Origin of the sequence: Actinomadura sp. K4S16 (assembly GCF_008327685.1) — a bacterium.
Classification (GTDB): Bacteria; Actinomycetota; Actinomycetes; order Streptosporangiales; family Streptosporangiaceae; genus Spirillospora.
This window is the reverse complement of sequence record NZ_BDDE01000030.1, coordinates 55682-109541: the sequence shown is the minus strand read 5'-3', so window position 1 is coordinate 109541 and position 53860 is coordinate 55682. Positions and strand designations below refer to the sequence as shown.

Annotated in this window: 61 protein-coding genes (2 of these 61 cut by a window edge); 27 read left to right on the top strand and 34 right to left on the bottom strand. The window is 73.5% G+C overall.

Annotated elements, in window-relative coordinates; all coding sequences use genetic code 11:
- The 3 genes in view from K4S16_RS41720 to dmpG are tightly spaced (at most 50 nt apart) and all read left to right on the top strand, a layout consistent with a single transcriptional unit that may run on beyond the window.
- Positions 1-48: the 3' portion of a 2-keto-4-pentenoate hydratase gene (locus tag K4S16_RS41720; protein ID WP_149264643.1), read on the top strand. The gene continues 750 nt to the left of window position 1, outside the view; only the last 48 of its 798 coding nucleotides appear in the window; its start codon lies off the left edge, out of view; it ends in the stop codon at positions 46-48.
- 50 nt (positions 49-98) lie between these two features.
- Positions 99-995, top strand: coding sequence for an acetaldehyde dehydrogenase (acetylating) (locus K4S16_RS41715; RefSeq protein WP_149264642.1), 897 nt, complete (start codon positions 99-101; stop codon positions 993-995).
- On the top strand, positions 992-2041 hold the full coding sequence (dmpG, locus tag K4S16_RS41710; RefSeq protein ID WP_149264641.1) for a 4-hydroxy-2-oxovalerate aldolase: 1050 nt from the start codon (positions 992-994) through the stop codon (positions 2039-2041). Before K4S16_RS41715 ends, dmpG begins: the two co-directional genes overlap by 4 nt.
- Positions 2042-2047: 6 nt before the next feature.
- Here the strand turns inward: dmpG and K4S16_RS41705 are convergent, their stop codons facing one another.
- On the bottom strand, positions 2048-2707 hold the full coding sequence (locus K4S16_RS41705) for an HAD family hydrolase (protein WP_149264640.1): 660 nt from the start codon (positions 2705-2707) through the stop codon (positions 2048-2050).
- Positions 2708-2800: 93 nt separating this feature from the next.
- On the opposite strand from K4S16_RS41705, the gene K4S16_RS46670 reads away from it, so the two are divergent.
- Complete coding sequence (locus K4S16_RS46670; RefSeq protein WP_200842427.1) at positions 2801-3391, top strand: TetR/AcrR family transcriptional regulator; 591 nt, start codon at positions 2801-2803, stop codon at positions 3389-3391.
- A gap of 7 nt (positions 3392-3398) precedes the next feature.
- Here K4S16_RS46670 and K4S16_RS41695 read toward each other — a convergent pair whose 3' ends face one another.
- Positions 3399-4250, bottom strand: a complete 852-nt coding sequence (locus tag K4S16_RS41695) for a universal stress protein (protein ID WP_149264639.1) — start codon at positions 4248-4250, stop codon at positions 3399-3401.
- A gap of 107 nt (positions 4251-4357) precedes the next feature.
- Between K4S16_RS41695 and K4S16_RS41690 the strand changes: the two genes are divergently transcribed.
- Both K4S16_RS41690 and K4S16_RS41685 read left to right on the top strand, forming a co-directional pair.
- Positions 4358-4912 carry a hypothetical protein gene (locus tag K4S16_RS41690; RefSeq protein WP_149264638.1) on the top strand — a complete coding sequence of 185 codons (555 nt, stop codon included), beginning with the start codon at positions 4358-4360 and terminating at the stop codon, positions 4910-4912.
- 111 nt (positions 4913-5023) lie between these two features.
- The gene (locus K4S16_RS41685; protein ID WP_149264637.1) at positions 5024-5764 is read left to right on the top strand and encodes an aquaporin; all 741 of its coding nucleotides are present in this window, start codon (positions 5024-5026) and stop codon (positions 5762-5764) included.
- Positions 5765-5804: 40 nt separating this feature from the next.
- Here the strand turns inward: K4S16_RS41685 and argG are convergent, their stop codons facing one another.
- Positions 5805-7253, bottom strand: a complete 1449-nt coding sequence (gene argG, locus K4S16_RS41680; RefSeq protein ID WP_149264636.1) for an argininosuccinate synthase — start codon at positions 7251-7253, stop codon at positions 5805-5807.
- 856 nt (positions 7254-8109) lie between these two features.
- Between argG and K4S16_RS41675 the strand changes: the two genes are divergently transcribed.
- Entirely contained in the window at positions 8110-8367 is a 258-nt protein-coding gene (locus tag K4S16_RS41675) for a hypothetical protein (RefSeq protein ID WP_149264635.1), read from the top strand.
- Entirely contained in the window at positions 8367-8930 is a 564-nt protein-coding gene (locus tag K4S16_RS41670) for a hypothetical protein (protein WP_149264634.1), read from the top strand. The genes K4S16_RS41675 and K4S16_RS41670 overlap by 1 nt, the downstream gene beginning before the upstream one ends.
- A gap of 45 nt (positions 8931-8975) precedes the next feature.
- On the opposite strand, the gene K4S16_RS41665 is transcribed toward K4S16_RS41670, so the two are convergent.
- From K4S16_RS41665 to K4S16_RS41655, 3 genes are all read right to left on the bottom strand, one after another.
- On the bottom strand, positions 8976-10502 hold the full coding sequence (locus tag K4S16_RS41665; protein WP_149264633.1) for a class I adenylate-forming enzyme family protein: 1527 nt from the start codon (positions 10500-10502) through the stop codon (positions 8976-8978).
- Positions 10503-10556: 54 nt separating this feature from the next.
- Positions 10557-11318, bottom strand: a complete 762-nt coding sequence (locus K4S16_RS41660) for an SAM-dependent methyltransferase (protein ID WP_268843308.1) — start codon at positions 11316-11318, stop codon at positions 10557-10559.
- Positions 11319-11521: 203 nt separating this feature from the next.
- Positions 11522-12028, bottom strand: coding sequence for a hypothetical protein (locus K4S16_RS41655; RefSeq protein WP_149264631.1), 507 nt, complete (start codon positions 12026-12028; stop codon positions 11522-11524).
- Between the two features lie 173 nt (positions 12029-12201).
- Between K4S16_RS41655 and K4S16_RS41650 the strand changes: the two genes are divergently transcribed.
- Positions 12202-12855 carry a LysR family transcriptional regulator gene (locus K4S16_RS41650; protein WP_200842426.1) on the top strand — a complete coding sequence of 218 codons (654 nt, stop codon included), beginning with the start codon at positions 12202-12204 and terminating at the stop codon, positions 12853-12855.
- A 102-nt stretch (positions 12856-12957) separates the two neighbouring features.
- On the top strand, positions 12958-13779 hold the full coding sequence (locus K4S16_RS41645) for an SAM-dependent methyltransferase (RefSeq protein ID WP_149264630.1): 822 nt from the start codon (positions 12958-12960) through the stop codon (positions 13777-13779).
- Positions 13780-13785: 6 nt separating this feature from the next.
- Here K4S16_RS41645 and K4S16_RS41640 read toward each other — a convergent pair whose 3' ends face one another.
- On the bottom strand, positions 13786-13971 hold the full coding sequence (locus K4S16_RS41640; RefSeq protein WP_149264629.1) for a hypothetical protein: 186 nt from the start codon (positions 13969-13971) through the stop codon (positions 13786-13788).
- A gap of 10 nt (positions 13972-13981) precedes the next feature.
- Between K4S16_RS41640 and K4S16_RS41635 the strand changes: the two genes are divergently transcribed.
- A complete protein-coding gene (locus tag K4S16_RS41635) occupies positions 13982-14491 on the top strand; it encodes an ROK family protein (RefSeq protein ID WP_149264628.1) in 510 nt (169 codons plus the stop codon).
- A 76-nt stretch (positions 14492-14567) separates the two neighbouring features.
- Here the strand turns inward: K4S16_RS41635 and K4S16_RS41630 are convergent, their stop codons facing one another.
- Both K4S16_RS41630 and K4S16_RS41625 read right to left on the bottom strand, forming a co-directional pair.
- Entirely contained in the window at positions 14568-15665 is a 1098-nt protein-coding gene (locus tag K4S16_RS41630) for an NBR1-Ig-like domain-containing protein (RefSeq protein ID WP_149264627.1), read from the bottom strand.
- Between the two features lie 228 nt (positions 15666-15893).
- Positions 15894-16232, bottom strand: a complete 339-nt coding sequence (locus K4S16_RS41625) for a VOC family protein (RefSeq protein WP_149264626.1) — start codon at positions 16230-16232, stop codon at positions 15894-15896.
- Between the two features lie 196 nt (positions 16233-16428).
- Here K4S16_RS41625 and K4S16_RS41620 point away from each other — a divergent pair, with 196 nt between their 5' ends.
- Complete coding sequence (locus K4S16_RS41620) at positions 16429-17661, top strand: acetyl-CoA hydrolase/transferase family protein (RefSeq protein WP_149264625.1); 1233 nt, start codon at positions 16429-16431, stop codon at positions 17659-17661.
- Positions 17662-17739: 78 nt separating this feature from the next.
- Here K4S16_RS41620 and K4S16_RS41615 read toward each other — a convergent pair whose 3' ends face one another.
- The gene (locus K4S16_RS41615) at positions 17740-18345 is read right to left on the bottom strand and encodes an MBL fold metallo-hydrolase (RefSeq protein ID WP_200842425.1); all 606 of its coding nucleotides are present in this window, start codon (positions 18343-18345) and stop codon (positions 17740-17742) included.
- A 199-nt stretch (positions 18346-18544) separates the two neighbouring features.
- On the opposite strand from K4S16_RS41615, the gene K4S16_RS41610 reads away from it, so the two are divergent.
- Both K4S16_RS41610 and K4S16_RS45355 read left to right on the top strand, forming a co-directional pair.
- Positions 18545-19786 (top strand): oxygenase MpaB family protein, encoded by a 1242-nt coding sequence (locus K4S16_RS41610; RefSeq protein WP_149264624.1) that lies wholly within the window; start codon positions 18545-18547, stop codon positions 19784-19786.
- Positions 19787-20122: 336 nt separating this feature from the next.
- Entirely contained in the window at positions 20123-20272 is a 150-nt protein-coding gene (locus K4S16_RS45355) for a hypothetical protein (protein ID WP_200842424.1), read from the top strand.
- 20 nt (positions 20273-20292) lie between these two features.
- Here K4S16_RS45355 and K4S16_RS41600 read toward each other — a convergent pair whose 3' ends face one another.
- The 3 genes from K4S16_RS41600 to K4S16_RS41590 all read right to left on the bottom strand — a co-directional run bounded on the left by K4S16_RS41600 (position 20293) and on the right by K4S16_RS41590 (position 26516).
- Positions 20293-22905 (bottom strand): DUF4132 domain-containing protein, encoded by a 2613-nt coding sequence (locus K4S16_RS41600; RefSeq protein WP_149264623.1) that lies wholly within the window; start codon positions 22903-22905, stop codon positions 20293-20295.
- Between the two features lie 73 nt (positions 22906-22978).
- Complete coding sequence (locus tag K4S16_RS41595; protein ID WP_235037410.1) at positions 22979-23917, bottom strand: DUF5996 family protein; 939 nt, start codon at positions 23915-23917, stop codon at positions 22979-22981.
- Positions 23918-24020: 103 nt separating this feature from the next.
- Complete coding sequence (locus K4S16_RS41590) at positions 24021-26516, bottom strand: tetratricopeptide repeat protein (RefSeq protein ID WP_149264622.1); 2496 nt, start codon at positions 26514-26516, stop codon at positions 24021-24023.
- Between the two features lie 177 nt (positions 26517-26693).
- Between K4S16_RS41590 and K4S16_RS41585 the strand changes: the two genes are divergently transcribed.
- Both K4S16_RS41585 and K4S16_RS41580 read left to right on the top strand, forming a co-directional pair.
- The gene (locus tag K4S16_RS41585) at positions 26694-27149 is read left to right on the top strand and encodes a carboxymuconolactone decarboxylase family protein (protein WP_149264621.1); all 456 of its coding nucleotides are present in this window, start codon (positions 26694-26696) and stop codon (positions 27147-27149) included.
- A 49-nt stretch (positions 27150-27198) separates the two neighbouring features.
- Positions 27199-27675 carry an iron chaperone gene (locus tag K4S16_RS41580; RefSeq protein WP_149264620.1) on the top strand — a complete coding sequence of 159 codons (477 nt, stop codon included), beginning with the start codon at positions 27199-27201 and terminating at the stop codon, positions 27673-27675.
- 81 nt (positions 27676-27756) lie between these two features.
- Here K4S16_RS41580 and K4S16_RS41575 read toward each other — a convergent pair whose 3' ends face one another.
- Complete coding sequence (locus K4S16_RS41575; protein WP_149264619.1) at positions 27757-28656, bottom strand: triacylglycerol lipase; 900 nt, start codon at positions 28654-28656, stop codon at positions 27757-27759.
- 325 nt (positions 28657-28981) lie between these two features.
- Here K4S16_RS41575 and K4S16_RS41570 point away from each other — a divergent pair, with 325 nt between their 5' ends.
- Together K4S16_RS41570 and K4S16_RS41565 are read left to right on the top strand one after the other, a co-directional pair.
- Entirely contained in the window at positions 28982-29704 is a 723-nt protein-coding gene (locus K4S16_RS41570; RefSeq protein WP_149264618.1) for an SDR family NAD(P)-dependent oxidoreductase, read from the top strand.
- Positions 29694-30245: a MarR family winged helix-turn-helix transcriptional regulator gene (locus tag K4S16_RS41565; protein WP_149264617.1), complete on the top strand. Its 552-nt coding sequence runs from the start codon at positions 29694-29696 to the stop codon at positions 30243-30245. Before K4S16_RS41570 ends, K4S16_RS41565 begins: the two co-directional genes overlap by 11 nt.
- Positions 30246-30260: 15 nt before the next feature.
- Here K4S16_RS41565 and helR read toward each other — a convergent pair whose 3' ends face one another.
- The 3 genes from helR to K4S16_RS41550 all read right to left on the bottom strand — a co-directional run bounded on the left by helR (position 30261) and on the right by K4S16_RS41550 (position 33877).
- Complete coding sequence (helR, locus tag K4S16_RS41560) at positions 30261-32414, bottom strand: RNA polymerase recycling motor ATPase HelR (protein ID WP_149264616.1); 2154 nt, start codon at positions 32412-32414, stop codon at positions 30261-30263.
- Between the two features lie 303 nt (positions 32415-32717).
- Entirely contained in the window at positions 32718-33209 is a 492-nt protein-coding gene (locus tag K4S16_RS41555; protein WP_149264615.1) for a cupin domain-containing protein, read from the bottom strand.
- Between the two features lie 122 nt (positions 33210-33331).
- Entirely contained in the window at positions 33332-33877 is a 546-nt protein-coding gene (locus K4S16_RS41550) for an AAA family ATPase (protein WP_200842423.1), read from the bottom strand.
- A gap of 197 nt (positions 33878-34074) precedes the next feature.
- Here K4S16_RS41550 and K4S16_RS41545 point away from each other — a divergent pair, with 197 nt between their 5' ends.
- On the top strand, positions 34075-34269 hold the full coding sequence (locus K4S16_RS41545; protein WP_149264613.1) for a hypothetical protein: 195 nt from the start codon (positions 34075-34077) through the stop codon (positions 34267-34269).
- Between the two features lie 257 nt (positions 34270-34526).
- The gene (locus K4S16_RS41540; RefSeq protein WP_149264612.1) at positions 34527-34925 is read left to right on the top strand and encodes an ester cyclase; all 399 of its coding nucleotides are present in this window, start codon (positions 34527-34529) and stop codon (positions 34923-34925) included.
- A gap of 31 nt (positions 34926-34956) precedes the next feature.
- On the opposite strand, the gene K4S16_RS41535 is transcribed toward K4S16_RS41540, so the two are convergent.
- Together K4S16_RS41535 and K4S16_RS41530 are read right to left on the bottom strand one after the other, a co-directional pair.
- On the bottom strand, positions 34957-35463 hold the full coding sequence (locus K4S16_RS41535; RefSeq protein ID WP_149264611.1) for a hypothetical protein: 507 nt from the start codon (positions 35461-35463) through the stop codon (positions 34957-34959).
- Between the two features lie 73 nt (positions 35464-35536).
- A complete protein-coding gene (locus K4S16_RS41530) occupies positions 35537-37672 on the bottom strand; it encodes an MMPL family transporter (RefSeq protein ID WP_149264610.1) in 2136 nt (711 codons plus the stop codon).
- Positions 37673-37769: 97 nt separating this feature from the next.
- On the opposite strand from K4S16_RS41530, the gene K4S16_RS41525 reads away from it, so the two are divergent.
- A complete protein-coding gene (locus K4S16_RS41525) occupies positions 37770-38276 on the top strand; it encodes a MarR family winged helix-turn-helix transcriptional regulator (RefSeq protein WP_149264609.1) in 507 nt (168 codons plus the stop codon).
- Positions 38277-38291: 15 nt separating this feature from the next.
- On the opposite strand, the gene K4S16_RS41520 is transcribed toward K4S16_RS41525, so the two are convergent.
- The gene (locus K4S16_RS41520) at positions 38292-38684 is read right to left on the bottom strand and encodes a VOC family protein (protein WP_149264608.1); all 393 of its coding nucleotides are present in this window, start codon (positions 38682-38684) and stop codon (positions 38292-38294) included.
- 78 nt (positions 38685-38762) lie between these two features.
- Here K4S16_RS41520 and K4S16_RS41515 point away from each other — a divergent pair, with 78 nt between their 5' ends.
- Together K4S16_RS41515 and K4S16_RS41510 are read left to right on the top strand one after the other, a co-directional pair.
- Positions 38763-39665, top strand: a complete 903-nt coding sequence (locus K4S16_RS41515) for a class I SAM-dependent methyltransferase (protein ID WP_149264607.1) — start codon at positions 38763-38765, stop codon at positions 39663-39665.
- Positions 39666-39867: 202 nt separating this feature from the next.
- The gene (locus K4S16_RS41510; RefSeq protein WP_160161223.1) at positions 39868-40200 is read left to right on the top strand and encodes a MerR family transcriptional regulator; all 333 of its coding nucleotides are present in this window, start codon (positions 39868-39870) and stop codon (positions 40198-40200) included.
- Positions 40201-40238: 38 nt separating this feature from the next.
- Here K4S16_RS41510 and K4S16_RS41505 read toward each other — a convergent pair whose 3' ends face one another.
- Complete coding sequence (locus K4S16_RS41505; protein ID WP_149264605.1) at positions 40239-40988, bottom strand: ZIP family metal transporter; 750 nt, start codon at positions 40986-40988, stop codon at positions 40239-40241.
- A gap of 231 nt (positions 40989-41219) precedes the next feature.
- On the opposite strand from K4S16_RS41505, the gene K4S16_RS41500 reads away from it, so the two are divergent.
- The gene (locus tag K4S16_RS41500) at positions 41220-41906 is read left to right on the top strand and encodes a pentapeptide repeat-containing protein (protein ID WP_149264604.1); all 687 of its coding nucleotides are present in this window, start codon (positions 41220-41222) and stop codon (positions 41904-41906) included.
- Between the two features lie 2 nt (positions 41907-41908).
- Here K4S16_RS41500 and K4S16_RS41495 read toward each other — a convergent pair whose 3' ends face one another.
- Together K4S16_RS41495 and K4S16_RS41490 are read right to left on the bottom strand one after the other, a co-directional pair.
- Positions 41909-42181: a metal-sensitive transcriptional regulator gene (locus K4S16_RS41495; RefSeq protein ID WP_149264603.1), complete on the bottom strand. Its 273-nt coding sequence runs from the start codon at positions 42179-42181 to the stop codon at positions 41909-41911.
- An 11-nt stretch (positions 42182-42192) separates the two neighbouring features.
- Positions 42193-42561, bottom strand: a complete 369-nt coding sequence (locus tag K4S16_RS41490; protein ID WP_149264602.1) for a co-chaperone YbbN — start codon at positions 42559-42561, stop codon at positions 42193-42195.
- Positions 42562-42709: 148 nt separating this feature from the next.
- On the opposite strand from K4S16_RS41490, the gene K4S16_RS41485 reads away from it, so the two are divergent.
- Positions 42710-43099, top strand: a complete 390-nt coding sequence (locus K4S16_RS41485) for a DUF302 domain-containing protein (RefSeq protein ID WP_149264601.1) — start codon at positions 42710-42712, stop codon at positions 43097-43099.
- A 50-nt stretch (positions 43100-43149) separates the two neighbouring features.
- Here K4S16_RS41485 and K4S16_RS41480 read toward each other — a convergent pair whose 3' ends face one another.
- From K4S16_RS41480 to K4S16_RS41470, 3 genes are all read right to left on the bottom strand, one after another.
- Entirely contained in the window at positions 43150-43875 is a 726-nt protein-coding gene (locus K4S16_RS41480; RefSeq protein WP_235037409.1) for a cupin domain-containing protein, read from the bottom strand.
- A gap of 21 nt (positions 43876-43896) precedes the next feature.
- Entirely contained in the window at positions 43897-44463 is a 567-nt protein-coding gene (locus K4S16_RS41475; protein WP_235037408.1) for a TetR/AcrR family transcriptional regulator, read from the bottom strand.
- A gap of 247 nt (positions 44464-44710) precedes the next feature.
- Positions 44711-45397, bottom strand: coding sequence for a metalloregulator ArsR/SmtB family transcription factor (locus tag K4S16_RS41470; RefSeq protein ID WP_149264598.1), 687 nt, complete (start codon positions 45395-45397; stop codon positions 44711-44713).
- 138 nt (positions 45398-45535) lie between these two features.
- Between K4S16_RS41470 and K4S16_RS41465 the strand changes: the two genes are divergently transcribed.
- Both K4S16_RS41465 and K4S16_RS41460 read left to right on the top strand, forming a co-directional pair.
- Positions 45536-46825 carry an MFS transporter gene (locus tag K4S16_RS41465; RefSeq protein ID WP_149264597.1) on the top strand — a complete coding sequence of 430 codons (1290 nt, stop codon included), beginning with the start codon at positions 45536-45538 and terminating at the stop codon, positions 46823-46825.
- 25 nt (positions 46826-46850) lie between these two features.
- On the top strand, positions 46851-47297 hold the full coding sequence (locus tag K4S16_RS41460; protein ID WP_149264596.1) for a hypothetical protein: 447 nt from the start codon (positions 46851-46853) through the stop codon (positions 47295-47297).
- 27 nt (positions 47298-47324) lie between these two features.
- Here the strand turns inward: K4S16_RS41460 and K4S16_RS41455 are convergent, their stop codons facing one another.
- The 8 genes from K4S16_RS41455 to K4S16_RS46665 all read right to left on the bottom strand — a co-directional run.
- Positions 47325-47951 (bottom strand): SPFH domain-containing protein, encoded by a 627-nt coding sequence (locus tag K4S16_RS41455; protein ID WP_149264595.1) that lies wholly within the window; start codon positions 47949-47951, stop codon positions 47325-47327.
- Between the two features lie 180 nt (positions 47952-48131).
- Entirely contained in the window at positions 48132-48737 is a 606-nt protein-coding gene (locus tag K4S16_RS41450; protein ID WP_160161222.1) for a V-type ATP synthase subunit D, read from the bottom strand.
- Positions 48734-50227, bottom strand: coding sequence for a V-type ATP synthase subunit B (locus K4S16_RS41445; protein WP_149264593.1), 1494 nt, complete (start codon positions 50225-50227; stop codon positions 48734-48736). Before K4S16_RS41445 ends, K4S16_RS41450 begins: the two co-directional genes overlap by 4 nt.
- Positions 50224-51732 carry a V-type ATP synthase subunit A gene (locus K4S16_RS41440; protein WP_200842422.1) on the bottom strand — a complete coding sequence of 503 codons (1509 nt, stop codon included), beginning with the start codon at positions 51730-51732 and terminating at the stop codon, positions 50224-50226. Before K4S16_RS41440 ends, K4S16_RS41445 begins: the two co-directional genes overlap by 4 nt.
- Positions 51717-52241: a hypothetical protein gene (locus tag K4S16_RS41435; RefSeq protein ID WP_149264592.1), complete on the bottom strand. Its 525-nt coding sequence runs from the start codon at positions 52239-52241 to the stop codon at positions 51717-51719. The genes K4S16_RS41440 and K4S16_RS41435 overlap by 16 nt, the downstream gene beginning before the upstream one ends.
- A complete protein-coding gene (locus K4S16_RS41430; protein ID WP_149264591.1) occupies positions 52238-52492 on the bottom strand; it encodes a hypothetical protein in 255 nt (84 codons plus the stop codon). The genes K4S16_RS41435 and K4S16_RS41430 overlap by 4 nt, the downstream gene beginning before the upstream one ends.
- Positions 52489-52740, bottom strand: coding sequence for an ATP synthase subunit C (locus K4S16_RS41425; protein ID WP_149264590.1), 252 nt, complete (start codon positions 52738-52740; stop codon positions 52489-52491). The genes K4S16_RS41430 and K4S16_RS41425 overlap by 4 nt, the downstream gene beginning before the upstream one ends.
- Positions 52725-53860, bottom strand: partial view of a V-type ATPase 116kDa subunit family protein gene (locus K4S16_RS46665; protein WP_149264589.1) — the 3' portion only. It continues 286 nt past the right edge of the window; 1136 of the gene's 1422 nt are visible here — the last part of the coding sequence; its start codon lies beyond the right edge, outside the window; the stop codon is at positions 52725-52727. Before K4S16_RS46665 ends, K4S16_RS41425 begins: the two co-directional genes overlap by 16 nt.

Genomic DNA, 53860 nt, shown 5'->3' with positions numbered 1-53860 from the left:
GGGATCGGTTCTGTGACCGCCCGGTTCGGAGAGGAGGGTCAGGCATGAGCGAAGCGACCCGGGGGGCGCGGGGGGTCGCCCCCTCGCAGGGAACAGGCATGAGCAGGTTGACGGCGGCGATCGTCGGGCCGGGGAACATCGGCACCGACCTGCTGGTCAAGCTCCAGCGCAGCGAACTGATCGACGTCCACTCGATGGTCGGGGTGGTGCCGGAGTCCGACGGCCTGGAGCGCGCCCGCAAGATGGGCGTCCCGGCGTCGGCGGAGGGCGTGGACTGGCTGCTGAAGCAGCCCACGCTGCCCGACATCGTGTTCGAGGCGACGTCGGCGAAGGCGCACCTGGCCAACGCGCCCCGCTACGAGGAGGCGGGGATCACGGCGATCGACCTCACGCCGGCCGCGACGGGCCCCCTCGTGTGCCCGCCGGTGAACCTGGACTCGCTCTCGGACGCCCCCAACCTCAACATGATCACCTGCGGCGGGCAGGCGACGATCCCGATCGTGCACGCGGTGTCGTCGGTGGTGCCGGTGCCGTACGCGGAGATCGTCGCCTCGATCGCGTCCCGGTCGGCCGGTCCCGGCACCCGCGCGAACATCGACGAGTTCACCGAGACCACGGCCCGCGCGATCGAGCAGGTCGGCGGCGCCGGGCGGGGCAAGGCGATCATCATCCTGAACCCGGTGGACCCACCGATGATCATGCGGGACACGGTGTTCTGCGCGATCCCGTCCGACGCCGACACCAAGGCGATCGCGGAGTCGGTCGAGAAGATGGTCGCGGAGGTCGCCGCCTACGTCCCCGGCTACACGCTGCGGGCCGAGCCGCAGTTCGACGAGCCCCGCGACATCTGGAACGGGATGGCCCGCGTCGCGGTGTTCCTTGAGGTCCGCGGCAACGGCGACTACCTGCCGCCGTGGGCCGGCAACCTCGACATCATGACCGCGGCCGCCGCCAGGGTCGGCGAGCAGCTCGCGCGCAGGAAGGCCTCCTCATGAGTGAAGCGAACCAGGTGAGCGACGTCAGCGAGAAGATCCGGATCACCGACTCGACGCTGCGGGACGGCAGCCACGCGATGGCGCACCGCTTCACCGAGGAGCAGGTCCGCGGCGTCGTGCACGCCCTGGACGCCGCGGGCGTCGAGGTCATCGAGGTCACCCACGGCGACGGCCTCGGCGGGTCGTCCTTCAACTACGGCTTCTCGCTGGAGGACGACGTCAAGCTCGTCGCCGCCGCCGTGGACGAAGCGACCCGGGCCAAGATCGCCGTCCTGCTGCTGCCGGGGCTCGGCACGGTCAACGACCTGAAGATGGCGCACGACGCGGGCGCGTCCGTCGCCCGGGTCGCCACCCACTGCACCGAGGCCGACGTGTCGCTGCAGCACTTCGCCGCCGCCCGCGACCTCGGCATGGAGACCGTCGGGTTCCTCATGCTGTCGCACCGGGTGGGGCCGCAGGAGCTGGCGCGGCAGGCCCGGATCATGGTGGACGGCGGCGCGCAGTGCGTCTACGTCGTCGACTCCGCGGGCGCCCTCGTCCTCGGCGAGGCGCAGGAGCGGATCAGCGCGCTGGTCAAGGAAATCGGGCACGAGGCGCAGGTCGGCTTCCACGGCCACCAGAACCTCTCGCTCGGCGTCGCCAACTCCGTCCTGGCGCAGCAGAACGGCGCGCGGCAGATCGACGGGGCGCTGTGCGCGCTCGGCGCGGGCGCGGGCAACTCCCCCACCGAGGTGCTGGTCGCGACGTTCGAGCGGCTCGGCGTCCCGACCGGCGTGGACGTGCAGGGCGCGATGGCGGCGGCGGACGACGTGGTGAAGCCGTTCCTGCACCGGCTGCCGTTCGCCGACCGGGGCGCGATCACGCAGGGGTACGCGGGCGTGTACTCCAGCTTCCTGCTGCACGCCGAGCGGGCCGCCGAGCGCTACGGCGTCCCGGCGCACGAGATCCTGCAGAAGGTCGGCGAGGCCGGCTACGTGGGCGGCCAGGAGGACATGATCATCGACGTGGCGCTCCAGCTCGCCGCCGAGCGGGACCGCAAGGCCTAGCGAGGGTCATACCGCGAGGGGGCTGCGGTCCAGGTCGTCCAGCAGGGCGCGGGGGTCGTCGTAGACGGCCGCCGCGCCCGCCTCCTCCAGCTCGGCGCGGCTCCAGCCGCCGGTGAGCACGCACACGCACGACATGCCCGCGCGCTGGGCCGCCTCGACGTCCCAGCGGGTGTCGCCGACGAACACGGCCTTCGCGGCGGGCACCCCGGCGCGCTCCAGGGCGAGCTGGACGAGGTCGGGTGCCGGCTTGGTCGCCTCCACCTCCGAGCCGGAGGTGGCCTCGTCGATCGCGTCGTCGGCGTCCAGCGCCGCCCGCAGCGCCTTCAGCTCGGGCGCGGCCGCGGAGCTGGCCAGCACGACGCGGCTCCCCCGCCCGGCGCAGGCCCGCAGCAGGTCGGCGGCGCCGTCGAACGCCCGCAGCCGCGACCAGTACTGCGCGTACAGGGCCGTGTGCGCGGTGCGGATGCCGTCGTCGGCGTCCGGGTCCCGGTCCTCCGGGAGCAGGTGGTCGAGCAGCTTGTCCGAGCCCATGCCGATCGCCCGGTGAACGTCCGCCATGGGGACGGTGTGCCCGTGCTGGAGGAACGCCTGCCACCAGGTGGCGGCGTGCAGGTAGTTGGTGTCGACCAGCGTGCCGTCGACGTCGAAGAGCACCGCATCGATCATGCAGCGGCCCCTACCCCCTGCGCCCCCGGGGAATCGGGGCCCGCGCCGATCTCGATCGGTTGCACGGTGCAAGCGTTGGGATAGCGTGGCGTGATGACCCACGAGGAGCCCCGCGCGTCCACACCCCGCGGCCTGGCACGCCGGGAGCAGCTCGTGGGGATCGGGCTCGACCTGCTCGCCGAGGGCGGCTGGGCCGCGCTGACCGCCCGGGCGGTCGCGGACCGGGCCCGGATCCGGCCGGGGCTGCTCCACCACTACTTCAACGGGCTGCCGGGCCTGCACGTCGCCGTCGCGCAGCGGGCCAGCGAGACGATCGTCGACCCGGTGGTGGACGCGCTGGTCGCCGCACCGGACGCGGCGGCCGCACTGCGGGTGCTGCGCGAGCGCGTCCTGGCCATGCTCGCCGGCGAGCGCAACCTCAGGCTCACCGCCGAACTGCTGGTCCGCGCGCTGCGCGACCCGCGGATGGGCGCCGAGCGGCGGGACTGGGCCCGGGACGTGCGGGCCCGCGTCGCCGCGCGGCTGGAGCATCTGCGCCCCGGCTGGCCCGCCGAGCGCCGCGAGGGCACCGCCATGCTCTTCACCGCCGTGCTGGACGGCCTGCTGCTCCAGCTGATCATCGATCCCGACCTGCCGGCCGACCCGGCCCTGCACGCGACCGAGGCCCTGGTCGCCGACCGCTGACCGCCGCTCAGTCGTGCCGCGCAGGGACGATCGCGACGGCCCTGCGGGCCTCTCGGAGGATCGCCGTGCTGGTCGTGCCGAGCGGGGCGATCCCGGCGCCCCGGTCGCCGAGCACCAGCAGGCCGGCGTCGTCCGCCGCGTCGAACAGCGCCTGCAGGGGGCGCTCCAGCAGCAGCGAGACCCGGATGTCGAGCTCCGGGTACCGCTCGCGCCACGGCGCGACGGCCGCCTCCAGCTCGGCGGCGCGCGTCTTCTCCAGCAGCTCCCGGTCGTGGAACAGCGCCAGCTCGGCCGCGTCGACGGCGGCGGGCTCCCAGCAGGCGTACAGCACGCGCAGCTCCCAGCGGCGCAGCGCCGCCTCCGCGGCGGCGAAGCCGAGTGCCGGGTCGCACCACGTCGACCCGTCGGCGCCCGCCACGACCCGCCGCGGGCCCGCGCCGTCCTTGACGACGACCAGCGGGCGGGACGCCCCCGCCGCGAGCTCCAGCGCCGCCGCGCCCTCCTCCAGCCGCTCGGGCGCCCCGACCACCATCAGCTCCGCATCGCGGGACTCGTGCAGCAGCGCCTCCCGGGCCGGGCCGCGGACGAGGCGGCCGCGCACCGTGCCGGTCGCCCCCAGCTCCCGGGCCCGGCGCCTGCCGCGCTCCAGGAGGTTCCGCCCCGCCCGCATCATGACCGCCTCGGCGCGCGGGTCCCGGTGCTCCTCCGGGTAGGGCCAGTGCCAGCAGTGGCACAGCACCAGGTCGACGCCGCGCAGCCGGGCCTCCTCGATCGCCCAGCGCAGCGCCGTGTCGTTCTCCGCCGTCCCGTCGTAACCGAACAGGACGTGCGCTCGCCCGTCCCTTTCCACGCCCTCCATGTGCCTGCCCTCCTCCTGCCAGTCTGCGCGCTCGCCGCGCGCACAAGAAGAGGCGCGTACCCGTCCGCTTTCGGAAGCGATTACTGTCACGGGCGAAGGAGGAGGCAATGACAAGGCTTGGACGGGTTCGTCGCCGTTTCGGGTTCGACCGCAACGATCTGCGACGCGGGGTCGACCGCCGCCAGCGGGCGGCCGGGGTCGCCGCCGTGCTGCTGTTCACGGTGCTCGCCCCGCCCGCGTCCGTGCTCCTGGCCGCCGACGCCTACCGCAGCGGCGTCCGGGCCGAGCACCGGAACGTCCACCGCATCACGGCACAGATCACCCACACGGAGTCCGAGGGCGGCGCCGGCGTGCGCCACACCTACGCCGAGCTGGCCTGGACGTCCGTCGACGGCCGGACGCGGACCACCGTCGTCCCGGCCGACAAGTCCGTCAGGCCGGGCATGGGGCAGCGGATCTGGGTGGACGCCGCGGGCAACCCGGTCCGGCACCCGCAGACCCGCGCCGCCACCGTCGCCACCACCGCCGTGGCCGCGGCCGCGGCGGCCGCCGCCACGGGGATCCCCCTGCTGGCCGGCTACTTCCTCGTCCGCCGCCGCTGCGACCGCCGCCGCGACGCCCTCTGGGACGAGAGCTGGACGAGCCTGGCCCAGCACGCCTGATCCGTTCCCCAAGCGGCCCCCATTTCCGGGTCACGGCGACCGCTCCGAGACGATCTTCACCGCTCCCGGGGGTAGGCCGAGGGCATCTGACCTCGGGGGAAAGGGGAGGCCGTGTTCAGGAGGATCGCGGCGGAGCTCGTGGGCACGCTGCTCCTGGTCTACTTCGCGGTGGGCGTCGCGACGCTGTCGTTCGGCTTCGGCGTCGCCGGCCGGAGCCTCGCGGCGGGCGTCGTCGCGACGGCGCTGGCCTTCGGCCTGGTGCTGCTGGTCCTGGTCTACGCGATCGGGCCGATCTCGGGGTGCCACATCAACCCGGCCGTCACTCTGGGCGTGCTGCTCGCCCGCCGGATCCCGCCGGTCGACGCCGTCGGCTACTGGATCGCCCAGTTCGTCGGCGGCATCCTGGGCGCGCTGCTCCTCTGGGCGACCTTCTCCGGCTCGCCGCTCTACGAGCGCTCCGTGACCGGCCTCGGCGCGGACGGGTGGGGCGCCGCCAGCCTCATCCGCATCGACATGGGCGGCGCGTTCCTCACGGAGGTCGTGCTGACCGCCCTGTTCGTGTTCATCGTGCTGTCCATGACGAGCACGGCGGCCATCCCGTCCGTCGCCGGGGTCGGCATCGGGCTCGCCCTCACGACCGTCCACCTCATCGGCATCCCGATCACGGGGACGTCGGTCAACCCGGCCCGCAGCCTCGGCCCCGCCGTCGTCCTGGGCGGGACGGCCCTGTCGCAGGTGTGGCTGTTCATCGTCGCGCCCCTGGTGGGGTCCGTGGTGGCCGCGGCGCTGCACAGCTTCGTCGGTCCGCCGGAGAAGGAGACCCCGCTCCCGCCCGTCGAGGAGACCCCCTAGCCCGGCGGCAGGCGGTTCAACAGGCAGAGCGGGGCGCGGCTCAGTCGGTGCCGGACTCCATGGCGGCGCGGTCCAGGACCTCGGCGTCCCCGGAGTCCTTGCCGCGGGAGGCGATCATCTCGGCGCCGCCCGCCGGCATCGCGCCGATCAGCCCGGTGGAGGCCGCCTGCGCCGCGCCGATCAGGCGCGGGTGCGAGCTGCCGACCATGCCGAGCCCGGCGTACTGCTCCAGCTTGGCGCGGGAGTCGGCGATGTCGAGGTTGCGCATGGTCAGCTGCCCGATCCGGTCCACGGGGCCGAAGGCGGAGTCCTCGGTGCGCTCCATGGACAGCTTGTCGGGGTGGTAGCTGAACGCCGGCCCGGACGTGTCGAGGATGGAGTAGTCCTCGCCGCGCCGCAGCCGCAGGGTGACCTCGCCGGTGACGGCCGTCCCGACCCAGCGCTGCAGGGACTCGCGCAGCATCAGGGCCTGGGGGTCGAGCCAGCGCCCCTCGTACATGAGCCGGCCGAGCCGCCGCCCCTCGCTGTGGTAGGTGGCGAGGGTGTCCTCGTTGTGGATCGCGTTGACGAGCCGCTCGTAGGCCGCGTGCAGCAGCGCCATGCCGGGCGCCTCGTAGATGCCGCGGCTCTTGGCCTCGATGACGCGGTTCTCGATCTGGTCGGACATGCCGAGGCCGTGCCGCCCGCCGATGGCGTTGGCCTCCAGCACCAGGTCGACGGCGGACCCGAACTCCTTGCCGTTGATCGTGACCGGGCGGCCCTGCTCGAAGCCGATCGTGACGTCCTCGGCGGGGATCTCCACCTGGGGGTCCCAGAACCGGACGCCCATGATCGGCTCGACGGTCTCGATGCCGGCGTCGAGGTGCTCCAGCGCCTTGGCCTCGTGGGTGGCGCCCCAGATGTTGGCGTCGGTGGAGTAGGCCTTCTCCGCGCTGTCCCGGTAGGGCAGGCCGCGCTCGAGCAGCCATTCCGACATCTCCGTGCGGCCGCCGAGCTCGCTGACGAAGTCGCCGTCCAGCCAGGGCTTGTAGACCAGCAGGGACGGGTTGGCCAGCAGCCCGTACCGGTAGAACCGCTCGATGTCGTTGCCCTTGAACGTCGAGCCGTCGCCCCAGATCTGGACGTCGTCCTCCAGCATCGCGCGGACCAGGAGGGTCCCCGTCACGGCCCGCCCGAGCGGCGTGGTGTTGAAGTAGCTGCGGCCGCCGGACCGGATGTGGAACGCGCCGCACGCCAGCGCGGCGAGCCCCTCCTCCACGAGGGCGGCCCGGCAGTCGACCAGGCGCGCGACCTCCGCCCCGTACTTGGCGGCGCGGCCGGGCACCGAGGCGATGTCGGGCTCGTCGTACTGCCCGATGTCGGCGGTGTAGGCGCACGGGACCGCGCCCTTGTCGCGCATCCACGCGACGGCCACCGAAGTGTCGAGGCCGCCGGAGAAGGCGATCCCGACGCGCTCACCGACGGGCAGGGAGGTCAGCACTTTGGACATGAGCACAAGTATGCACGCTCCTGCATGAACATGCAACGCCGCCGCGCTTCCACAGGTCCGGGACGGGGGAAGTCGTTCACCGCCCCGCACGGCCCGGTCGCATCGGCTGGGCCTCGAAGGCGCCGTGCGACCGCGCGCCGCAGGCGCCGCGCCCGGTCCCGGGCTCGAGGCATTCGGCGCCCAGGACTTCACGACCGCCCAGGAGGGCGGTCGGAATGCGGGACGCCGAGTAGTACCGAACCGCACCGCTTTGAACTTGAATGCACAATGCTCTATTCGTCACACATTCGCCCTTCCGAGATGCGGAGGCGACACGGCGGCTTGATTATCAGTGACCATGGCACCGGCAATTACCGCGCAAGTTGCACGACCCGGAATTGGAATGACCGTAATATGGCGATCCGCCATCGACGAATGGCCGCTTGTGGCCGATGATTTTCCATTCCGCGCGGCCTCGCGTTCCCTGGTTCATGGCGCTGACGACGACCGGCCGCACGAGCGGAGGACGCGTCCCGCCGCGGACCGTCCGAGTCCGGTCCCACTCGGCCGGCCCCCGGCCCGCCGAGCCCGAGCGAGAATTGTCCAGTTACTCCGGATTGCACGGAACGGAAGGAGACGAGATGCGGCCCGTCCGGCAACCAGGCGTTACCCGCCAAAGCAGTCGAGAGGCGGCGGAACCCCGGGATTGCGGGGCGGCGGGCACGGAGAACCCGGGCGGTCCGGAAGCGAAGTGTTTTCTAACGCTGCCGAGAGCTTTCCATCTGCCGGGCTCCCCGCTCTTCCAAAAGTCGACCCGGCCACGGGAAGATTAGGATCGGTAACGCAGAGCAACCACCAACGGAAGCCAAAACTGATCATGGACACGCCCGTCAACCCCGCTGACCAGGCGTTAGCCCGTCTCCGCGAGGACTTCCAGGGCCACCGGATCTGGCGCGCGACGCGCTACGACGGAAAGCTCGGCGACTGGGTCGCCACGCTGCACGACCCGAAGGCCGGCATTGACCCGACCGTTATATGCACCACCGCGGACGAACTCCGCAAGGTGCTCACCAACGAGCTCAGCCGCGCAGCCTGCCGGCCGACGCCCCTACGCGGCAGCCGGGGGCGCCGGTAATGGGATGGATCGAACCGAAGCATCTCCCTACCGGCGCCTCGGCGTCCTCCATCACGGACCATCTCGACCGGCTCGCACGGGAAGTGGTCCGGGAGGGCTGGGAGGCCGTGCCGCGCTACGAGGGGACGCGCCCGTTCCTGCGCGTCTTCGACCCGGCCGTCCCGGGGTTCGGCGAGAGCATCGCGCTCGTCCCCGGGGCGGCGCCGGACCTCTGGTGCTACCGGTCCAGCACCGGAGAGGAGCTGGGCCCGCACACGGACCCGGCCGGCGCGGCCGGGCAGGTCACCCGGATCCTCACGCCCTTCGTGACGGCCGCGCTCGCCCGCCGGGCGCGCCGCCCGGTGCGGAACGGCGTCGCGCTCCCGGCCCCGCCGCCCGACCCCGACCCGTCCCGCACGAGAACGATCGCCGACCTCCACGCGCGCTTCGGGGTCATCTGCTGGTGGGGCGCCCACACCAAGGAGTGGTGGGCCCTCATCCCCGGCGCCGCGCGGTGGAGGCTCGTCAACGCGCCCGCTTCGGAGGCCCTCGCCGAGACGATCGCCGCCCACGCGCTCCCGTAGCCCTCCGGGCGGCCGGGGAGGCCGTTCCCTCCCCGGCGCCCGGGCTCACTTCGGGGCGGGCTGGTCGCCGTCCTTGAGGAGGGCCTTATGGATCTTGCCTACGGGGGTCAGGGGGACGTCCCGGGTGATGACGAACTGGCGCGGGACCTTGTAGTCGGCCAGGCGGTCCCGGCAGTAGGCGGTCAGTTCCTCGGCGGTGGGCGGCTCGGCGTCCGGGCGTGGGACGACGTAGAAGCGCCCGACCTCGCCCAGGACCGCGTCGGGGACCCCGATGCCCGCGGCCATCGCGACCTTCGGGTGGGCGGTCAGGACGTTCTCGATCTCGACCGGGTAGACGTTGAAGCCGCCCTGGATGTACATCTCCTTCTTGCGCCCGCGCAGGACCAGGTGCCCGTCGGGCTCCATCTCGACCATGTCCCCGGTGGCGAGCCAGCCGTCCGGGAGGAAGACCTCCGCGGTCTCGTCCGGCATGTCCCAGTATCCGGCGGCGACGCAGGCGCCGCGGATCTGGAGCTCGCCGGTCTCGCCCGGCGGGAGGACGGTGCCGTCGGGCGCCGTCACGCGGGCCTCGAAGTCGCCGATGACCGCCCCGAGAGTCCGGGAGACCGTCTCGGGGTCGTCGTCCATCGGCGACAGCACGCAGGCGCCCGACGACTCCGACAGGCCGTACAGGCCGTAGAGCGGCGCGCCGGGGAAGCCGCGCCGGATCGCGTCGGCGAGCGCGGGCTCCACGTTGGAGCCGCCCGCCATGCACAGCCGCACGGACGAGACGTCGTGCTCGGCGAAGTCGGGGCGGCCGAGCATCAGCACGTACATCGTCGGGACGGCGCCGAGGAACGTCACCCGGTGCCGCTCGATCGCGCGCAGGGCGGCGTCCGGCGAGAACGCGGGCAGGAGCGCGACCGATCCCCCGCTGACCAGCGCCGCCATGATCGTGCAGGTGATGCCGCCGACGTGGTTGAACGGGAGGTGCCCGAGCAGGACGTCGTCGTCCGCCATTCCGAAGTGGTCGGCCTGGGCCGAGGCGGAGGCCAGGATGCTGCGGTGGGTGATGACCGCGCCCTTGGGGCGTCCCGTGGTCCCGGACGTGTAGAGGATCATCAGCGGGTCGTCCGGAGCCACCGCGGCGCGGGCCGCGGGGAGGGACTCGGGGGCCGGGGCGGAGGCCAGGGCGTCGAAGCCCGCACCGAAGTACACGGCGGGGATCCCGGACGACTCGAAGTAGGCGGCGAAGTCGAAGTCGGGCACGGCGTCGACGCTGATGACCAGCCGGGCGCCGCTCTGGCCGAGCATGTGGGACAGCTCCCGCTCCCGGTAGCGGACGTTGAGCGGGACGACGACGGCGCCGATCCGGGCCGCGCCGAAGAACGCCGCCAGCCACTGCGCGGTGTTGGGGCCGAGCAGGCCGACGCGGTCGCCCCGGCCGACGCCGCGGGCCAGCAGCCCGGCCGCGACCCGGTCGGTCAGCTCGTCGAACCCGGTGAACGTGATGGTGTGGTCGCCGTCGTGGAGGAACGCCTCGTCCCGCGTCGCCGCGGCCTCCAGCGCCCCTCCGACCGTCACTGCACGCATGTCGCCTTCCCTCGTCCCGGTGGCATCTCATCAGGGAGCGGTCGTGCACACACCTCAGAGCTTGCGGCCGACTCCGGCGTAGAACCAGATCGGCAGGGCCTCCTCGAGCGCGACCGGACGCTCGGGCCGCCACAGCGGCGCCCACACCAGGCCGGGGTCGACCAGGTCGAAGTCGCCGAACAGCCCCGTCACCTGCTCGCGGGTCCGCGGCGTGCCGGGCGCGTTCGTCCTCTTGTAGACCTCCACGACCTTCGCCACGATCTCGGGCACGCCGTCGGCGGAGGCGTGGGTGATCGCCATGTGGCTGCCGGGAGCGAGGGCGTCGCGCAGCTCGGCCATGATGCCGGGCGGGTCGTCCTCGTCCGGGATGAAGTGCAGGGTCGCGATCGTCAGCAGCGCGACCGGCTTCCGCAGGTCCAGCAGCCGGGTGATCTCGGGGTGCTCCAGGATCTCGCGGGGCCGGCGGATGTCGGCCTGGACCATCCGGGTTCCGGGCGAGTCGGCGAGGATGGCCCGGCCGTGCGCGACCACCTGGCCGTCGTAGTCGACGTAGGCGACGCGGGCGGCGGGGTTCACCGCCTGCGCGATCTGGTGGACGTTCTGCTGGGTGGGCAGCCCGGTGCCGATGTCGAGGAACTGGTCGATGCCCTGCTCGGCCATGTACCGGACGGCGCGGCCCATGAACGCCCGGTTCTCCTTGATCAGGGTGGTCAGGGTGGGGTCGGCGGCCTTGGCCTCCTCGGCGCGGAGGCGGTCGGCCTCGTAGTGGTCCTTGCCGCCGAGGTAGTAGTCGTACATGCGAGCGATGTTCGGCACGCTCGGGTCGAATCCGCCTGGCCCAAACCCCTCGCCTGCCACCGTGCCTCCCTCGCGGACAGCCCCATGCTGATCTTCACACGCCACTCTATGGTCTGCGATCGCTCCATCGGACCGGTCCACACGAACAACCGATCACGATTCGGTCGGACGGCGGGAGGCCCCGGCCCGGCGGTCCGGCCGCGGCCTCCCCTCGCCGGGGGTCAGAGCTTGGGGGTGCCCTGCAGACCCCAGGTCTGGTCCCCCTGGCCGTCGTCGTTGACGTTGGCGACGACGTGCCCGTCGGCGGTGTTCCCGCTGATGTTCAGGTAGGAGCCGGAACTCGGCAGCCGACAGGTGCGCGAGCCGGAGGAGCTGCCGTTGATCTCCGAGGTGAAGTCGCAGGTCCTGGTCTTGACGTCGGAGTCGTTCTGCTCGATCCGGACCTGGACGTCGAAGTTCTCGAACTTGCCCGCCCCCGAGTCGCCCCAGCTGACCTCGGCGGTCGCCCACTTGTAGCTGTCGCCGCCTCCCGAGCCGCCCCAGTTGCGGTAGATGCAGAGCTTCACCGTGACGTCGGCGTTGAAGCCGTTGGTCGGGTACTCCTTCGAACTCGTCGCGCACTGGGTGTCGGTCGCGTTCGCGGGTCCCGCCAGCGTCAGCGTGCCGAGACCGGCCAGCGACGTCGCCGCCAGCCCCGTGGCCAGCACCCGGCCCATCCGCTGCTTCACTTGCCCTCCTGTCCGGAGAAGCCGCGAGGCTCTCCTTGATCACGAACGACCTTACGGACGATCCGAAACCAAGATCAATCCTTTTGCGCAGCGCCGCCATGTCCAGCGACCACGGGATGACGGCGGAGAGCAGCGCGAGGCCGAGGCCCGCGACCAGCACCTCCGGTCGCCGCATGATCGACCATCGCCTGGAGACCCTGCGCGTGCTGCGGGAGCGGGGCACGGTCACCGCGACCGCCGACGCGCTGCACCTGACGCCCTCGACGGTGTCGCAGCAGCTCCGGCAGCTCGCCCGCGACCTCGGCGTCGACCTGCTGGAGGCGCAGGGGCGGCGGGTGCGGCTCACCGCCGCGGCGCACACGGTGCTGCGGCACGCCGACGTCCTGGCCGCGCAGTGGGAGCGTGCCCGCGCCGACCTCGCCGGCCACCGCGCCGGGACGGCCGGCAGGTGCGGTTCTGCGCCGTCTCCAGCGCCCTCGCCGCGCTCGTGGCGCCGGCCGCCGCGGCTCCGCGAGGAGCATCCGGCGCTCGCCGTGCACATGAGCGAGAAGGAGAGCGAGGACGCCGCCCACCTGCTCCTCGCCCGGCACTGCGACATCGCCGTGGTCGTCCCCAGCGAGCAGACCCCGGCCCCGGACGACGCGCGGTTCGCGCAGTGGCCGGTGCTCGACGAGCCGCAGGACCTGCTCGTCCCGGCCGGGCATCCGCTCGCCGCGGGCGGGGCGGCCCGGCTCGCCGACGCGGCGGCCGAGCCCTGGATCGGCTCACCGGACCGGTTCGACCAGCACCAGCTCATGCTCGCCGCCTGCGCCGCCGCGCGGCCCTGACGATCGACAACCGCGGCGAAGGCCCCTAACTTGAGTGCTTCGGTGGCGGTTACCTCCGGCGGCCGCGCGTCCTCCGCCGGATGTCAGCTGAATGGAGAAGTCATGCCCTTCCCCGCAGGGCACGAGCCTCAGGCGTTCGACCCGACCGCGCCCAACGAGAGCCGCATGCACGACTACTACCTCGGCGGCAAGGACAACTACGCCGCCGACCGGGAGGCGGCGCTCCAGGCGATCGAGCTGGCACCGGAGCTGCCCGTCCTGGCGCGGGAGGGCCGCAAGTTCCTGGACCGCGTCGTGCGGTTCCTCGCGGCCGCGGGAATCCGCCAGTTCCTGGACATCGGGACCGGTCTGCCCACGCAGGGAAGCGTCCACCAGATCGCCCAGGCGGTGGCGCCCGACTGCCGGGTCGTGTACGTGGACAACGACCCCGTGGTGCGCGTCCACGCCCAGGCCCTGCTGGGGAAGGACCCCCGCACCGCGGTCGTCGAGGCCGACATGCGCGATGCCGAAGGGATCGCGGGCGACCCGGCCCTGCGCCGCCTGATCGACCTCGACCAGCCGACGGCGCTGCTGTTCTTCCACGTCCTCTACACCATCCCCGACGACGAGGAGGTGGCGCGGAGCGTCGGGCGGCTGGGCGACCTGATGGCCCCGGGCAGCTACATGGCGATCTCGCATCCGGTCAGCGACCTGTGCCCGGAGGTCACCGCGCGGCTCGCCTTCCTCTACCAGCAGCAGACCCACGCGATCCGCGGCACGCCCCGGTCGAACATCCGCACCAGGGCCGAGGTGGAGCGGCTCTTCTCCGGCTGGGACCTGGTCGAGCCCGGTGTCGTCTACCTCCCCATGTGGCGTCCCGAGCACGAGACCATCGAGACGTCCAGGCCGATCTGGAGCGTCGGGGGCGTCGGGCACAAGCCCTGACGCCGGTCACGCGACCGGCGTGCCGTAGACGCTCACCTCGGTGAGGTGGAAGGTGAGGTTGGCGGTGTTGCCGGTCCCCACCACCCGGACGTAGCGGGCCCGGGCCTCGGTGGCCATGGTGTCGCCCGCGTCGGCGGCGGGGCGGGGCCCGTTGCGGCCGCCGATGCCGAACCAGTGGACGCCCGGCCTCACCTGTCCCACCGTGGGGCAGGCGGTGGACGACCTGGTCGAGGCGGGCTGGCTCCAGCAGCACGACCCGGCGGCCGCGTCCCGCACGGCGGCCGCCCCACCGTCCGGGTCTCCCTGCACGGCCGCGCCCGCGCCCGTGCTCGGGCTCGACGTCGGCCCGCACACGGTCAGCGCGGGGGTCGGCGACCTCGCCGCCCGGCGCCTGGCGGCCGTCCGACGCCCCGTCGGCCGGAGCGAGGCCGGGCTGAGCGAGGCCTGCCACCTCCTGCGCGCCGCCGACGAGGTGATCGGGCTCGCCCTCCAGGAGGCCGGTCTCGGCGCGGACGAGATCGCCGGGGTGGTGGCCGCCCCGCCGGGCATCGTCGACCCCGGCGCGAGCCGCGTCCTGCTGGCGCCGAGCGTGCCCGGCTGGACGTCGGTGGACCTCGCCGGCCACCTGCGCGTCCTCACCGGCGCCCTGCACCTGGCCGTCGACGAGGTCTGGCGCCGCATCCCGGCGGTGGATCCGCACGGCCGGGCATGACCCGGGCGCCGGAAAACGCCCGGACGCGGCCCGCGGCGGCTCCGGCGCCCGGGAAATGCGGAACTGCCGCCGGCGGCTATCCCACGATCAGCTGGAAGTTCACCGGCCGGTTGCCCGGGAATGCCACTTCGCCATTGCCGTCGAGCATTTTAAAGCGCACGAAACAGAAGGCCGGCCCGGGCGGGGCCGTCACCTGGGTCCGGATGTCGACGACCCCGCCGGGCGGTGTGTCCGGGACCGGGACGTCCACGATCGTCTGGCACTGGTCGCGGCGCTGCGGCAGGTCGATGCGGTGCAGGGAGTAGCCGCGCCAGGCGACGGCGCCGGTGTTCTTGAAGCGCCACACCTTCTCGGCCTTCGCGCCGCGGCGGACGCGGGTGCAGTCGGGCAGGGTGACGTCGGCGACGAACACGGCGCGGTCGCCCTCGTGCGCGGGCGCGCTCTGCGGCGGGTTCTGCTGCTTCACGGGGCAGTCGGAGGAGGTGATCACCGGGCCGGCGGAAGAGACCGGCCGGCGGGCGGCGGTGTTGCCGGTGGCGTCCGGCAGGAGGGAGTCCCCGATCACGGCGGCAGCGGCGATGGCCGCGGCCAGGGCCCCCAGCGCGACGTACCGGCGGCGCGACCGCGCGAACCTCTGAGCGGGCCCGTGCTCGACCACGTACGGGACCGCGGGGCCGGAGATGCGCACGATCTCGCCGCTCTGGCGCGGCCCGTCCCGGTCCTGCGCATGCGGATCCGGCGCTTCCTGGTCGTGCGTGCCCTGGTCGCCCGCACGTGGGTCGCCCGGGTCGAGGGCCGCCGCCACGCCGGTCGGCGCGGGCTCCTGACCGGCCGGGCCCGCCTCGCCCCGTTCGGCCGGTGCCGGGGCGGTGAGCGGCTGCTGCCCCGCGGCGCCCGCCGTGCGGACCAGCCGGTTCGCCGCCTCCCAGCGCTCGCGGTAGGCCTCCGGGTCGGCGCCGCAGGTCTTGACGAACTCGACCGTCGTCGCCCAGCTGGGAAGCCGGTTGCCCTGGGCCGCCTCATGCAGGGTGGTGTGGGAGATCGCCCGCGAGCGGCCCGCCATCTCGCGGAACGACGGCGTGCCCGCCGAGGCGCGCAGTGCCCGCAGTTCGGCGGCGAAGCCCTCGATGGCGCGGGCGCGGTCCTTTCGCGACTTCCCCGGTGCGCCCGACACGTCCAGCTCCCTCGTCTACCGCGCATCGGCGCAACGGCGCCGTCGCGTGGCCCGCAGATTACCGGGCTCCCGGGGTTCTGGGTAGCTTGCCGTTTCGAAGCGGCTGTGTTAGAAACGCCGACCGGGCTGATCACCCGGCGCCTTTTCCATGGCCTCCGGGTTAATGCCGAAGCAACGGCGATTATGGAATGGCGTCGAAGAGGCCGGGCGGCCCGGCGCGGGAGCGGGTCAGCCGGAGCCGCCGAAACTGATCTCGTTGCCCTCCGCGTCCCGGAAGACCACCTTGGTCACCCCGTTGCCGTACTCCTCGCGCCCCGCCGGGGTGATGCCCCGCTCGGCGAGCGCCGCCACCCGGTCGCCGAGATCGTCCACGAACGAGAACACCAGGGCGTTCCCCGCCCGCTCCGGGTCCTGGACGATGTAGACGTACCGGTGCTCGGCCACCTCCCACACGGCCTCGACGTCGTTGGGCAGGAAGGACGGCTCGCCGCCGAAGAAGCGCTCGTACCACGGCCGCGCCGCCGCGTAGTCGGTGACGGGGATGCCTGCGAACAGATCGAGTGACATGTCTTTCCTCGCGCGTCGTCGATGCGTCGTGGATACGACCACGGTGGCGCCGCGAACTCATCGCGCCGGCGGGCGGCCGGTCCGTCCGGCATGATCGGGCGGGCGGGTCGGTGCCATCCCGGACGGTCGGGCAGACTGGCCACGCGGCCTCCCTCGGCCCGGTCGCGAAGTGTCCGCCTCTCGGAAAGGGATCTCGATGCGCGTTGTCTCGGAGGAGCATCTGGCACGGGTGCTCGCAGGGCTGCCGGGACGGCCCCGGATCGTGGCCGGCGGCAACTTCGCCGCCCCGCGCCGGACACTCGGGATCGTGGACGCCGCGGTGGGCGAGTACCGGCTGTTCATGCTCAACGCCCAGGCGGGCCTTCCGGACCGCGAGGGCGTGGACCTGGAGACGCCCTTCGTCGGCGCCGGGATGCGCGGCCGCGCGAACCTGCGCTACTTCCCGTCGCGGCTGTCGCTGGTGCCGAACCTGCTGAAGGGCTCGCTGCCGCCGGACGTGGTGATCGTGCAGACCTCCCCGCCGGTCGGCGGGACCGTCTCGCTCGGGATCGAGGTGAACATCCTGCCCGCGGCCATCGAGGCCGTCCGGGCGCGGGGCGGCCTGGTCATCGCGCAGATCAACCCCGGCATGCCCTACACGTTCGGGGACGCCGTCCTGGCCACCGACGAGATCGACCTGGCGATCGAGGACGACGAGCCGCTCGCCACCCCGGTCCCCCGGCCGCCCGGGGAGGTCGCCCACGAGATCGGCCGGCGGGTCGCCCGGCTCGTCCCGGAGGACGCCACCCTCCAGCTCGGCATCGGCGCCATCCCGGACGCCGTGCTCTCCTCGCTCCTCGAGCGGCGGGGGCTCCGCGTCTGGTCGGAGATGTTCAGCGACGGCGTGCTGGCGCTGGAGAAGGCGGGGGCGCTCGACGCCGGCAGCCCGATCACCGCGTCGTTCGCGTTCGGCGGTCCGGAGCTCTACGCCTGGGCCGACCGCAACGAGCGGATCCGGATGCTGCGCACCGAGAAGACCAACGACCCGAGCCTCATCGCCCGGCAGCCCCGCATGGTCTCGGTGAACTCCGCGCTCCAGGTCGACCTGTTCGCCCAGGCCAACGCCAGCCGCGTCCGCGGGGCGATCTACTCCGGCTTCGGCGGGCAGACCGACTTCGTCATCGGCGCTCTGCACTCCCCCGGCGGGCACGCCGTCATCGCCCTGCCGTCCTGGCATCCGCGTGCGGACGTCTCGACCGTCATCCCGCGCGTCACCGGCCCGGTCACCTCGTTCCAGCACAGCTACATCGTCAGCGAGCAGGGCACCGCCACCGTCTGGGGCAAGGACGCCGCCTCCCAGGCGCAGCAGATCATCGACAACGTCGCCCACCCCTCCGCCCGCGACGAGCTGCGCGAGCAGGGCCGGGAGCTCGGCTTCCCGCTGCGCTGACCCTCACCCCGGCGCGGCGGCCCGCGCTCGCACGCCCTCCTTCCCTGCGAGACGGCGGTGTCTTCCCGGTCCGATTCGTCAGGGACGGTAGGTGCGGCCTTCGACGCCCCACTCCCCGTAGGGCGGGACCGCGCCGCCGTCGATGGCGCGGATGCTGGGACGTCCGATATGGGCGAACACCAGGCGGCGCACCCGGCGGCGGCGGGCCTGCTCGGCGGTGTCCAGGACGGCCGCATGCCCGCCGACTCCCCGGGCGAAGCGGATCGGGCGGCGCCATCCGGCCGCGTCGGCGAACAGCAGGTCGGCGCCGTCCGCCCAGTCGGGGAACTCCCAGAACTCCGGCGCCCAGACCGTGCGGGTGCCGCCGGCCTCGATCCGGTAGCCGTAGGCGGGGTGGGAGGTGTGAACCACCGGCACTGGCTCGATGCTGATTCCGGCGGTGCGGAACGGGGCGACGGCGGGCTCCAGATCCAGGCTCCTGCACCGGCGGCGGATGTCCGGCATCAGTTCGGCGCGGTCGTCGGTCACCAGCCACGCCCCCACCCGGTCCGGCGGCACCGCGTCCCCGCCGCCGTCCAGCATGACGCGGTCGGGGCCGTGCCGGACCAGCAGGCCGGCGGGACGGAAGCGCGGCGAGTTCATCGCCCCGACCCCGAGCAGGCTGAACCGCGGGAACCGGTCCACGGCCCGCCCGTCCCCCGTCGGCGCCGATCTACTCCGTCCACCGGTGCCGAGCCCTCCGTGATCAAGCGGCGGCATGAAGCCGTGCCCCTATTGGCAGAGCGCCAATAAGGGTCTAGGGTTCCGGATTGGCTCAGGAAACCCGGGAGCGTCCGACATCGCGTTCGGGGAGGGCGCGCCCGGCCCGAGGAGGAGCGAAGGCATGGACAGACCCACCAGACGCAACGTGTTGATGACGGGCGGTGCGCTCGGTGCGCTCGGCGCGCTGAGCGTCGCCTCGCCCGCGCAGGCGTCCTCACTGTGGACGTGGTCGCCCAAGGGCTCGGTGGCGGGCGCGGGCAAGGGCGCCGACCCGCGATGGGTCTGGGACCCCGAGGCGGACGAACTGGTCGCCTCGCTGCTCGACCGGGGCGACGTCCCCGAGGTCAACGAACTGCTGCGGAAGTGGACGAAGAACGGGCAGCCGCTGCCGGACGGGCTTCCAGCGGATCTGCGCGACTTCATGGAGCGCGCCCGCCGGCTGCCGGACTGGGCCGACCGGGGCAAGCTGGCCACCGCGTTCGAGTTCAACGAGAAGCGGGGCCTCTACCTCGGCGTCACCTACGGCTTCGCCAGCGGGATGATGAGCACGGCGATCCCCCACGAGGCGCGCGCGGTCTACTACTCCAAGGGCGGCGCGGACATGAAGGACCGCATCACCAAGACCGCCAAGCTCGGCTACGACATCGGCACCGAGAAGGCCTTCGAGCCCGAAGGCGAGATGGTCGTGACCTGCGTCAAGACCCGCCTCGTGCACGCCGCCGTGCGCCACCTGCTGCCGAAGTCCCCGTACTGGTCCAAGACGGCCGACGAGAAGATCCCGATCAGCCAGGCGGACATGATGGTCACCTGGCACAGCCTTCCCACGACCGTCATGCAGAACCTGGTCAAGTGGAAGGTGCCGATCCCGGCCGCCGAGTCCGAGGCGTTCCTGCACTCCTGGCAGCTCGCCGGGCACATGCTCGGCATCCAGGACGAGTACATCCCCAAGTCGTGGGACGAGGCGAACTCCCAGGCGAAGCAGGTGCTGGACCCGGTGCTCGCCCCGACGCCCGAGGGCGTCAAGCTGGCCGACATCCTGCTCAACCTCGGCTCCACGATCGACGGCGGGATCCTCACCAAGCCCATCCTCGGCTCGCTCACCCGCTACCTGCTCGGCGACGAGATCGCCGGATGGCTGAGGATCTCCCCGGACCCGCTGTGGGACCCGCTCATCGAGACCCTCTGGCCGCCCTTCGTCGCCGTCCGCGAGGGCGTCCTCGACCTCACGAAGGCGCCCAAGGAGCTTCGGCAGCTCTACTGGGCCTTCGACGAGATCCTCCGCCAGGGCGCCCTGCTCTACCTGTCCGGGTTCAAGCTGCCGATCAGCATCGAGATCCCGCAGACCAACAACCCGCACTACTGACCCGGGCCACCCCGGACCGCGGCTCCCGCTCCCCCGAAGACGCTCGACGTCGACGCCGGGCTCTGAACCGAGGAGGTTCCGAGCCCGGCGCGATCCGCCGCGCCTCCCGCCCGCGAGCGGTACAGTCGGCGGTCCAGCGTTGCGACCGTCGACGAGGAGAGCCCCGATGATCGCCAGAGTGTGGCGCGCGACCGCCACCGCCGAGGGCGCGGAAGCCTACCGCGACCACTTCACGGGCTCGGTGCTCCCGGCCCTCGCCTCCGTGGACGGCCATCGAGGCGCGTACCTGTTCCGCCGGGACGCGGGCGACCGGGTGGAGCTGGAGGTCATGACGCTGTGGGACTCCTCGACGCCGTCCGGGCGTTCGCGGGAGACGACATCTCGACGGCCGTCGTGGAGCCGGAGGCGCAGGCCGCCGTCCTGGCCTACGACACGACGGTCACCCACCGGACGGTCATGGTCGACTCCGTCTCCGACGCGCGGTAGGGCGGAGCCGTCCCGTCCGGCTAGGACGCGCTGCAGACGAGGTCGTGGACGGCCTCGCTCATGGTGACCGGGTCGACCTCGCCGAGCGGCACCGTGTCCCGGGGTGAGCCGGCGGGGGCCGGCCCCGCCCACAGGGCGTTGATCTTCTGGTCCTCGCCCTCGCCGTACATGTAGTACCCCAGGCCCGGGCTCAGGTCCGCCACGACGTACAGGCCGGCGGGGTCGCGCCGGGCGAGCCACCCGCCCGCGAACCCTCCGTCGGCGTCCAGCGACTCCCACCGCCCCTGGGAGTGGCCCTTGGCCTTGCCGTAGGGCAGGACGAGCCCCTCCACCCGGGCGAGCCGGTGCGCGGCGCGCTCGTCGTCCGTGAGGCGGTGGACGGGGCGCCCGAGCTGCTCGAACGGCTGGAGGATCTCGTAGTCGGCGAACAGTTCGGCCCAGGCGTCGAGGTCGCCGCCCAGCAGCACGGGATGGGCGATGCTGATGCGGGCGTCCGGCGCGGGGGTGAACAGGTCGTCGCCGACCCCCGCGTAGGCGCGGCCTTCGTCGACGCGGAAGGCGGTTCCTGAATCGGTGGTCCACACCAGCCGGCGGACGATGTGGCCCAGCAGCGGGTGGTCGACGAACAGGGCGCGGAACTCCTCCGGCGTCCAGCTCCGCCGATTGATCATGGCCAGTTCCAGGCGCCTGATCTCCTGGTCGGCGATCGTCCGCAGATCCTTGCGGAGGCCGGTGAACAGGGCGTGGGCGGCGGGGGCGAGCGCCGGATCGTCCTTGGGGCCGGGCTTCGGCGCGCTCTTGCGCCGCTTGCCGCCGGGCTCCACGACCAGCGGGACGAGCTGCTCGTCGAACGTCACGGTGAACCGGCGCGCGCCGTAGTCCAGGACGAGGGTGCCCCGCTCGTCCAGCCCGAAGTCCGGGACGGCGCGGTCGGCCAGCGCGTCCCGCGTCATCCCGCGCGCCGCGGCGATCGCGTCGATCGTGCGGTCCGCCCTGGCCTTCAGCCCCTTGTACCTGCCGCGGCGGGTCAGCTCGAACAGGTGGGTCAGGGCCACGTCGGAGCCGACCGCGGCGAGGACGTCCAGCGCGGCCGCGGCCCGGCCGGCGAGGCCCTGGCCCGGCCACGCCTTGATCAGCGGGCTGAGCCGCCGCACCGTCGTGTCGTCGCCGATGAGCCCGAGCTGCGCCAGCGCCCAGTTGTGCCGCGTCGGCGCGCCGAGCGCGTGCCAGCGCTGGAACACCGCCCAAGAGAATTCGGCCAGCGAGTGCCGGTCGCAGTACGAGCGGACCTCCGCCGCCTCGGGCGCCTTCTTGGCGAGCAGGGTCAGCAGGCGCGCGGTCGCGCTCGCGGGCAGCGCCCGGTCGCCGCCGCGGGTGAGGATCCGTGGAAGCAGCGCGGGGTCGGCCCAGTCCGTCTTCGCGCCCCGGCCCGGCTTGCCGGTGAGGATGGCGGGCACGTCGTCGCTGTCCGGGACGGCCGGTCGCGGCAGGAGCGCCTCGGCGCTCCCCGAGGGCAGCGACTCGGCAAGGGCCGGCCTGACGTGCAGCAGCCCGCGCACCGTTCCCGCCGCCTGCAGGCCCCTCACCGTGTCGTCGCCGACCAGCGGGGCCAAGGCTCGGAGCGCGTGCTCCGGGTGCCGTTCGGCCGCCTCCTGCAGAGCGGCCGGCACGCCTTGCAGTCCCATGTGGTCGAGCAGGAGCGGAAAGACCCTCTCGTCCGCGATCCCCACTAGGGCCCTTAGGACGATCGGCCGCGTCTCGTCGGCGTTGTATCCGCCCTGGAGCGCCCTGTCGAGCAGCGGGAGAGCCTCCGCGCCCAGGGCGTCGAGAAGCGTTCCGATGACGCCGGGAGTGACCGGCACCCAGCCCACCCTGTCGATCTGCGCCGCGCTGGACAGCGAGCACACCAGGTACTCGTGTTCGAGTGCCTGGTGCATCCACCCGAAGGAGTCGTCGAAGGTCTCGTCCAGCCAGGCCGTCTCGGACGGGAGGAGGTAGGCGGCCACCCGCCGCCTCCAGGCGTCACCGCGATGGCACGACACTCGTGCGACGGCGTTGCGGTACTCGTCCTCGGGCGCGGCGGCCAGCAGCGTGCGGAGCCGCTTGAGCGCCCCCTTCTCGGCGAGCCACCGGTTCGCCGGGAAGTGGTCCTCGGTGGTGACGCGCCGGATCTCGCCGCGCCATCCCCTGGGCGGGTCGACGTAGCTGTAGGCGACCAGCCGGACGACGCCGTCGGGGCCGGGTGTCGCGGGTACCGGCACCGGGCCGGGTTCGATCGAGAAGAGCTCGGTGACCGCGCAGGCGGCGAACGGGAGCCCGTGGTCCAGCACCCACGCGTCCAGGAACGCCGCACCGCCGGCGCCTTCGAGGTACTTCACCGCGACGGCGGCGACGGCCGCCGCGCCCGCCGGGTCGGCCTCCCCGTCCAGCCACGCCCGCGCGGCGCGGCCGATCTCCGGGTCGGTGCGCTCGTGCTCCAGCATCTCCGCGGCGATCGGGCGGGCCTCCCGCAACCGCTCGCGCGCCCTCCGCGCCGCGCCCTCGTCCGGGACGGCCGGCGGAACGGGAACGCCGCCGCGCCTCGGATGGATGTGCTCACGCCACTCGACCGGGATCTCCGCCGTCTCGACCATGGCACCGCAAACTAGCGGCGGCGGCCGACATCCCGACCTGGCGCCGGCCGGCCCTGCCCGGCGGTGCCCTCGCTCAGTCCTCCTGGCGGGTCTTGTGGGCCCATCGCGCCGGGTCGGCCTCCAGCGAGGCGCGGTCCCAGCCGCCGAGGTCGGCCGCCGCCTCGTAGGTGCCCTGAAGGAACTCCAGGAGGGCTCCGTCGGGGTCGGGGTGCTCCCGCACGGCTTCGTACGGCAGCAGGAACTGGCCGTTCTCCCGGCTGTAGAAGGCGCCGGACGGGCCCACCGGACGGTCGGCGAACCCGGCGGGCTCGGGGTAGGCGTAGGCGTAGAAGGCGCCCTCCTCGCCCCCGCCCGGCCAGAAGCCGCAGCTGCTGAGCTCCCGCGAGTACCCCTCGACCATCACCCAGTCCCCGCAGTTCGGGGCCCCGCCCGGATGCTCGGGCGCCTCCCGCCCGGAGAAGCGCGTGCAGGCGAGGTCCATCGCGCCCCAGAAGAAGTGCACGGGGCTGACCTTGCCGATGTAGCGGGACCGGAACTCGCCCAGCACTCGCGCGGCCTGGAGCAGCTGCTGCCAGAAGAGGTGCGCCGCCTCCGGGTCGTAGGAGGCGTGCTGGTCGTCCTCCGCGAACGGGATCGCCGGTTCGACCTCGTTCGGGTGCGCCTGGATGCGCGTCTCGATCCCCAGCTCGTGCAGTGCCTCCATCGTCCGGGCGTAGAACCGCGACACCGGCATGGGCGCGAGCTCGAACTCCCGGAGACTGCCGTCCGAGGAGCGGATCCGCAGCCGGTGGTCGACGAAGTCGAACTCGACGTCGAACACGCCGCCGTCGTACGGGATCGCGGACGTGGTCAGCCCGCGCGGGCTGACGTACAGCGTCACGTTCCACCAGTGGTTCAGCAGCGGCGCGTGGGCCAGCCGGACCTTGCCGACGATCTGCGTCCACATGTGCAGCGTGTCGCGCGTCCGCGTCCAGTCGGCGACGCGCAGCCGCGGCCAGGACTGTCGTTCCACCAGGGGCCCCCTTCCAGCCGGAACACCATGCTCATGCCCCGGATACGGCCACCGCAATAGCGCGAACGCTTGATCCGGGGCAGTGGGCGCGGCCGGCGGAGCGTCAGGCCGGCCGGGCGTCCGGTTCGAGTTCCCGGCGGATGGCCTGCCCCGCCGCGCGGTGCTCGGCGGCCGCGCCCGGGTCCGTGCCGTCGAGGACGGCGGCGATCCCCTCGCGGGCCAGCGCCTCCGCGTACCGGTATCCCAGTCTCGGGGCCAGTTCCAGCGCCTCCCGGTGCAGCCGCAGCGCCTCCTCCGGGAGGCCCGCGAGCCGGCAGGTCTCGGCATGGCCGTAGAGGAAGTGGATCTTCCAGTGCTCCTCGAACAGCTCGTCCAGCAGGGCGAACGCCTGACGGTGGGCGGCGAGCGCCTCCTCGTACCGGCCCGCCTGCCGCAGGGCCACGCCGAGGCAGTTGAGGCACCACGCCTCGTTGTGCCTGTGCCCGTCCTCGCGCGCCAGCGCGAGCGCCCGCTCCAGGTGTGCCATCGCCTCGTCGGGCTCCTCCTGGGCGATGGCGACCCCGAGGGTGATGCGGGCCGTCAGGACCGGGGGCCAGGCGGGGTCGGTGTGCGGGAGGTCCAGCACGGTGCGGGCCAGCCTCGCCGCCTCCTCGCGGTGCCCGAGCTGCAGCTTGGCCCAGGCCTCGTACGCGATCGCATGGGCCGTTCCCGTGGGGCAGCCGGCGTCCGCGTAGAGCCTTCCCGCCCGCCGGAAGAGGTCGAGCGGCTCCTCGACGCGGCCCTCGTCCCAGCGCAGGTAGCCCCGGCGCATGGTCAGCTCGGCCTCGGCCCTGGCGTCCCCGGCCCGGGACACCAGCGGCTCCGCCGCCTGGTACGCGGCGTCCGCCTCCGCCATCCGGCCCGCGTTGTAGCGGGCGAAGCCGAGGTCGCTGTGCGCCTCGGCCAGTTGCAGCGGGTCGTCCAGGCGCCGCGCGGCGGCCAGCGAGTGCTCGAAGAGGACGTTCAGGTGCGTCGTGCCGCAGCGCCGCGCGAAGAAGGCCCGCATGTGGCGGGGCAGCTCGCACACGTGGGCGTCGGCTCCGGCCGCGACCGCCGCCTCGAAGACGGCCATCAGGTTGGCGTACTCCGCGCCGAACCAGCCCAGCGCCGCGTGCTTGCCGGCGAACGCCGGCAGTTCGGCCGGGGGCCGGCCCGCCGAGACTTCCAGGACGGGGGGCAGGTACGACACCGCGGCGTCGGCGGCGGCCGCCGCGTGCACGTAGTAGTCGAGCACCCTGCCGAGCGCCTTCTCGCGTTCGGCGGGCGGGTCGTGCTCGGCGCCGGCGCGGCGCGCGTGCAGGCGCACCAGGTCGTGCAGCCGGTAGCGGCCCGCCGCCGGCTGCTGGACGAGGTGCGCGTCGAGAAGGTTCTCCAGCGTCGCCCGGGCGGCGCGCACCGGGACGCCCGCCAGCGCCGCCGCCACGTACTCGTCGAAGGTCGCCCCGGGCAGCAGGCCCAGCAGCCGGAAGAAGCGGTGCTGCGCCCGGTCCAGCTGCCGCACCGACATGGCGAACGCGGTGTCGAACTCCGTGGCGCCCTCGGCCATCCGCTCGACGAGGATGCCCACGGTCCAGCCCGGCCGGTGCCGCAGCCGCGCCGCGGCCAGCCGCAGGGCCAGCGGCAGCCGGCCGCACAGCCGCAGGACCTCGGCGGCGGCCTCGGGCTCGCGCGCCAGCCGGCCGTCCGGTCCGCCCGGGTCCCCGCTGGCGCGGGCGAGCAGTTCGGCGCTCTCCCGCGGTGTCAGCACGTCCAGCGACACCGGGGGCACCTCCTCCAGGCCCAGCAGCCGGTTGCGGCTGGTGATCAGGGCGACGGACGGGCCCGCGCCGGGCAGCAGCGGGCGGACCTGGTCGGCGTCCGCGGCGTTGTCGAGGACGACGACGGCCCGCCGGTGCGCCAGTTCCGACCGCCAGCAGGCGGCCAGCGGCTCGATGCCGCCCTCCTGCGGGATCTTCTCCGACGGCACGTCCAGGGCGGCGAGCAGGGTCCGCAGGGCGGCGTCGGGGTCGAGCGGTTCCCGCCCGGCGGTGAACCCGTGGAGGTCCACGTAGAGCTGGGCGTCGGGGTAGCCGGCGGCGAGCCGGTGCGCGGCGTGGACGGCGAGGCAGGTCTTGCCGACGCCCGCCATGCCGTCGACGGCCACCACCCGGCCGGTCTCCACCGCGGCGAGCACGGCCTCCATCTCGGCCTCGCGCCCGGTGAAGTCGGGGACGTCGCGCGGCAGGTCGTTGCGGGGCGGGCGCGGCGCGCCGGCCGGCGGCGCCGGGGGCTGGACCTGGCGGCTGGTCTTCGGGGGCGCCGGCAGCGGGTTGGACGCCCGCTCCCACAGCGGACGCAGCGGGCGGGGGTCGCGCTTGAGCAGGCGGCAGAGCGCGATGACCGCCGTCCAGGGCGGCACGGTCTGGCCGCTGAGGTAGCGCGACAGCGACGAGGAGCTGAGCCCGGCATCGCGCGCGAGGGCGCGGACGCCGCGTCCGGACACCTCCTGGAGCATGCGCAGCCGGGCCGCCAGCTCGTCCTGCGGGTCGGCCTTCGCCGCCCGGTGCTGCTGCGCGACCACCGATCCCCGCCTCTCCGTCCCACCGCGGCGGAAACCGTCCCAGGCGCGTCTCCGCTGCTCAGAGCCGTTTCAGCTGTCCCACGGTGTCCCACCGACGTCGTCATCGTAGGCCCCGGCGGCTGTGATGGTGACATGCCCTCGAGGAAAGGGGGCGCGCCACGCAGAGGAGAAACGCAGATGCAGTCCCGTATGAAGAACCCCGCCATGGTCCTGTCCGGCGCGATGCAGCCCATCCAGGAGATCTTCAAGGCCGCGCACTCCGGCGGGGTGTCGGAGGAGATCCTCGAACTGGTGCACCTGCGGGTCAGCCAGATCAACGGCTGCAGCGCCTGCGTGGACGCCGGCGCCAAGACGGCGCGCAAGGCCGGGGTGAGCGACGAGCGGCTGGCCACCGTCGCCGCCTGGCGGGAGGCCCCGTACTTCACCGAGGAGGAGCGGGCGGCGCTGGCCCTGGCCGAGACCGCGACCCGGCTGGCCGACCGCGCCGACGCCGTGGGCGACGACGTCTGGGACGCCGCCGCCACCTACTTCGACGAGAGGCAGCTGGCCGCGATCGTCCTGATGATCGGCGTGACCAACATGTTCAACCGCCTCAACGCCACGACCCGGCAGATCGCCGGCGCGTGGGGCTGAGCGCACCCCGTCCAGGCACGACTCACTCGCGAACCAGGAGAATCCAGCCATGAGCGAAACGAAGAAGACCACCAGGGGCACCGCCGCGGCCGGCGCCCAGTACGACGGCTTCACCGACGAGGAGCGGGCCGCGATGAAGGAGCACGCCCAGGAGCTGAAGAAGGCCGCGCGCCGCAGCCCGGGCAAGGCGAAGGCCGACGGGGAGGCCGACGTCCTCGCCAAGATCGCCGAGATGGACGAGGCGGACCGGGTCATCGCCGAGCGGGTGCACGAGATCGTCAAGGCCGCGGCGCCGGACCTCGTGCCCAGGCTCTGGTACGGCCAGCCCGCCTACTCCAAGGACGGCAAGGTGCTCTGCTTCTTCCAGGCCAAGGCGAAGTTCAAGACGAGGTACGCGACCCTCGGTTTCAGCGACGTGGCGGCGCTCGACGACGGCGCCATGTGGCCGACCGCCTACGCGCTGGCGGAGCTGACCGCCGAGGGCGAGGCGCGGATCGCCGCGCTCGTGGAGAAGGCCGCGGGCTGAGGACCGCCGGGACGGTCGGAGGCCCCGGGCCGGTGGAGGCCCGGGGCCGTTTCGGCGGGTGCGCGGAGCGCCGGGTCGCCGCTAGGAGCGGGACCAGTAGTAGAGGGCGTTCATCATCAGCTTGAGCGGCCCCGGTCCGTTGCTCGTGTTGGTCCAGTGGCTCCCGTTGTCGTGCGAGTACTTCATCTTCCAGTGGGGGCCGGGCCCCTTGTTCTTGATAGAGGAGTGCTCAAGGCCCTGGCCGGCGGCGTAGACGGCCTTGTGCTTGGCCTTCATGCTGATCGCGGCGCCGCTGGTGACGACGTCATCGTCGCTGGCGCCCATCAGCGTCCAGTCGGTGCCCTGGTTGGACTGAGGGTTCTGACCCGCCCAGCTGAGGAAGCCGCTGCCGGGACGCATGTCGCTGCACTGCTTCCACCCGCGCGCCAGCGTGCAGGTCGTGGCCCAGTTCGTGCCGCTGAACGGGGTGCTGAACGTGGCGACGTCCTCGATGTAGATGTAGTTCGGCCAGTCGGCGTTCTGGTGGTACTTCTTCACCCCGGTGATGGCCGCCCGGACGACCAGGCCGCCCATGGAGTGGGCGACGACGTCGACCGACTTCCCGTGCCTGGAGTAGTTGTTGTAGATGTCCCAGGCGAGCCTGCGGCCGAGTTCCTGGATCCTGCTGTCCAGGTTCCCGTTCACTTTCCGTGTGCAGTTCACGTCCTTCTTGTAGTACCCCCACGTGATGAACTTGCCGGTCCACCCGCCGTTACGCAGAGCGGTCTGCGCGGAACTCCACGCACTCTTGCAGTCCACCTTGGCATTTCCCGCCGTGGCGTGGTTCCAGTCGATTCCGTGGATGAAATAGACGGGTTCCGACTTGCCGTTGCCGCGGGCCGGACCGGACGCCCACGCGGGGCTCTGCGCGACCACCACGGCCGCGGCGGCGGCGACGGCGACCACCAGCGCCGCGAGGACTCGGACGATTCGACGGACCATCTCTGGCCTTTCTCCGGGCCGCGACCACGGGACGGTCGCGGCTGGAAGAAAGATCCCGGATTCCGGCGAATACCGGATAGTGCCCGGGGAACCGTTCACGGTGCGGGAAGAACGGCGCCGGAGGTTCTGGCGAACACCTCCCCTTTCTGCTAGGGGGCCTCCAAAGGCCTCCACCAGGAAAGGGCTTCGAGCCGTGGAATCGGCCGAGCCCGGCCAGGAACGGGAAGAAATGGCGTCCCGGACGGCCGGGTCGCGGACCGGCTGACTTTAGGTCTAAACTCAGGTCCGGAACACGGTGGGACCTGGACACGGGGAGGGGTTGGAGATGGCGCGCACGATCGTGGTCAGCGGCGGCGGCACCGGCATCGGGAGGGCGGTGGCGGCCCGTTTCGCGGCCGACGGGGACCGGACCGTCGTCATCGGCCGCCGCGCCGGCGTGCTGGAGGAGGCGGCCGGGAAGATCGGCGGCACCGCGCTGCCGGCCGACCTCGGCGACCCGGCGGAGGTCGAACGCGTCCGCGCCGAGCTGGCCGGGCGCTTCGGCTCGATCGACGTGCTGGTCAACTGCGCGGGCGGCAACGCCGAGTACCACGGCGGTCCCGACGGCGTCGCGGAGCGGTGGACGAGCAACTTCCGCGCCAACGTCCTGACCGCGGTGCTGCCGACCGAGGCGTTCCGCGATCTGCTGAACCCGTCCGGGAGGGTCGTGTTCGTCTCGTCGGTCGCGGCGCTCCGCGGCTCGCGCGGCACGTCCTACGGCCCGATGAAGGCGGCCCTGCACCCCTACGCGTTCGATCTCGCCGCCGCACTCGGGCCGCGCGGCATCACGGTCAACGTGGTCGCTCCGGGGTTCATCGAGGACACCGAGTTCTTCGGCGGCTCCATGAGCGGCGAGCGCCGCGCGGCGCTGGTCGCGCAGACACACACCGGCCGGGCCGGGACGCCGGGTGACGTCGCCGAGACCGTGCACTGGCTCGCCTCGCCCGGCGCGGGGCACGTCACCGCGCAGATAATCCAGGTGAACGGCGGGGCCGAGCGTGGCCGCTGAGCCGCCGCGCGTGGCCGCCGAGCCGCCACGCGACGGCGCCGACGCCATCCAGGACGCCTGGCGGCGCGAGCTGCCGGGCGTCCCGGTGGAGTCGATCGGGGTCGTCACCAGGATCTGGTGGGCCGCCAAGGTCTTCGGCGACGAGCGCCGCCGCCTCCTGGCGAAGCTGGGAGTGGACGTCGCGACGCTGGACCTGCTGTCCACGCTGCGCCGCGCCGGCCCGCCGTACCGGATGAGCCCGGGCGAGTTGGCCGACGCCTGCATGGTGACGCGCGGGGCGATCACCCAGCGGGTGGAGCGGGCGGCGGAGGCCGGGCTCGTCGAACGGACCACCGCCGGATCCGGCTACCACACGCGGGCGGTCACCCTCACCGGGGACGGCAGGGCCCTGCTCGACCGCGTCGTCGCCGACCTGCTCGGGGCCGAGGACCGCCTCATCGGCCACCTGGCCCCCGACCGCCGCGATCAGCTCGCCGGCCTGCTGCGCGAGCTGCTCGCCGGGCTCGGCGGCCCGAGCCCGAAGAGCCAGGTCGGGGACTGAGCCGGGCCCGGCGGGTCAGGGGCTCGTGAGGACGACGAGCTCCCGGGTCGCCCGGGTCATCGCGACGTAGCGGTCGACCGCGCCCTCGATGCCGTCGCCGAACCCCTCCGGGTCGACGAGCACGACCAGGTCGAACTCCAGCCCCTTGGCCAGCTCCGGGGTGAGCGACCGGACGCGGGGCGTCCCCGGGAACGCCGGATCGCCGATGACGCAGGCGATCCCGTCGTCGTGCGCGGCGAGCCAGGCGCCGATGACCGCGTCCAGGTCCGCGGCCGAGCCGTGGACGACGGGGACGCCGGTCCCGCGGATCGACGTCGGCACGTTGGCGTCCGGGAGCGCGGCCCGGATGACCGGCTCGGCCTCCGCCATGATCTCCTCCGGCGTCCGGTAGTTGATGCTCAGGGACGCCAGTTCGATCCGGTCGAACCCGACCCGTTCGAGCCGTTCCCGCCACGACTCGGTGAACCCGTGCCTGGCCTGGGCGCGGTCCCCGACGATGGTGAAGCTCCGGGACGGGCAGCGCAGCAGCAGCATCTGCCACTCCGCGTCGGTCAGCTCCTGCGCCTCGTCCACGACGACGTGCGCGAACGGGCCGGCGAGCAGGTCCGGGTCGGCGCCGCCCAGGGCGCTCTCGTCGACGAGGACGTCATGGAAGTCCTCGCCGCGCAGCATCGTCACCAGCCCCGTCCCGTACTCGTCGTCGGCCACCTCGATCAGGTCGTCCACGACCCTGGCCATGCGCTCGCGCTCGGCGGCGACGGCGGCCTCGCGGCGGCGCCTGCGCAGCGGCGCCTTCGGGTCGCCGAGCCGCTGCCGCGCGGCGTCCAGGAGCGGCAGGTCGGACACCGTCCAGGCCTGGGCGTCCTCACGCTGCAACCGGCGGATCTCGTCGGCGCCGAGCCAGGGCGCGCACAACCGCAGGTAGGCGGGCACCGACCACAGGTCCCCGACGAGGTCGGCCGCCTCGATCAGCGGCCACGCGCGGTTGAAGGCGGTGCGCAGCTCCGGGTCCTGCCGGAGCGACCTGCGGACCAGGTCGGGCGACGCGTCGCCCTCGTGCTTGTCCGCCAGGATCGTGAGCAGTTCCTCCCAGATCTGGTCGCGCGCCTCGTTGTGCGGCGTCCCGGGTTCCGGCGCCTGGAACGCCTCGGCCCAGTCGGCGGGGCTCAGCCAGACGTCGGACCAGTGGGTGGTGACCTCCATCCCCTCGGTGGGCGGGTTCTCGTAGAACCTGACGGCCTTCTGGATCGCCTTGACCATGTCCGCGGACGACTTCAGCCGGGCCGCGACCGGGTCGGCCTCGACCGCCGCACCCGCGCCCTCGGCGACGAGATCCCGCAGGGTGCAGGTCTGCACGCCCTCCTCTCCGAGGCTGGGAAGCACGTCGGACACATAGGCCAGGTAGGGCTGGTGCGGGCCGACGAACAGCACGCCGCCCCGGTGGTGGCCGAGGCGCGGATCGGAGTAGAGGAGGTAGGCGGAGCGGTGCAGGGCGACGACCGTCTTGCCCGTGCCGGGGCCGCCGTCGACGACGAGGGCGCCGCGCGACCCCGCGCGGATGATCGCGTCCTGGTCGGCCTGGATGGTGCCGAGCACGTCGCGCATCCGGTCGGACCGGTCGCCGCCCAGGCTCGCGATGAACGCGGACTGGTCGTCCAGCGCGGCGTGCCCGGCGAACTCGTCCGCGGTGAACACCTCGTCCCAGTAGTCGCTGATCCGGCCGGCGGTCCAGCGGTACCGGCGGCGGCTCGCCAGCCCCATCGGGTTGGCGTGGGTCGCGCCGAAGAAGGGTTCGGCCGCGGGCGAGCGCCAGTCGAGGAGCAGCCGGCGGCCCGTGGTGTCGGTGAGGCCGAGCCGGCCGACGTAGACGGGCTCGGAGCCGTCCGCGCCGACCATGTGCCCGAGGCAGAGGTCCAGGCCGAAGCGGCGGAGCGTGCGCAGCCGGGCGGTGAGGCGATGGATCTCCATGTCCCGGTCCATCGCCCGCTGCCCTATGCCGCCGGGCGCCTTGCGCTCGGCCTCGAGGCGGTCGGACAGGTCGCGGATCGCCTGGTCGAGGCTCTCGGCGATCGCCGCGAAATGCCGCTCGTCGCGCTCGGTCAGCGCCGGGTCGGCCTTCGCGGACAGGCGCTCGGGAAGGTCGAACACGCTGGCGGTCAAGGGGTTCACGTATCGGCTCCGGCTCGTGGTCGCTGCTCGTGTGCCGGCGGGTTCCCGCGACCGCCGGGGAGCCCGCGGGCCGCCGTCACCGCGCGACTCGCACGGCGACGGCGGCCACCCGCACTGCGCCCCCGGTTTCCGCAGGTTCCGGCCTCGGCCGACGATTCTGCGGCACGACCCGGGTCTTGCCGCAAGCCCCCCGGTGCGCTATACGTTGAGAGTGGCGGGGGGAGTCGTCCCTCTCAGGCCCGCGGCTTCGCCGCCGCCTTCACCGCCACCCCTCCCGGCAGACGCCCTGCCGCTCCCCCGTGCTCAGACCATGTACTGGTCGTGGCGGTGGTAGAGGTCCGCCCACTCCTGCTCGCTGAGCTGCCGCCCGCTCCCCACGATCTCGGCCAGCTCCTCGAAGTAGGCCTCGCGCGGGGCGCCGGGGGCGAACAGGACCAGCATCGACGCGGGCCCGTGCGGGTTGTCGAACGCGTGGATCCCGCCCGGCGGGACGAACAGGAAGTCGCCGGGCGCGGCGTCGATCCAGCGGTCGCCGTCGTAGAGGGCGACGGTGCCGTCCAGGACGAAGAACGACTCCGACATCGTCTTGTGGAAGTGCGCGCCCGAGCCGCGGCCGGGCTCGGCCCCCATGTCCCACCGGTAGAGCCCGTACTGACCGCCGGTCGATTCGCCCGTGGCCAGGTAGTGCACCTTCGAGCGCGTGCCGATCAGCAGGTCGGGCTCGGAGTCGCCCTTCCACAGCCTGCCGCTGACCTCGCCCTTGTCACCGTGGAAGAGCTCCTTGGGATACGACATGCCCGCCTCCTCATCATTCGTCCCCGTCGCCGCCGGACCTTCCATGGCCGTGGCCGCCGGGTCCCGTCAACGTCCCAATAGTGGCGGTCGACCGTGACATTCCGCTCGGCACCCGCCCTGGATCACCGCGCGGCGCGAGAGGGGCCCTCGCCCCGGCCGAAGGCGATGATCTGCGGAAGGGCCGGGTCGTAGCCGTCGCCGGTGTCCACGGTCATGGTCGGGACGTCGAGGGAGATCCAGCCGAAGGAGTCGAGGGAGTGCCGTCCGTCGGCGATCGCCTCCAGGAGGTCCCGGTCCCCGTGGGCGGCCCGGTGGGCGTCGTCGGCGGCGCGGCGGGCGATCCGCGCGTGCGCGACCGCCGGCGGGGCGGTGCAGCGGACGACGCGGAGGTCGGCGGTGCCGCCGAGAGGTTCGAGCCGCGGGCGCCAGACGTGGTCCTGGAAGGCGGCCTCCGCGACCGCGGTCACCCCCGCCCGCACCAGCACGGCCAGCACGTCGAAGAAGGCGGAGAGCGTCGGCAGGTTGAGACGGTCGTTCGCCGCCGGACCGGACCGGGCGGCCAGGACCATGCCCTGCTTGATCTCGTCCCGGACGACGGCGGGGCACCCGAGCCCCTGCGCGAGCCGGTGGGCGAGAGTTGTCTTCCCGGCGCCGGGCGGTCCGCTCACGACGATCAAGGTCGGCTTGGTCACAGCGCATTGTGGCATCCCGCCCCGGCGCCCCGGGTGCGGCGGCCGACGGGACCTCCGACCTGGACGTTTCCGAGAGACCGGCCCCTCGTCGTCGTTAGAGCCGGGCATGGCCGGGTAGCCGTATGCGAAGGCCGGAGGAGCCGGCGACTCGATCGACACCGAGGGGGGCGGAGTTGACCACGCCTGAGGAGAACGCTCCGAAGACCGACGACACCGACCAGGCCGCAAGGAAGCCGGGCGGCAAGTCGGGCAGGAAGTCCGGCCGGGAGCCCGAGCGGCGGCCCGACGTGCGCACCGAACTGGGCGCCGAGCTCGAGGACAAGATGTCGGAGAAGGGGCTGTCGAGGGACGACTTCTCCGGGTCCTGAGGCGGCCTCGAAGCCCGGAGGCCCCGGTTCAACGAGTTCGGCCGAATGGGTAGGGACTATCCGGTACAAGTCGCCCGCGAAGGATTCGGGGCCCTCGTGGCCGGAAAGGACCATGTCGTCGCGGGCTCGTTCAAGAACAAGGTCCAGGTCGCCGGCTCCCGCACGGTCCCCGACCCCGTGAAGGCCTAGGCACTGGGCAGGCTCAGCGGACCCGGCGGCGGTGAAGGGCGGTAGGGCCGAGAGACAGGGGGATCCGCGTGATCGGCAAGCTGTACGAGCGGTGGCTGCTGGAGATGTGGGCCGGGGACTTCGAACTCGCCCGCGAACTGATCGCGCCGGGGTTCGTCGGCCATTGGCCGGGGCAGGACGTGCACGGGGCCGACGAGCTGGTCGACATGCTCCGGCAGGGGCACGCGCCCTTCGAGGACGTCGCGGTGACGATGGACGTGGGCCCGATCGTGGACGGCGACCGGGTCGCCGCGCGGTGGACGTTCAGCGGACGGTACCGGGGCGGCATGCCGGGGGCGACCGCCGCCGAGGGGACGGAGATCTCGTTCAGCGGCCATGACGTCCTGCGCGCCGAGGACGGCCGGTTCGCGGAGTACTGGGTGATCTCCGACACCCGGTCCCTCTCCCGCGCCCTCGGCGTGGAGTGACCGCCGCCGCGTCCGGCGGACCCGCCAGGCGTCACTTGGGCAAGGGCTGGATGGTCGCGTCGCAGAGGCGGCAGCCCAGGGTTCCCTTGTAGATGCCGTGCTCCGGGCACGGTTCCAGGTCTTCGGGGGGCGGCGGGACGCGCCAGTCGGGCCACGCCGCCGGCCGCCACACGGGGGCGGGAGCCGGCCAGCCCTCCACCATCGCGCGGTATCGCCGCAGGTACCCGAGGGCGAAGGGCGGGTCGTAGGTGAGAAGCCCCCAGCCGTGACGTGTCATCGCCAGGTCGAGCACTCGCAGCAGGAACGCCTTCTCGGACGGCCAGGCCGCCGTCCAGGGCAGCTCGTTCAGGTCGAACCCGGCCGTGCCGCGGCCGATGCGGTGCCCGTCCGCGAAGAGCAGCACGAGGTTGCTCTCCCAGGCGGACTCGGCGAGGGCGCACCCGGCCAGGGTGAGCACGTCGAAGAAGACGTCGGTCCCGCCGTTGGTCAGGTACAGCTCTTCGCCGGACGTGCCCAGGGCCAGGAAGGAGTTGCCCACGGTTTCCAATCCCTCGTCGGCGTCCCGGCGGGACGCCGTCGACACCCTACGATCCCAGCCCGATCGGGCGGGCTCACCTGTCCCTCGCGGCGGACGGGGCGGCCTCGCCCGCACCTGCGTCCCGCGGGTGCTCCTCGAAACGGGTGGGCCACCAGACCTTGGGCCCGATCAACCGGACGAGCGCCGGGACCAGCAGCGACCGGACCACGAGCGTGTCCAGCAGCACGCCGAACGCGACGATGAACGCGATCTGCGCCAGGAACGACAGCGGGATGACGACCAGCGCGGCGAACGTCGCGGCCAGCACGACGCCCGCCGACGTGATGACGCCGCCGGTGGCCGTCAGCCCCCGGAGCACGCCCTCGCGGACGCCCCGGCGCCGCGTCTCCTCGCGGACCCGCGACATCAGGAAGATGTTGTAGTCCACGCCGAGAGCGACCAGGAACACGAACCCGTAGAGCGGCACCGAGGCGTCCAGGCCGGTGAAACCGAACAGGTACCGGAACACCAGCGCCGCGACGCCGAGCGTGGCGGCGTAGTTCAGCGCGACGGTCGCGATCAGCAGGACCGGCAGCGGTATCGAGCGCAGCAGCAGCACCAGGATGACCAGGATGATCGCCAGGACGACCGGGACGATGAGGGTCCGGTCGTGGGCGGCGGTCTGCTGGGTGTCGTACTGCTGGGCGGTGTAGCCGCCGACCAGCGCGTTCGCGCCGGCGACGGCGTGCACGGCGGTGCGCAGCCGCTTGAGGGTGCTCTTCGCGGCGTCGCTGTCGGCGGCGGCCTTCAGCGTCGCGTCGATCCGGACCCGCCCGTCCACGACCTTCGGAGGGCCGCCGGGGCGGCCGGACGCGCCGACCGGCGCGGCGCTCGCGACGCCCTCGGTGCGGGCGGCGGCGTCGAGCACGGCCCTGCCCTGCGCCGCGTCGGCGATGATGACCGCCGGCTGGCCCGAACCGCCCGGGAAGTGCTTGGAGAGCGTCCGCTGCGCGGCGACCGAGGGCGCGTCGTTGATGAAGATCTCGTCCAGGGGGACGCCGTGGGCGCGCAGCCCCGGGGCGAACGCGGCGCACGCGACGAGGGCGATGGCCGTTCCCGCGACGACGCGGCGCGGATGCAGGTCGACCAGGCGGGCGACACGGGACCACAGGCCACTGCCCGCGTCGGCCCCTTCCGCCACCGGCTTGGGCCTCGCGGGCCAGAACCCGACCCGTCCGAACGCGACGAGCACGGCCGGGAGGAACGTCAGCGCGCTGAGGACGGCGCAGGCGATGCCGATCGCCCCGACCGGCCCGAGCGCCCGGTTGTTGGTGAGGTTGCTGAGCAGCAGCGCGAGCAGGCCGAGCGCGACGGTCGCCGCGCTGGCGACGATCGCGCCGAACGATTCGCGCACCGCCAGCCATCCGGCGGTGAAGCGGTCCCGGCCCGCCGCGAGCTCCTCCCGGAAGCGGGACGCGAGCAGCAGCGCGTAGTCCGTGGCGGCGCCGATGACCAGGATCGACAGGATGCCCTGGACCTGGCCGTCGACCCGGACGATGTCGTTCTTGGCCAGCGCGTAGACCACCGCGCACGCGAGGCTCAGCGCGAACACCGCACCGACGATGATGACCAGCGGGAGCAGCAGGCTGCGGTAGACCAGCAGCAGGATGATCAGGACGGCGACCAGCGCGACGCCCAGCAGCAGCCCGTCGATCCCGGCGAAGGCGTCCGACAGGTCGGCCTGGGTGGCCGCCGGCCCGCTGATCTGCGTCTTCGTCCCCGGGACGGTCTCCGCCGCCGAACGGACCCCGTCCAGCACGGTCGGCAGTTCGTCACCGAGGTCGGGTCTGAGCGGGACCACGCCCTCCAGTGCCAGGCCGTCGTCCGAGCGCAGGGCCGGGGACGGCGTTCCGAGGGTGCCGGGCGCGCCTCGCAGCCCGGCGAGCGCGCGGGTCGCGGCGTCCCGCTGGGCGGCCGTGACCTGGCCGTTCGCCGTCCACACGACGATGGCGGGGATGGTCTCCTGCTCGTCGAAGGCCCGCTGCGCCTGCAGGACCTTGGTGGACTCGGCGCTGCGCGGCAGGAAGGCCGCCTGGTCGTTGGTGGAGACCTCGCCGAGTTTTCCGGCGTAGGGACCGAAGGCGCCGCCGATGGCCAGCCAGACCAGGAGCAGCACCGCCGGCACCAGCCAGCGGATCGAGCGCGGCGGTGTTCGGCGCGGTCCGGTCATCGGTTCCTCCCCCAGCAGGTTCGACCTGCCGCTCCATACCCACAAATACCTCAATCATTGATTATCTCAACGATTGAGTTAATGTAACCTGATCCGCATGGCCGAAGGAGCGGACAAGGCGGGTGAAGAGCCGCAAGACCCCGCCGACCTCCGGTCGTTCGCCGTCGAGCTGCGCCGGATGAACGCCGAGTTCAACCGGATCGCCCACGAGTTCGCCCACGCCAGCGGGCTGCACCCCACCGACGTCCAGGCCCTGGTCGCGATCATGGACGCCCCGCAGCGCTCCCCCGACCGGCCGATGACCCCCGGGCGGCTGCGGGAGGAGCTGAACATCACCTCCGGCGCGGTGACCGCCTGCCTCGACCGCCTCGAACGCCTCGGCCACATCACCCGGGTGCGCGACCCGGCCGACCGGCGAGTGGTCCACCTGCGGTACGAGCCGTCCGCGATGACCATGGCCCGCGACTACTTCCGCCCGCTGTCGGAGAGCACCGAGGCGGCGCGGAGCGGGTTCGGCGAGGAGGACCTCCGCCTCATCCTCCGCTTCCTCCGCGCGATGAACGACGAGCTGTCGGCTCTCCGCACACGCGGTTCCGGACGCTAGGCGCGGGCGCCCGGCCTAGGCCGGACCGAGCAGGTCCCAGCGGTTGCCGGCGATGTCGAAGAAGACGGCGACGCGGCCGTAGGGCTCGGTGCGGGGCAGGGTGGCGAACTCGACGCCCGCGGCCGTCATGCGCTCGTGGGCGGCGTCGAAGTCCTCCACGCGCAGGAAGAAGCCCACGCGTCCGGCGACCTGGTTCCCGACGGCGGCGGCCTGGCGCGGGCCGTCCGCGCGGGCCAGCAGGACGCCCGTCCGACCACCCGGCGGCCGGACGACGACCCACCGCTTGGGGCGCCCGTCGTCGGTGCGCGAGGGCGAGTCCTCGACCAGGTCGAAACCGAGGGCACCGGTGAAGAACGCGATGGCGTCGTCGTAGTCGTCCACGACGATCGTGATCAGGTCGAGTCGCACTCCGCGAGCGTACGATCAGTGCGGCCGCCGTGCGCTCGGGAGCCCCCGGGCGCACGCCGAAGGGATGGGAGAGCCGGCATGGACAGGACCGAGGGCAGCCGGACCGCCGTGCTGGTCTGCCAGGGCCGGGCGGTGGCGCACGGCCGCCTGGCCCCCGACCGGTTCGACGATCCCACCGCGTCGGCGCTGCTCCGTCCCGACGAGCTGGAGGCGGTCGAGCGGGTCCGTTCGGGCGTGCCTCCCCAGGGCATGGGCCCCCGGCTCGAGTACGAGTTCCTGCGGGCCACGGCCGAAGGACTGGTGCCGCGGACGGTCGCCATCGACGACGCCGTCAGGGAGCGGGCCCGGCCGCAGCTCGTGATCCTCGGCGCCGGCCTGGACGGGCGGGCCTGGCGGATGCCCGAGCTGGCCGGGACCGCCGTGTTCGAGGTCGACCACCCCCGTTCCCAGCGGGACAAGCGGGAGCGCACCGCGGCCCTGCCCCCGCCCGCCGGAAAGGTCGCCTTCGTGCCCGTCGACTTCACCGCCGACGATGACCTCGGCGCCTCCCTCGCGGCGGCCGGGTACCGGACCGACCAGCCCACCACCTGGATCTGGGAGGGCGTGGTCCCCTACCTGACCCGCGCCGAGGTGGCGGCCACGGTGCGGGCCGTCGCCGAGGCCTCCGCCCCGGAGAGCCGGCTCGTCGTGAACTACCAGTCACCGTCGCTGGTGGCCTCGATCGGGCGTCCCGTGGCCCGGGCGATGAGGCGGCTGTCCCGGCAGCCCGACCCGATGGCGCACGAGCCATGGCGCTCCGCCTGGACACCGGCCGCCATGCGCGACCTGCTGGCCGAGCACGGCTGCACGGTGTCCGGCGACACGGACCTGCTCACCCTGGCCGAGGCGCTCGCCATGCCCGTCCGCAGCACGCGCTCCCTGGCGTCCGGCCGCGTCCTGACCGCCGACCGGCAGCGCGGACCTCTTTCGCGGGCCGGGTGACACAACGAGGGCCCGTGGCGCTGAAGGAGATGTCGGCGGCCACCCGCGTGGCCTGCCGACGCGGGCCCCGCCTTTCGACACCGCCGGTCACGAGGCGGGGCCCGCTCACCGGATCGGCATCCGCTTCCCGCCGGCCGGGGTGGAGCCGCCCTCCGCGCATGAACTCCGCCGAGCGGGAACACCCTCCTTGCAGGAGGTGCACGTGAACGCAGGCCAACTGCTCAGCCAGATCCCCGGACTGACGTATCGGCAGCTCGACAGATGGACCAGCACCGGCTACCTGCGGGCGGCGCAGGCGGGCGAAGGCGCCGGTCACGCCCGCGACTACAGCGCCGAGGAGGTCCGGGTCGCCGCGCTGATGGTCCGCCTCCACGGCGCGGGACTGAACGTCGCCTCCTCCCATCGCGCGGCCCGCGACCTGGCCGCCGGGCGGCCCGCGGTCCTCGCCCCGGGTGTCGAGGTCGTCGTCCAGGACCAGGCCGTGGCCGCCGAGCCGCACGAGGACGCGTCCGGGGGTCCCCTCTCGGCGGCTTGACCCGCCGGAGCGGTCCGGGACGGGGCGGCCCGCGCGGCTCAGGCGTGGGACAGGGCGAACGCCGCCAGGAACCCCACGACGATGATCAGGCCGGTGAACAGGTGGGTGTCCTCGTAGGCCTCGGGGATCATCGTGTCGGCGATCATGGTGAGGATGGCGCCGCCGGCCAGCGCGGTGATGCCGGCGAGGAGGTCGGCGGGAGCGTCCCCGAGCGCCGTGTAGCCGAGGACCGCCGCCAGGGCGCTGACCACGGCGATGCCGCTCCACAGCCCGAAGACGTACCCGCGGCCGCGTCCCGCACGGCGCATCCCCGAGGCGCTCGACAGGCCCTCGGGCACGTTGCTGATGAACACTGCGACCACGGTGACCAGGCTGACCGCGCCGCCGCCCAGCAGGCTCGTGCCGATCACGATCGACTCGGGCACGCCGTCCAGCAGCGCCCCCAGCGCGATCGCGCTCCCCGACCCGGGCTGCTCCTCCTCCGAGGGCTGCTGCCCTCCCGAGCGCTTGCGGTGCCGCGCGCCCCGCCAGGCCAGGGCGGCGTTGGCGCCGGCGTAGAGGACCGCGCCGACCACCGCCCCGATCGCCGTCGGGGCCAGCCCGCCCTGGTCGTGCGCCTCGGCGATCAGGTCGAAGGACACAGCCGACAGCAGGACGCCGCTGCCGAACGCCATCACGCTCGCCACCACCCGTGCCGGGACCGGAGCCAGGAAGCCGACCAGGGCGCCCATCACCAGCGCCGACCCGGCCAGCAAACCCCATCCTCCGGCCTGCAGCGCTCCCTGCACGGCTCTCCCTTCCGTCCACGACCGCCACGCGGTACCGGGTCCGGCACGCGGAGCGGCGCGCCATCCGGCACGCCGCCCCTTGCGACTACCCGCCGGTTCGGTCTGAAACGCCCCGAACAGCGAAGCATGCGCTTTCCGGCGGGCGCCCGCGCTCTTCGGGGCGCCGCCTCGTCCTCTCGCCGCAGGCACGGTAGCGGGGAGCCGGGCGGTGCCGGCTAGTAGGGTCGGCGCATGCCCGCTCGTGCCGCCTCCTCGTCCCCGGTGAGAGAGCCCAGGCCGCCGCAGATCCCCCGCACGCTCACGCCTGCCGGGAAGGTCGAGCGGCATCTCCGGCATGACGGGAAGTACCTGTCGCTGGAGTACGGGGCGGAAACCCTGTCCATGGACGATCCGGACGGGGTCGAGGACGTCGAGTTCGAGGGCTGCAGATTCACGCAGACCGCTTTCACCGGGGTGGTGCTGCACCGGGCCGGGTTCGCCGACTGCGCGTTCGGCGACACCGACCTGGCGAACCTGCGGGCGTTCAACTCGCGGATGTTCAGCGTGCGGATCGTGAACGCGCGGATGACGGGGATGCAGCTCCCCGAGAGCGGGCTGCGGGACGTGCTGGTCGAGGGATGCCGCGCCGACCTCGCCGGTTTCAGGTTCGCGCATCTGCGGAACGTGGTGTTCCGCGACTGCAACCTTGCCGAGGCGACGTTCCAGTCCGCCGGCATGACCGACGTCCGGTTCGAGAACTGCCGGCTCAGCGGCGCCCAGTTCTCCGGGGCGGCGATGAAGGCGGTCCGGTTCCGCGGCTGCGACCTGCGCGGGGTCGCCGGCCTGAGTTCATTCCAGGGCGCGATCGTGTCGAGCGCCGACGCGATGGGGCTCCTGGACGCGCTCGCCGCGGAACTCGGCATCACCGTCGAGGACTGAACTCAGGCGAGCGTGAGGAACAGCTTCTCCAGTTGCGCGCGGTCGACGGCGGCCTGCTCGGTGCCCGCGTTCTCCGGCATGGCGCAGCGCTCCAGCCCGGTAGCGATGATCTTGAAGCCGGCCCGGTGCAGCGCCCGCGAGACGGCGGCCAGCTGGGTGACCAGGTCGGCGCAGTCCCGCCCCTCCTCGATCATGTTGATGACGCCGCCGATCTGCCCCTGGGCCCGCTTCAGCCGCAGCACGACGTCGTCGAGCGCGTCCCTCTCCAGTTCCATCCCGCTCCCCCTCAGGCGCTGCGCTTCTGCTCGGCGGCCCGCCGCCGGACGTCGTCCATGTCGACCGCGCGGGCGCCGTCGATCAGCTTCTCCAGTTCCTGCTCGGGCAGGGCGCCCGGCTGCGCGTACAGCACCACGTTCTCCCGGATGATCATCAGGGTGGGGATCGAGGTGATGCCGAACGCCCCGGCCAGCTCCGGCTGGGCCTCGGTGTCGACCTTGCCGAAGACGATGTCGTCGTGCCGCCCGGAGACCCGCTCGTACACCGACCCGAAGAAGCGGCACGGCCCGCACCAGCTCGCCCAGAAGTCGATCAGGATCATGTCGTTGCCGTCGAGGACCTCGTCGAAGTTCTCGCGCGTCAGTTCCGTCGTGGCCATCACGGTCTCCGTTCCTCCGATGGATACCCCTATGGGTATAGGAACCGGCACCGGGACCCCCTTATTCCGGGACCGATGCGAGCGGCGCGGCGGGCAGCCGCGTTGATGCGGGCCCGTTGGGGAAGGCACCCCTCAAGGGGGGAGCATCATGGGTTACTCGATCAGCGTCCGACTGCGGCGGCCGTTCGGCGAGACCGTCGACCAGGTGCGCAGGCTGCTGACGGACCAGGGCTTCGGCGTGCTGACGGAGATCGACGTGCGGGCCACCCTGCACGAGAAGCTCGGCGAGTCGATGGAGGCCTACCTCATCCTGGGCGCCTGCAATCCGGCGCTCGCGCACCAGGCGCTCGGCATCGACCGGCAGATCGGCCTGCTGCTGCCCTGCAACGTCGTGATCCGCGTCGACGGCGACGACACCGTCGTGGAGGCGCTGGACCCGCAGGTCATGGTGTCGGTCAGCGACCGTCCCGACCTGGGGCCGGTCGCCGACGAGGCGACGCGGCGGCTGGCCTCCGCGTTGAGGCGGCTGGACTCCTGAGCCGCGCTGTGGAGGCTCTTCCGAGCCGCGCCCGACGCCGCCCGCCGCGCTCAGAGGCCGGGGAACTCGATCTCGGCCTCCTGGCCGTCGGCCAACAGGAAGTACCCGAGGAACGTCACGCCGTCCTCCTCGGCGTCGAAGCGCGCGATGCGGGCGCCTTCGGGCTCGTAGAAGACGTCTCCGGGGCCGAGGACCGCCGCCGCCTCGCCCTCGATCTGGTAGACGACCGAGCCGGTCTCGATGCTGCCGAACACCGGCCCGTTGTGCACGTGCAGCCCGGCCGCCCGGCGGGGCGCGATGGTGATGCGGCGGACCTCGACCCGGTGCGTGCTCCGGGCCGGCGCGAGGAGCTGGTCGAGCAGCACCGTGCGAGTGATCGGCGGGACGTCCTCCGCGCCGTCGCCCCGGTACTCACCGTCACCGACCGGCTCCCCCGCCTCGGCCGAGGCGCCGTCGCCCGGGATCGGCTCGATGGCCAGATGCGTCATCGAGCGGTCGGGGGCGGCGCCGTGCCAGTGCCATTCGCCAGGCGCGATGCGCACGGTGTCGCCGGCGCGGACCGTCTCGACCGGCCCGCCGCGCCGCTGCACGCGCCCGGTGCCCTCGGTGACGACGAGCACCTGCCCGAGCGGGTGCCGGTGCCACACGGTGCGGGCCCCGGGGGCGAAGCGGACGCTGTCGATCTGCGTCCGCGCGCCTTCCCCGGAGTCGGCCACCGGCGTGATCCAGGCGTCGCCGGTGAACCATTCGGACGGGGCGGCGGATCCATGTGTCATCTGCATGGCGTTCCTCGGGGGTCAGCGGACGGTTCGCGCGTCGAGCAGCGCGAGGATTCCGGTGATCGCTTGGTCGAAGGGCTCGGAGGCTCCCGCCGCGCGGGCGAGCACGTATCCGCCCTGGAGCGTGGCGACGATCGCGGCCGCGGTGGACGCGGGGCCCACTGAGGGCTCCAGCTCTCCCCGGTCCACTCCCTCGCGCACCACCGCCGCGAGCCGCGCGCGAAGCCAGGCGAAGGTCTCCTCCACGGGGCCGCGAAGCGCGGGTGTGGCCATGACGTCGGGGTCCTGGGTGAGCCGGCCGATGGGGCAGCCCCGCAGGACGTCCCGCTCCCGATGCAGGTACGCGGCGAGGCGGTCGAGGGCCGGACCTGGGCCGGACAGCTGCGCGTCGATGGCGGCGCGCATCTCCTCGGCGGTGCGGTCGATGGCGGCGCGAGCGAGGTCCTCCTTGCTCGCGAAATGGTGGTACATGCTGCCCTGGCCGGCGTCGGCCCGCTGCTGGATGGTCTTCGGGCTCGTTCCCACGTAGCCGCGCTCCCACAGCAGTTCGCGCGCGCTCTCCACCAGCCGTTCCCGTGTACTCACCGGGCCAGTGTACATACCAATAGGTACAGAGTCGATCGCCCGCCTCGGCGGCCCGCGCAGCCCGTCCCCGGCGCCCTCACTCCGCCGCGACCGCCTCGGGCGAGGAACGGCCGGACACGATGTGCCGCTTCGCCGCCGATCGACTCGTAGATGCTCATTCGGTCCCCTCGGGTCGGGTGACTGGGGACCGCAACGATAGACGCTTATTGGCGCTCCGCCAATAGTGCCCTCCGCGCGCGGAGGGCGGTCATGCCGACTCCCCCGCGTGGACGGGCAGGTCGGCGAGGCGCCACTCGAGCATGCCGTCGCTGAGCCGGACCGCGCGGCGGCCGTGTTCGGCCAGCAGCCGGACCGCGTCATAGGCCAGCACGCAGTACTCGTCCCTGCAGTACACGACGATCTCCCTGCCGTCGGGCAGCTCGCCGATCCGCGCGGCCAGGTGCTCGACGGGAATGGAGATCGCGCCGGGGATGTGCCCGGCCAGGTACTCCTCGAACGGCCGGACGTCCAGCACCGTGGCCGCACCGGCCGCCGCCCTGGCGCGCAGTTCGTCGCGCGTGACCTCCGCCGCGCCGTCGTCGCCGAGGTAGGCGTCGCGGGCGGCCGGGACGGCGGCCTGGTGGGCGTCGGCGACCTTGCGCAGCAGCGCGAGCAGCAGCGCGACGTCGTCCCCGGCCAGCCGGTAGTGGATGCGCACGCCTTCGCGGCGGGTGGCGACGAACCCGGCCTGCTTGAGGATCTGGAGGTGGGCCGAGGCCGTCGTCAGGTTCAGCCCGGCCGCGCCGGCCAGCGCGTCGACCGTCCGCTCGCCCTGGGCCAGCAGGTCCAGCAGTTCGAGCCGCCTGCCGTTGGCCAGGGCCTTGCCGCCGGCCGCGAACGCCTCGTACAGCCGCGCCTTCGACGCCTTCGAACCCGTGGGAACCTGCTCCGCCATCCATCCTCCATAAATCCATGGAATATTGTAATTCACGGATGCGTCCCGCATCCCCGCAACGACCCGACCTTGGAGGACTTCCGTGGGCTTCGCCGAGAGGCGCCCGCCACCGCTGCCCGATGAGGCGGGGGCGCGGGCGTGAGGAACGCTTCCGCCGATCGCCCGTCCGCGCGACCGGTCCGGCTGGGGCTGCGGGAGAACTGGCCGCAGTTCGCGCTGCTGGTCGTCGTGAACGTCTGCGTCGGCGCCCTGGTCGGCCTGGAGCGCACGACCGTCCCGCTGATCGGCACCAAGGTGTTCGGGCTGACCAGCGACCTGGCGGTGTTCTCCTTCATCATCGCCTTCGGCGTCACCAAGGCGCTGACCAACCTCGCCGCGGGCGCGCTGACCGCCCGGTTCCACCGCAGGACGCTGCTGCTCGCCGGCTGGCTGGTCGGCCTCCCGGTGCCGTTCGCCCTCGCGTGGGCGCCGTCCTGGGGCTGGATCGTGGCCGCCAACGTCCTGCTGGGCGTCAACCAGGGGCTCACCTGGTCGATGACGGTCAACATGAAGATCGACCTCGTCGGCCCCGCCCGGCGCGGGCTGGCCACCGGGCTCAACGAGGCCGCCGGGTACGTCGCGGTGGGCGCCACCGCGCTGCTCACCGGATACCTGGCCACCGCCCACGGGCTGCGGCCCGCGCCCGAACTCGTCGGCGTGGTGTTCGCCGCCGCGGGACTGGGGCTGTCGCTGTTCGTGCGGGACACCGCGGCGCACGTCGCCCTCGAACTGGCCCGGCATCCCAGGCCCGTCCCCGCCGGGGAGCGGACCGGGCCGGGCACCGTGTTCGCCCGGACGTCCTGGCGGGACCGCTCGCTGCGCGGCGCCAGCCAGGCCGGGCTGGTCAACAACCTCAACGATGGCCTGACCTGGGGCGTCTTCCCCCTGCTGTTCACCGACCACGGCCTCGGCCTGGCCGCCGTCGGGCTGATCAAGGGGCTGTACCCCCTGCTGTGGGGGCTCGGGCAGATCCCCACCGGCCATCTGGCCGACCGCGTCGGCCGCAAGCCGCTCATCGTGGCCGGCATGCTCGTCCAGTCCGCCGCCTTCGTGCTCGCCCTCGCGCTGCTGGCCCGGCCGCTGCTGGCGGGCGTCGTGTCCGCCGCCGTCCTGGGCATCGGCACCGCGATGGTCTACCCGGCCCTGATCGCCTCGGTGTCCGACCACGCCCACCCCGCCTGGCGCGCCAACGCGCTCGGCACCTACCGCTTCTGGCGCGACATCGGCTACGCCGCCGGCGCCCTGGTCGCCGGCGTCCTCGCCGACGCCCTCGGCCTCAACGCCACCGTCATCGCCGCCGCCGTCCTCACCGCCGGCTCCGGCCTGCTCGCCGCCCGCTGGATCAGCGAGCACCGCACAGCCGCGACCGAACAGCCCCTTCGTCGCTGAACGCGGGATAATTACCATGGGCGGCATGGAGCGGAGCGCGGAGGAAACGCCGTCGTCCACGGGCTTCGAACGGGTGCACGTCGAATTCGAGTGGTACGACGGCCCGAGGGGAGGCATCGCGGATATCGACGGCGTTCCGCACTACTTCTGGGCGCTACCTGGAAGGGGCGGTGGCGCGGAACACCGCGTCTGGCCCCTGAGCACCGACGTATTGGCCATGGAACGGGAGCAGTGGGCGATCTTCATTGCCTGGCACGACCGGTTCGAGGCGGGCACGAACCCTGAGGAGGACCATCCGGTGCAGGGAGGAGTCGATGCCCGCTATGACGCGCTCGAAGAACTGCTCGTGCCCCATCGCGCCGTGCCGAAGAACGCCAGAGTGATGCGAGTCGAGTGGCGCGGAAACGGCGCCCCGAAACGCTACCGCCTCGAAGGCCCCGCCTACGAGGGTCGCTGGCGGCCTCTCGCTTGAGTGCTCATTGGTCGGCCGTCCCGAGCCTCACTGCGGCGGAGCAGGGGCGCGGTCGGCGAGCCATCGGTTCAGGCCTGCGAGGGGGACGTCGGCTCGGACGACTTCCAGCAGCGTGACCGTCAGCCCCCATTCGCCGACGGCCTCATCCAGGTCGCTGGTCAGGAGTCTCATCTGGTCGGAGGTCAGCCCGCCCAGTTCGTTCAGGTCCCGGTCCGCGATGTGGCGGCGCAGCCGGCCCTCCACGATGAAGCTGACCGCCGCCGTCTGCGGAACCGGCCGCAGCGCATGGCGGGCGGGGTCGGACACCGCCACGAGGACGATCGCCTTCAGCCGCAGGAGCACCCCGTCCCGGGTGGACGCTTCGAGCCATACGTCCATCGGACTCCAGCGCAGGGGGACGCGGACCCACCGGTCGACGCCCGGCACCACCAGCGCACGGCCCGGCCCCCGCACCGTGGGAGGGCGGCCGAGCCGGGAGACCACCAGGCGCTCCCCTTCGGGCACGACTCGCAGCGACGCGATGACCAGCATCGTGATCAGCACGAGCAGGGCCAGGACGGCGAGCGACGTCCAGGTGAGGAAGCCGGGCAGCAGCTCGTCCCGATGGGGCGAGGCGGCGGCCGTCGGATCGCCTCGCAGGAGATTCCTGCTCATGCGTCCTCCCGTGGCGTTGCGGCGCTCGGGCCGGGCCCCTTCACCGGGTGACCCGTGATTCCACCATGACCGCTACGCGGCCGCTTCGCCATCGGGCACGGCCACCAATTCGGCGAGACCGACCATGTAGAGGACGACCGGGGATTGCGAAAGGCACGACCGGGCATGCGTCCGCCGTGCTCAGGACCGGCCGTCGTGGCCCGTGATCAGGCGCAGGCGGGCGCCGTCCTCGCGTTCGCGCTCCTCCAGGGCGACCTCGATCTGTTCCAGTGCGGAGCGCAGCCGGGGAAGGCGGCGGCGTTCGACCGCGCGGATGCGCTGCCGCGTGGCGGCGGCCTCGGCGTCGACGGCGGCCGCGGCGGCCGTCGCGGCGGCGTGCGCGCAGGCGGCTTCGAGCGCGGCCCGGCAGGCCCGCCGCGCCGGGGCCAGGGCGACGCCGGACGGCGACGGCGCGGACCCGACGGGCGCCTCGAAGCGGATGCGCCGGGGATAGGCCACCCCCATGAGGGAGGTGTGCTCCACGGTCAGGCCGGCGGGCTCTCCGGTCGTGGCCAGGGGCAGCACGCGGCGTCCGCCCAGCAAGGCGGCGCGCGCCAGCAGCCGGTCGGCCTCCCGGCAGCGGCGCTCCCATTCCGCGCCGGTTTCCTCGGCGACCCGGTGGAGCCCTGCCTGCTCGTCCCGCAGGATGCCGAGCTTGCGTTCCAGCAGGTCGAGGGCGGCTTCGGCGGCCGCGATGCGCTGCCGGAGCCAGAGCCGCCCCGCGCGCCCCCGCGGTCCGGTGTTCACCGCCCCCGCCCGAGGTGGTCGTCGATCATCTCGCGCGGCAGCATCGTGAGTTCGCGGCGCGGCAGGGCGGCGAGCGCCTGCCACGCCCTGTCCAGCGTCCGGTCGAGCGCGCGGGCCTCCGTCCTGCCCTGGGAGATGAGGGTCTCGCGGCAGGCGCGCTCGAAGTCGAGGTAGTGGCGGTCGGTGTCGCTGAGGGCGCCCGCTCCGATGAGCTCGCCGAGCTCGCGGGCGCGGCGGGCCCCGGCGAGGGCGGCCGTCGTCTGCGCGGCGACGTCGAGGTGGTCGGCGCGCGTGCGGCCGGGTCCGGCGGCCTTGCGCATGAGCCGCGACAGCGACTCCAGCGCGTCGACGGGCGGGTACACGCCGAGCGCGTGCAGCTCCTCGGACAGGACGATCTGGCCCTCGGTGATGTAGCCCGTCAGGTCGGGCACGGGGTGCGTGATGTCGCCGCCGGGCATCGTCAGGACGGGGACGAGCGTGACCGATCCGGGGCGTCCGCGGACGCGCCCGCACCGCTCGTAGAGGGAGGCCAGGTCGCTGTAGAGGTAGCCGGGGTAGGCGCGCCGCGCGGGGATCTCGCCGCGCGCGGCGGACACCTCGCGCAGCGCCTCGCAGTAGGACGTCATGTCGCCCATGACGACCAGGACGTGCCGCCCCTCCTCGAAGGCGAGGTGCTCGGCCGCGGTCAGCGCGATGCGGGGGGTGAGGGTCCGCTCGATCACGGGGGCGTCGGCGAGGTTGAGCAGCAGCACCAGCTCGCCGGAGGCGGAGCGGCCCTCCAGCGTCTCCCGGACGGCGGCGGCGTCGGCGTGGGTCAGGCCCATCGCGGCGAAGACGACGCAGAAGGGCTCGTCGCCCGCCGACGCCTGCGCGGCGATCTGGGCCGCCAACTCCAGGTGCGGGAGCCCGGCGCGGGAGAAGATCGGCAGCTTCTGGCCCCGGGCCAGAGTGGTGAGCGCGTCGATGGCGGAGATCCCGGTCAGCACCGGCTCGGCGGGCGGTTCGCGGTGCACGGGGTTCAGGGGGACGCCGGCCACCGGGGCGTCGGCGCCGCCCAGCACCGGCGGGCCGCCGTCGAGCGGCTGCCCCATCCCGTCGCAGACGCGTCCGAGCCAGGCCGTCCCGACCGGGACGCGCAGCGGCGCGCCGCTGAAGGTGACACGCATGCCCTCCGTGCGCAGGCCGCCGGTGCCCTCCAGCACCTGCACGAGCACGCGGTCGCGCGCGGTGTCCAGCACGAGCCCGTGGCGGTCGGCGTCCGGGCCCCTGTCGTCCGAGGCGTCGCCGCCTGCGCGTTCGGTCTCTGCACGGTCGTCTTCTGGGAGGTTGTCGTCCGGGCCGATCTGGATGTCGGCGAACTCGTCCCATCCGACGCTCCCGGCGCCCGTCACGACCACGAGCGGTCCGCGGACCCGCGCGATCCCGGTGTAAGAGGGCCTCGGCCAGCCGCCGCGCCCCGCCGCCTGCCGCGGGTCGGCGTCCCCGGTCACGGCAGCCCGTCCAGCCTGCTCAGGATCGTGTCGCGGCGCTCGCGGACGTCCGCCGCGGTCCGGGCGTCCTCGCGGGCCCGCACGAGGGGCGAGTAGTCCACGTCCTCGATGGCGGAGGCGGCGACTCCGCGGCCGGCCAGGTCCTGGCACCGGTCCACCACGGCGAGGACGGCATCGGTCAGCGCGGCGGTGCGCTCGGGGGTGCAGGAAGCGTCGTTCGGGCTGAGGGCGCTCTGCTGCAGGACGCCTTCCCGCAGCAGGCGCCCTGCCACGAGCGTCACGCGTTCGGCGGCCGGCAGCGTCCCGGTGCCGACGAGCTCGGCGAGGGCGGTCAGGCGGTCGGCCTCTGCCAGCAGGCCCGCCGTGCGCGCGCGGCGATGCGCCCACTCCGGGTCTCCGGCGGCGGCGTGGCTGCGCGCCAGGACCGGGACGTCCCTGGCGAAGGACCCCGACCAGGAGACCGCCGGGTAGTGCCGCGAATAGGCCAGGTCCTTGTCCAGGCTCCAGCGCGCCCGCACGAACCGTTCGGTGTAGGCGGTGACGGGCTCGGTCATGTCACCGCCCGGCGGGGACACCGCGCCGATGACGGTGACCGAGCCCTCGGCGCCGTCCCGCGTCCGGACCCGTCCGGCGCGCTCGTAGAAGGCGGCGAGCGCGGACGGCAGCGCGGCCGGATAGCCCTCCTCGCCGGGCAGCTCCCCGGCCCGGGAGGCGAACTCGCGCAGCGCCTCCGCCCACCGCGAGGTCGAGTCGGCGATGACGACGGCGTCCCTGCCCTGGTCGCGGAAGTACTCGGCCACGGTGACGCCGCTGTGCACGCCCGCCTCGCGGGCCATCATCGGCATGTTGGAGGTGTTGGCGATGACGACGGTGCGGTCGGCGAGCCTTCCGCCCGTCCGGGGGTCGTCCAGCTCCGCGAGTTCTTCGAGCACGTCGGCCATCTCGTTCCCGCGCTCGCCGCACCCGACGTAGACGATCACGTCGGCGTCGCACCACTTGGCGACCTGCTGCAGCAGCATCGTCTTGCCCGTCCCGAACCCGCCGGGGACGGCGACCGTCCCGCCGAACGGCACGGGGAAGAGCAGGTCGATGACGCGCTGCCCGGTGTGCAGGGGCGTGTCGGCGTCGAGCCGCTCGGCATAGGGGCGGGGCCGCCGGACCGGCCAGTACTCCGTCCGGCGCGCGTCCGCCTGCACGGCGCGGGTGGACGGGTCGAGCCAGACCCCCGCATCGCTCAGCGGGCGCAGCAGCCCGTCGAAGACGCCGCCGAGCAGGTGCGGGCCCAGCGGGGCGGACAGGGCGCGGCCGGTCGTGGCGGCGGCCGCGCCGGGCGCGAGCCCGCCGGTGTACTCGTAGGCCTGGACGGTGGCCGCGTCGCCCTCCAGCGCGACGATCTCGCCGGGGAGGCGGGCCGGGCCGAGCTCGACCACGTCGTTCATCGCCGTGCCGCGCATGCCGGACGTCTCCACGAGGGGGCCGTTGACGCGGGTCACCTCGGCGCCCACAGCTCCGCCGCCTCCGTCCCGAGAGCCGCCACCGCCCGGTCGGTGAGGGCGCGGGCGGACAGGTCCACCTCCGCGTCGGGACCGCGGGCGACCAGGCCGCCGCCGCTCGCCCGCCCGACGAGCGCGCCCGACCCGAGCAGTCCGCGGGCCCTCGCCGTCAGCGCCCGCTCGTTCGCCGGGGCGTCCGGGCCGTCGAACAGGGCCCGGACCTCGCCGCCGATCCGGCGGCGCAGCTCCTCGTAGGCCTCCCTGCGCGCCCGCAGGACGATCGCGCGCGAGGCCGCGCGCGCCCGGGAGCGCTCCGCCGCGGCGGCCAGCGCCCCGTCGGCGCGTCCCGCCGCCCGCGCGTCGTCCAGGATCCGGGCCGCCTCGGCGCGGGCCCGGCCCACGATCGCGGCGGCGTCGCGTTCGGCGTCGGCGACGAGGCGGGCGGCCTCGGCGCGGGCGCCGTCCGCCAAGGCCGCGCGCACCGGTGCGAGCGCGTTCTCGATGCGACGGTCACCGGTCACGGCGGCATCACCACGGTCAGGACCCCTGGACGCCGGTGGCGCGCGTCCTCCAGGACTTCGGCGGCGGCGGGCGTCATCACCACGACGGCCACCTCGTCGTCGAGCGCCTCCCAGGCGGACCGGACCTCCCCGGCGCCGTCCGCCGGGCTGACCAGCGCCCCGGCGAGTCCGTAGCCCTCCACACGGGCGCGCTCCCCCAGCACGGCGACACGGCCGGCGGCGCTTCCCCCGGTACCGTTCGCGGAGCTCATGCCTTCCCGATCAGGATGATGCCGATGATCAACCCGTAGATGGCGATGCCCTCGGCGAGCCCGACGATGACCATCGCGCGCCCGAACAGCTCGGGGCGCTCGCTCAGCGCGGCGAGCGCCGCGGCGCCGGTGTAGGCGACCGCGACGCCGGCGGCGATCGAGGCCCCGGCGACCGCTATCCCGGCGCCCACGTACGGGGCCCAGTTCGCGGCCGCCACCTGCCCGGCCGCCATCACGCCTGTGGACATGCGGCGTCCACCTCCTCTGCCGTCATGCGGATGTGCCAGGGCCGGAACGGCCGGCCCTGCGCGTTGAAGAGCCGGGAGAACAGCTCGTAGTACTCCAGCCGGAGCGCCTGCACGCCCGCGACGAGCGCCTCCAGGGCGAACGTCACCGCCGTCCCCAGAACGAAGAGGACCACGGCGAGGACCGGCATGACGCCGCCGTGGCGCCACAGGGCGGCGGTACCCGTCCAGACGACCGCGGCCAGCGCCGCGTGCGTCAGCCCGAACGCGGCCAGCCGCGCGAACGACACCACGTTGGCGCCCAGCCGCACGACCAGGTCGAACAGCTCCACGACGGCTTCGACCGCGCCCGTGCCGCCGCCGCCCGCCCGCGCGAGGAAGCCGGTGAAGGCCAGCACCAGGCCGAGGACCGCGAGGGCGCCGCCGGCGACCGCCGCGACGGGGCGGTGGAAGTAGAAGCCCGCCGCGAGGGCGCCCGACCCGAGGAACACCGAGGCGCCGGATATGCCGGAGGGCTCGTACAGCGCCGCGGACCAGCCGCCCTCCCTCCACCGGTTGACGATGCCCAGCGCGTAGGCGCCGGCCAGCAGGGCCGTCCCGAGGCCGACCGCGAACACCATCAGCTCGACCGGGCTGTCGAGCGGCGAGAGCCACAGCCGGGGGACGACGCCGGTCGGCCCGAAGAACTCCCCGTACAGGACCCCGAACGCCGTGGCGGCGATCCCGGCGCCCAGCACGAACGGCCACGCCCGCCGCCACCGCGCCGGCGGGCGCGGCCACCCGGCCGCCAGGGCCGCGGCGGCCGCCACCAGCATCAGCCCGTGGCCCGCGTCGCCGAACATGATCCCGAACATCAGGACGTAGGCCGCCGACGCGAGCGGGGTCGGATCGAGGTCGGCGTACGGGACGGGCCCGTAGGTCGCCACCAGCGGCACGAGGGAGCCGCGCAGGCTGTCCCGGCGGTCCTCCCCCGCCAGCAGGGTCGGCGCCTCCACGCCGCGCGGGTGCGGCAGCCGCACCAGGGCGGCGCCGACCTCGGCGAGCCGGGCGGCCAGCGCCGCGTGGGCCGCGCGGGGCATCCACCCGACGACCGCGGCCACATGCCCCTTCCGGACCGCGGCGT

What these genes read in the sequence shown, in the direction of transcription:
- K4S16_RS41425 (WP_149264590.1), bottom strand. Translation starts at nt 52,740, where the DNA reads ATGTCCACAGGCGTGATGGCGGCCGGGCAGGTGGCGGCCGCGAACTGG.
- K4S16_RS41585 (WP_149264621.1), top strand. Translation starts at nt 26,694, where the DNA reads ATGCAGTCCCGTATGAAGAACCCCGCCATGGTCCTGTCCGGCGCGATG.
- argG (WP_149264636.1), bottom strand. Translation starts at nt 7,253, where the DNA reads ATGTCCAAAGTGCTGACCTCCCTGCCCGTCGGTGAGCGCGTCGGGATC.
- K4S16_RS41575 (WP_149264619.1), bottom strand. Translation starts at nt 28,656, where the DNA reads ATGGTCCGTCGAATCGTCCGAGTCCTCGCGGCGCTGGTGGTCGCCGTC.
- K4S16_RS41600 (WP_149264623.1), bottom strand. Translation starts at nt 22,905, where the DNA reads ATGGTCGAGACGGCGGAGATCCCGGTCGAGTGGCGTGAGCACATCCAT.
- K4S16_RS41460 (WP_149264596.1), top strand. Translation starts at nt 46,851, where the DNA reads ATGGAGCGGAGCGCGGAGGAAACGCCGTCGTCCACGGGCTTCGAACGG.
- K4S16_RS41555 (WP_149264615.1), bottom strand. Translation starts at nt 33,209, where the DNA reads ATGTCGTATCCCAAGGAGCTCTTCCACGGTGACAAGGGCGAGGTCAGC.
- K4S16_RS41485 (WP_149264601.1), top strand. Translation starts at nt 42,710, where the DNA reads ATGGGTTACTCGATCAGCGTCCGACTGCGGCGGCCGTTCGGCGAGACC.
- K4S16_RS41695 (WP_149264639.1), bottom strand. Translation starts at nt 4,250, where the DNA reads ATGGAGGGCGTGGAAAGGGACGGGCGAGCGCACGTCCTGTTCGGTTAC.
- K4S16_RS41645 (WP_149264630.1), top strand. Translation starts at nt 12,958, where the DNA reads ATGCCCTTCCCCGCAGGGCACGAGCCTCAGGCGTTCGACCCGACCGCG.
- K4S16_RS41610 (WP_149264624.1), top strand. Translation starts at nt 18,545, where the DNA reads ATGGACAGACCCACCAGACGCAACGTGTTGATGACGGGCGGTGCGCTC.
- K4S16_RS41430 (WP_149264591.1), bottom strand. Translation starts at nt 52,492, where the DNA reads ATGAGCTCCGCGAACGGTACCGGGGGAAGCGCCGCCGGCCGTGTCGCC.
- dmpG (WP_149264641.1), top strand. Translation starts at nt 992, where the DNA reads ATGAGTGAAGCGAACCAGGTGAGCGACGTCAGCGAGAAGATCCGGATC.
- K4S16_RS41675 (WP_149264635.1), top strand. Translation starts at nt 8,110, where the DNA reads ATGGACACGCCCGTCAACCCCGCTGACCAGGCGTTAGCCCGTCTCCGC.
- K4S16_RS41500 (WP_149264604.1), top strand. Translation starts at nt 41,220, where the DNA reads ATGCCCGCTCGTGCCGCCTCCTCGTCCCCGGTGAGAGAGCCCAGGCCG.
- K4S16_RS41580 (WP_149264620.1), top strand. Translation starts at nt 27,199, where the DNA reads ATGAGCGAAACGAAGAAGACCACCAGGGGCACCGCCGCGGCCGGCGCC.
- K4S16_RS41495 (WP_149264603.1), bottom strand. Translation starts at nt 42,181, where the DNA reads ATGGAACTGGAGAGGGACGCGCTCGACGACGTCGTGCTGCGGCTGAAG.
- K4S16_RS41670 (WP_149264634.1), top strand. Translation starts at nt 8,367, where the DNA reads ATGGGATGGATCGAACCGAAGCATCTCCCTACCGGCGCCTCGGCGTCC.
- K4S16_RS41515 (WP_149264607.1), top strand. Translation starts at nt 38,763, where the DNA reads ATGGACAGGACCGAGGGCAGCCGGACCGCCGTGCTGGTCTGCCAGGGC.
- K4S16_RS41705 (WP_149264640.1), bottom strand. Translation starts at nt 2,707, where the DNA reads ATGATCGATGCGGTGCTCTTCGACGTCGACGGCACGCTGGTCGACACC.
- K4S16_RS41650 (WP_200842426.1), top strand. Translation starts at nt 12,202, where the DNA reads ATGATCGACCATCGCCTGGAGACCCTGCGCGTGCTGCGGGAGCGGGGC.
- K4S16_RS41620 (WP_149264625.1), top strand. Translation starts at nt 16,429, where the DNA reads ATGCGCGTTGTCTCGGAGGAGCATCTGGCACGGGTGCTCGCAGGGCTG.
- K4S16_RS41480 (WP_235037409.1), bottom strand. Translation starts at nt 43,875, where the DNA reads ATGACACATGGATCCGCCGCCCCGTCCGAATGGTTCACCGGCGACGCC.
- K4S16_RS41570 (WP_149264618.1), top strand. Translation starts at nt 28,982, where the DNA reads ATGGCGCGCACGATCGTGGTCAGCGGCGGCGGCACCGGCATCGGGAGG.
- K4S16_RS41455 (WP_149264595.1), bottom strand. Translation starts at nt 47,951, where the DNA reads ATGAGCAGGAATCTCCTGCGAGGCGATCCGACGGCCGCCGCCTCGCCC.
- K4S16_RS41625 (WP_149264626.1), bottom strand. Translation starts at nt 16,232, where the DNA reads ATGTCACTCGATCTGTTCGCAGGCATCCCCGTCACCGACTACGCGGCG.
- K4S16_RS41490 (WP_149264602.1), bottom strand. Translation starts at nt 42,561, where the DNA reads ATGGCCACGACGGAACTGACGCGCGAGAACTTCGACGAGGTCCTCGAC.
- K4S16_RS41715 (WP_149264642.1), top strand. Translation starts at nt 99, where the DNA reads ATGAGCAGGTTGACGGCGGCGATCGTCGGGCCGGGGAACATCGGCACC.
- K4S16_RS41530 (WP_149264610.1), bottom strand. Translation starts at nt 37,672, where the DNA reads ATGACCGGACCGCGCCGAACACCGCCGCGCTCGATCCGCTGGCTGGTG.
- K4S16_RS46670 (WP_200842427.1), top strand. Translation starts at nt 2,801, where the DNA reads ATGACCCACGAGGAGCCCCGCGCGTCCACACCCCGCGGCCTGGCACGC.
- K4S16_RS41665 (WP_149264633.1), bottom strand. Translation starts at nt 10,502, where the DNA reads ATGCGTGCAGTGACGGTCGGAGGGGCGCTGGAGGCCGCGGCGACGCGG.
- K4S16_RS41470 (WP_149264598.1), bottom strand. Translation starts at nt 45,397, where the DNA reads ATGGCGGAGCAGGTTCCCACGGGTTCGAAGGCGTCGAAGGCGCGGCTG.
- K4S16_RS41525 (WP_149264609.1), top strand. Translation starts at nt 37,770, where the DNA reads ATGGCCGAAGGAGCGGACAAGGCGGGTGAAGAGCCGCAAGACCCCGCC.
- K4S16_RS41690 (WP_149264638.1), top strand. Translation starts at nt 4,358, where the DNA reads ATGACAAGGCTTGGACGGGTTCGTCGCCGTTTCGGGTTCGACCGCAAC.